Source organism: Mesorhizobium sp. WSM4871, from assembly GCF_055811295.1.
In genome coordinates this window covers 166314-207128 of record NZ_JBVVPU010000013.1, presented here as the reverse complement: position 1 = coordinate 207128, position 40815 = coordinate 166314, and the positions used below count along the sequence as shown (strand labels likewise).

Annotated in this window: 34 protein-coding genes, 1 tRNA gene and 1 pseudogene; 14 read left to right on the top strand and 22 right to left on the bottom strand. The window is 63.3% G+C overall.

Features of this window, described 5'->3' with window-relative positions; translation table 11 throughout:
• Window positions 1-161 precede the first annotated feature (161 nt).
• The 8 genes and pseudogenes from AC0L2H_RS25600 to AC0L2H_RS25565 all read right to left on the bottom strand — a co-directional run bounded on the left by AC0L2H_RS25600 (window position 162) and on the right by AC0L2H_RS25565 (window position 12115).
• Window positions 162-1628, bottom strand: coding sequence for a L,D-transpeptidase family protein (locus AC0L2H_RS25600; protein WP_473592673.1), 1467 nt, complete (start codon window positions 1626-1628; stop codon window positions 162-164).
• 251 nt (window positions 1629-1879) lie between these two features.
• On the bottom strand, window positions 1880-2245 hold the full coding sequence (locus tag AC0L2H_RS25595; RefSeq protein WP_473592674.1) for an MmcQ/YjbR family DNA-binding protein: 366 nt from the start codon (window positions 2243-2245) through the stop codon (window positions 1880-1882).
• A gap of 97 nt (window positions 2246-2342) precedes the next feature.
• Window positions 2343-4943 (bottom strand): annotated as a pseudogene (gene clpB / locus AC0L2H_RS25590) (ATP-dependent chaperone ClpB); the annotation flags it as partial.
• Window positions 4944-5209: 266 nt separating this feature from the next.
• Window positions 5210-6196: a DUF4167 domain-containing protein gene (locus AC0L2H_RS25585; RefSeq protein ID WP_473592675.1), complete on the bottom strand. Its 987-nt coding sequence runs from the start codon at window positions 6194-6196 to the stop codon at window positions 5210-5212.
• 354 nt (window positions 6197-6550) lie between these two features.
• Entirely contained in the window at window positions 6551-7426 is an 876-nt protein-coding gene (gene prmC, locus AC0L2H_RS25580; protein ID WP_473592676.1) for a peptide chain release factor N(5)-glutamine methyltransferase, read from the bottom strand.
• Window positions 7419-8498, bottom strand: coding sequence for a peptide chain release factor 1 (gene prfA / locus AC0L2H_RS25575; RefSeq protein ID WP_473592677.1), 1080 nt, complete (start codon window positions 8496-8498; stop codon window positions 7419-7421). The genes prmC and prfA overlap by 8 nt, the downstream gene beginning before the upstream one ends.
• 9 nt (window positions 8499-8507) lie before the next feature.
• Window positions 8508-10778, bottom strand: a complete 2271-nt coding sequence (ptsP, locus tag AC0L2H_RS25570) for a phosphoenolpyruvate--protein phosphotransferase (protein WP_473592678.1) — start codon at window positions 10776-10778, stop codon at window positions 8508-8510.
• A gap of 83 nt (window positions 10779-10861) precedes the next feature.
• A complete protein-coding gene (locus tag AC0L2H_RS25565; protein WP_473592679.1) occupies window positions 10862-12115 on the bottom strand; it encodes an aspartate kinase in 1254 nt (417 codons plus the stop codon).
• 350 nt (window positions 12116-12465) lie between these two features.
• Between AC0L2H_RS25565 and ubiG the strand changes: the two genes are divergently transcribed.
• Window positions 12466-13215, top strand: coding sequence for a bifunctional 2-polyprenyl-6-hydroxyphenol methylase/3-demethylubiquinol 3-O-methyltransferase UbiG (gene ubiG, locus AC0L2H_RS25560; RefSeq protein ID WP_473592680.1), 750 nt, complete (start codon window positions 12466-12468; stop codon window positions 13213-13215).
• A gap of 6 nt (window positions 13216-13221) precedes the next feature.
• Here ubiG and AC0L2H_RS25555 read toward each other — a convergent pair whose 3' ends face one another.
• The 5 genes from AC0L2H_RS25555 to AC0L2H_RS25535 form a co-directional block, all read right to left on the bottom strand.
• Window positions 13222-14136, bottom strand: a complete 915-nt coding sequence (locus AC0L2H_RS25555; RefSeq protein WP_473592681.1) for a DMT family transporter — start codon at window positions 14134-14136, stop codon at window positions 13222-13224.
• A gap of 76 nt (window positions 14137-14212) precedes the next feature.
• The gene (locus AC0L2H_RS25550; RefSeq protein ID WP_473592682.1) at window positions 14213-14638 is read right to left on the bottom strand and encodes a DUF1178 family protein; all 426 of its coding nucleotides are present in this window, start codon (window positions 14636-14638) and stop codon (window positions 14213-14215) included.
• On the bottom strand, window positions 14635-15516 hold the full coding sequence (locus tag AC0L2H_RS25545; protein ID WP_473592683.1) for a carbon-nitrogen hydrolase family protein: 882 nt from the start codon (window positions 15514-15516) through the stop codon (window positions 14635-14637). Before AC0L2H_RS25545 ends, AC0L2H_RS25550 begins: the two co-directional genes overlap by 4 nt.
• Before the next feature lie 2 nt (window positions 15517-15518).
• Window positions 15519-15797: a glutaredoxin 3 gene (grxC, locus tag AC0L2H_RS25540; protein ID WP_473592685.1), complete on the bottom strand. Its 279-nt coding sequence runs from the start codon at window positions 15795-15797 to the stop codon at window positions 15519-15521.
• Window positions 15798-15826: 29 nt separating this feature from the next.
• On the bottom strand, window positions 15827-16627 hold the full coding sequence (locus tag AC0L2H_RS25535) for a ComF family protein (RefSeq protein ID WP_473592686.1): 801 nt from the start codon (window positions 16625-16627) through the stop codon (window positions 15827-15829).
• Between the two features lie 55 nt (window positions 16628-16682).
• On the opposite strand from AC0L2H_RS25535, the gene AC0L2H_RS25530 reads away from it, so the two are divergent.
• Window positions 16683-17576, top strand: a complete 894-nt coding sequence (locus AC0L2H_RS25530; RefSeq protein WP_473592688.1) for a methyltransferase domain-containing protein — start codon at window positions 16683-16685, stop codon at window positions 17574-17576.
• An 11-nt stretch (window positions 17577-17587) separates the two neighbouring features.
• Here AC0L2H_RS25530 and AC0L2H_RS25525 read toward each other — a convergent pair whose 3' ends face one another.
• The 5 genes from AC0L2H_RS25525 to argJ form a co-directional block, all read right to left on the bottom strand.
• Complete coding sequence (locus tag AC0L2H_RS25525; RefSeq protein ID WP_473592689.1) at window positions 17588-17767, bottom strand: Flp family type IVb pilin; 180 nt, start codon at window positions 17765-17767, stop codon at window positions 17588-17590.
• Between the two features lie 137 nt (window positions 17768-17904).
• Entirely contained in the window at window positions 17905-18216 is a 312-nt protein-coding gene (locus AC0L2H_RS25520) for a hypothetical protein (RefSeq protein WP_473592690.1), read from the bottom strand.
• Between the two features lie 105 nt (window positions 18217-18321).
• On the bottom strand, window positions 18322-18744 hold the full coding sequence (locus tag AC0L2H_RS25515) for a (deoxy)nucleoside triphosphate pyrophosphohydrolase (protein ID WP_473592691.1): 423 nt from the start codon (window positions 18742-18744) through the stop codon (window positions 18322-18324).
• Complete coding sequence (locus AC0L2H_RS25510) at window positions 18741-19490, bottom strand: GNAT family N-acetyltransferase (protein WP_107651329.1); 750 nt, start codon at window positions 19488-19490, stop codon at window positions 18741-18743. Before AC0L2H_RS25510 ends, AC0L2H_RS25515 begins: the two co-directional genes overlap by 4 nt.
• Window positions 19491-19555: 65 nt before the next feature.
• Window positions 19556-20797, bottom strand: coding sequence for a bifunctional glutamate N-acetyltransferase/amino-acid acetyltransferase ArgJ (argJ, locus tag AC0L2H_RS25505; protein WP_473592693.1), 1242 nt, complete (start codon window positions 20795-20797; stop codon window positions 19556-19558).
• 219 nt (window positions 20798-21016) lie between these two features.
• On the opposite strand from argJ, the gene AC0L2H_RS25500 reads away from it, so the two are divergent.
• Together AC0L2H_RS25500 and AC0L2H_RS25495 are read left to right on the top strand one after the other, a co-directional pair.
• On the top strand, window positions 21017-21616 hold the full coding sequence (locus AC0L2H_RS25500) for a TetR/AcrR family transcriptional regulator (RefSeq protein ID WP_473592694.1): 600 nt from the start codon (window positions 21017-21019) through the stop codon (window positions 21614-21616).
• Between the two features lie 13 nt (window positions 21617-21629).
• On the top strand, window positions 21630-22589 hold the full coding sequence (locus AC0L2H_RS25495) for a glycosyltransferase (RefSeq protein WP_473592695.1): 960 nt from the start codon (window positions 21630-21632) through the stop codon (window positions 22587-22589).
• A gap of 273 nt (window positions 22590-22862) precedes the next feature.
• On the opposite strand, the gene AC0L2H_RS25490 is transcribed toward AC0L2H_RS25495, so the two are convergent.
• On the bottom strand, window positions 22863-23792 hold the full coding sequence (locus AC0L2H_RS25490) for a peptidylprolyl isomerase (RefSeq protein WP_473592696.1): 930 nt from the start codon (window positions 23790-23792) through the stop codon (window positions 22863-22865).
• Window positions 23793-24033: 241 nt separating this feature from the next.
• On the opposite strand from AC0L2H_RS25490, the gene secA reads away from it, so the two are divergent.
• The 5 genes from secA (at window position 24034) to AC0L2H_RS25465 (ending at window position 33053) form a co-directional block, all read left to right on the top strand.
• Window positions 24034-26766, top strand: coding sequence for a preprotein translocase subunit SecA (gene secA, locus AC0L2H_RS25485; RefSeq protein ID WP_473592698.1), 2733 nt, complete (start codon window positions 24034-24036; stop codon window positions 26764-26766).
• Between the two features lie 357 nt (window positions 26767-27123).
• Window positions 27124-29982, top strand: a complete 2859-nt coding sequence (locus AC0L2H_RS25480; protein ID WP_473592700.1) for a class I SAM-dependent DNA methyltransferase — start codon at window positions 27124-27126, stop codon at window positions 29980-29982.
• Window positions 29983-30139: 157 nt separating this feature from the next.
• Window positions 30140-31540 (top strand): lipopolysaccharide biosynthesis protein, encoded by a 1401-nt coding sequence (locus tag AC0L2H_RS25475; RefSeq protein WP_473592701.1) that lies wholly within the window; start codon window positions 30140-30142, stop codon window positions 31538-31540.
• Window positions 31540-32820 carry a GNAT family N-acetyltransferase gene (locus AC0L2H_RS25470; RefSeq protein ID WP_473592702.1) on the top strand — a complete coding sequence of 427 codons (1281 nt, stop codon included), beginning with the start codon at window positions 31540-31542 and terminating at the stop codon, window positions 32818-32820. The genes AC0L2H_RS25475 and AC0L2H_RS25470 overlap by 1 nt, the downstream gene beginning before the upstream one ends.
• Window positions 32821-32852: 32 nt before the next feature.
• Window positions 32853-33053, top strand: a complete 201-nt coding sequence (locus AC0L2H_RS25465; RefSeq protein WP_473592703.1) for a hypothetical protein — start codon at window positions 32853-32855, stop codon at window positions 33051-33053.
• A 185-nt stretch (window positions 33054-33238) separates the two neighbouring features.
• Here AC0L2H_RS25465 and AC0L2H_RS25460 read toward each other — a convergent pair.
• A tRNA-Leu gene (locus AC0L2H_RS25460) sits at window positions 33239-33323 on the bottom strand.
• A gap of 384 nt (window positions 33324-33707) precedes the next feature.
• On the opposite strand from AC0L2H_RS25460, the gene pstS reads away from it, so the two are divergent.
• The 4 genes from pstS (at window position 33708) to AC0L2H_RS25440 (ending at window position 38109) form a co-directional block, all read left to right on the top strand.
• The gene (gene pstS, locus AC0L2H_RS25455; RefSeq protein ID WP_473592705.1) at window positions 33708-34811 is read left to right on the top strand and encodes a phosphate ABC transporter substrate-binding protein PstS; all 1104 of its coding nucleotides are present in this window, start codon (window positions 33708-33710) and stop codon (window positions 34809-34811) included.
• Window positions 34812-34910: 99 nt separating this feature from the next.
• Window positions 34911-36641, top strand: a complete 1731-nt coding sequence (locus tag AC0L2H_RS25450) for a Na/Pi cotransporter family protein (protein WP_473592707.1) — start codon at window positions 34911-34913, stop codon at window positions 36639-36641.
• Between the two features lie 275 nt (window positions 36642-36916).
• The gene (locus AC0L2H_RS25445) at window positions 36917-37504 is read left to right on the top strand and encodes a YqaA family protein (RefSeq protein ID WP_473592708.1); all 588 of its coding nucleotides are present in this window, start codon (window positions 36917-36919) and stop codon (window positions 37502-37504) included.
• Between the two features lie 86 nt (window positions 37505-37590).
• Window positions 37591-38109: a disulfide bond formation protein B gene (locus AC0L2H_RS25440; RefSeq protein WP_473592709.1), complete on the top strand. Its 519-nt coding sequence runs from the start codon at window positions 37591-37593 to the stop codon at window positions 38107-38109.
• Window positions 38110-38333: 224 nt separating this feature from the next.
• Here AC0L2H_RS25440 and AC0L2H_RS25435 read toward each other — a convergent pair whose 3' ends face one another.
• Window positions 38334-38891: an HNH endonuclease gene (locus AC0L2H_RS25435; protein ID WP_006328497.1), complete on the bottom strand. Its 558-nt coding sequence runs from the start codon at window positions 38889-38891 to the stop codon at window positions 38334-38336.
• Window positions 38892-39119: 228 nt separating this feature from the next.
• A complete protein-coding gene (locus AC0L2H_RS25430; protein ID WP_473592782.1) occupies window positions 39120-39761 on the bottom strand; it encodes a DNA-3-methyladenine glycosylase family protein in 642 nt (213 codons plus the stop codon).
• A gap of 93 nt (window positions 39762-39854) precedes the next feature.
• Between AC0L2H_RS25430 and gluQRS the strand changes: the two genes are divergently transcribed.
• Window positions 39855-40730 carry a tRNA glutamyl-Q(34) synthetase GluQRS gene (gene gluQRS / locus AC0L2H_RS25425; RefSeq protein WP_473592711.1) on the top strand — a complete coding sequence of 292 codons (876 nt, stop codon included), beginning with the start codon at window positions 39855-39857 and terminating at the stop codon, window positions 40728-40730.
• The last annotated feature ends 85 nt before the right edge of the window (window positions 40731-40815 follow it).

Below are 40815 nucleotides of genomic sequence, written 5' to 3'. Positions count from 1 at the left end.
TCGCTCAACTGCCTCTCCAAAGAATCCTTTCTCTGTCTAAACTCAACCCCAAAATCGCCATATGCGATTCCCCTGCCGTTTACGGGGAGAAATGCCCGGCAGGGCAATGAGGGGCGGCACCGACATTGGCAGGTCTCACGCTGCGGTCGCAACGATTGCGCTTAGTCGACGAATTCGACCGTGACGCCGGGCGAGACGATCCTGGCCAGTTCGCGTGCGTCCCAATTGGTCAGCCGCACGCAGCCATGGCTTTCGGTCTTGCCGATCTTGGACGGATCGGGCGTGCCGTGGATGCCGTAGGTCGGCTTGTCCAGCGCGATCCAGACCGAGCCGACCGGTCCGTTCGGCCCCGGCGGAATGGTCAGCACCTTGTCGTTTTCGCCCTGCTTGAAATTGATGTTGGGATTGTAGGTGTAGTTGGGATCGAGCGCGACACGCGACACCGCATGCGTGCCGGAGGGCGACGGCGTGTCCGACGAACCGATGGTGGCCGGATAGGCAGCTACCAGCTTGCCAGACGCGTCATAGGCGAAGACCTCTTTCTTGCCCTTGTCGGCGATGATGCGCGCCACCGGCTTTGTCACCAGCTTGCCGAAATTCGCGACCTTGATGATCGTGCCGGGCCGGTTGAAATTGGCGTCCGGATTGAGCGCTTTCAGATAGTTCTCGTCCATGTGAAACCGCTCGGCGATCGCCTCGGTGACGGAGGTATAGCCCATGCGGTCGAGCTGCGCTTTCTGGCTGTAGTCCTCCGGTATCGATGCGACATAGGGGCCGGCCGCATCCTCCGGTGTGATCGTGTAGGAAGCGAAGGCATCGCCGCCCGATTGCGCAAGGGCTGCCTGGATGCCGACCGCATCGGTTGAACGAAGATTGCCGCCAGTGATCTCATTGTAGGCGGCGAGCGCCTTGTCGACATTCGAGCCGAAGCGCCCGTCGATGACGCCGGGCGAAGCGCCGGCGCGGTCGAGCAGCACCTGCAGCCCGGCGATATCCTGGCGTGCGCCGAGCGAGAGCGACGGATCGACCGTCGTTTTGCCACCGGTCTTCGGCGGCAACGCCGCCTGCTCGGCCGGCGCGGTCGGCTCGACCGGTTCGATCGAAGCTTCGTCGAGCGGCTGGCGCTTGATGGTGCGCGGCTTTGCCGGCTGCGGCGCTTCCGGGTAAGTGTTGCCGTAGCCGCCGTCGTCCTGCGGCGCTTCCGGAAAGGCCTCCACCGAACTGTCGCCATAGGGATCGTATCCGTCGGCCGGTGGCTCGATGATGCGGCCCTGCTCGTCCAGCCGCCTGCGGCGGATGCGCGCCGTGTCCTGCGGGTCGTCGAGGTAATAGTCGTCATCCTCGACCGGCCCGAGATTGCGCCAGCGCTCGCGGCGCGGCGCGGCGCGGTCATACCTGGCCTGCGGCGGCTGGATGGCAATGACCTTGCCGGTCTCCGCATCGACGAGGACGCGGTTTCCCCTGGCGTCGTAATAGACGTCGACATTGCCGTTCTGGGCCACAAGAATGCCGCCGGAATCGCTCGCGCGAACAGGTCGCGGCGCGGTATCCGCCATTGGCGAGCCCATCGCATTCGACACCAGCAGCCCGATGGCAAGCGCCGAAAGGGTGAATATCCCGCGAAACATGATTGTCAAACTCTCCGGTCCCAAATGCCGCCGCCTTGCATTGCCTTTTTAGAGCGCCGCGCGTTTTTTCGGACGCGCAACGGACGCTCTGACGCTTCAGATCTCCGCATCGTGCTTTCCGAAAATCGAATTCGATTTCGGGCCGACGCGGCAGGCGAACCCCTTCGCCAGCAAATCAGTCGCCACGATAAGGATCCAACATGAACCGGGCATGAAGATGGCGGATTTCTGGCAGGCTGGAGCAACATGCGTCAGCTTCCAGCGAGCCCCAATTCCCGGCGCGCCTGCTTCGTCAATTTCAGCACGACCAGGCGGTGGCTTTCGCGCAAATAGTCCTTCAGCGCGTCGTCATCCATGCTCTCGCCCGTCTGGCGCTGGATCCATTTCATGCCGCGCGACGCAAGATAGGGCGCGGGCCTGAGGCCAGGCTGTTCCTTCAGTATGTCATAGGCGATGTCGGAGCATTTGAAGGTGACGAAGGGCTGCTTGCCCTCACCCCAGCCGGCGATGGCAAACACCTTGGCGCCGACCTTCCAGACATGGGCGCCGCCCCACTGGACGACATGGGTCGTCGCAGGCAGCGATGCGCAAAAGCCGTTGTAGTCGTCCAGCGTCATCCGCGCCCTTCAAATACATATCGCGCAAAAGCATGCCCTCGGGCTTGAACCGGGGGGACGCAGCGGTTTTGCGACAACGACTTGCATAAAACAAGGGCGCCGCCTCGGTCGCCACGACCGCCGGCTTCGAGCGGAAGTTCAGCCGGTCGGAACCGGCTGTGACCTTGACGGTCGAGCCGTCGAGGATCTCGCCGAGCAGGATCTTCTCCGCCAGCGGATCCTGCAGTTCCTTCTGCATCACCCGCTTCAGCGGCCGCGCGCCATAGGCCGGGTCGTAGCCCTTGGCCGCCAGCCAGTCGATCGCCTCCTGATCCAGCGACAGCGCGATCTTGCGGTCGACGAGCAGGCTTTCCAGCCGCTTGAGCTGGATCTCGACGATGCGGCCCATATCCTGCCGGCGCAGCCGGTGGAACAGGATCACCTCGTCGACGCGGTTGAGGAATTCAGGCCGGAACGATGCCCGCACCACGCTCATCACCTCGTCGCGCACCTGATCGACGTCCTGGTCCTCGCCGAGATTGACCAAATATTCGGCGCCGAGATTCGACGTCATGATGATCAGCGTGTTGCGGAAGTCGACCGTGCGGCCCTGCCCGTCGGTCAGGCGGCCGTCGTCGAGCACCTGCAGCAGCACGTTGAACACGTCCGGATGCGCCTTCTCGATCTCGTCGAACAGCACGACCTGATAGGGCCGGCGCCGCACCGCTTCGGTCAGCGCGCCGCCTTCCTCATAGCCGACATAGCCGGGAGGCGCGCCGATCAGGCGGGCGACCGAGTGCTTCTCCATGAACTCCGACATGTCGATGCGCACCATCGCGCTTTCGTCGTCGAACAGGAAGCTGGCCAGCGCCTTGGTCAGTTCGGTCTTGCCGACGCCGGTCGGGCCGAGGAACATGAACGAGCCGATCGGCCGGTTCGGATCCTGCAGGCCGGCACGGGCGCGGCGGACGGCTTTCGACACCGCCTGCACCGCCTCGCCCTGGCCGACGACGCGCTTGCCGACCTCGTCTTCCATGCGCAACAGCTTGTCGCGCTCGCCTTGCAGCATCTTGTCGACCGGAATGCCGGTCCAGCGCGACACGATATGGGCGACATGGTCGGGCGTGACCACCTCCTCGACCATGCCGACCTTGCCGTCCTGGGCTTCGGCTTCCTTCAGCTTCTTTTCCAGTTCCGGGATCGTGCCATAGGCGAGCTCGCCGGCGCGCTGGAATTCACCCTTGCGCTGGGCAATGGCAAGCTCGTTGCGCGCCTCGTCGAGTTGCTTCTTGAGGTCGGCGGCAAGCCCGAGCTTCTGCTTCTCCGCCTGCCACTTCGAGGTGATCTCGGTCGACTCTTCTTCCAGATTGGAGAGTTCCTTCTCGAGGCGGGCAAGCCGGTCCTTCGACGCCTCGTCTTTCTCGACCTTCAGCGCCTCGCGCTCGATCTTGAGCTGCATGATGCGGCGATCGATCTCGTCCAGTGCCTCCGGCTTCGAATCGACCTGCATCCGGAGCCGCGACGCGGCCTCGTCGACGAGGTCGATCGCCTTGTCCGGCAGGAACCGGTCGGCGATATAGCGGTTGGACAGCGTCGCCGCGGCGACCAAGGCCGAATCCGAGATGCGCACCTTATGGTGCTGCTCGTATTTCTCCTTCAGGCCGCGCAGGATCGAGACGGTGTCCTCCACCGTCGGCTCGTCGACGAAGACCGGCTGGAAGCGGCGGGCCAGCGCCGGATCCTTCTCGACATGCTTTCTGTATTCGTCGAGCGTGGTCGCGCCGACGCAGTGCAACTCGCCGCGCGCCAGTGCCGGCTTCAACAGGTTCGAGGCATCCATCGCGCCATCGGCCTTGCCGGCGCCGACCAGCGTGTGCATCTCGTCGATGAACAGGATGATGCCGCCAGCGGCACCGGTAACCTCCGAAAGCACCGCCTTCAGCCGCTCCTCGAACTCGCCGCGATATTTGGCGCCGGCAATCAGCGCGCCCATGTCGAGCGCCATCAACTGCTTGTCCTTCAGCGATTCCGGCACGTCGCCATTGACGATGCGCAGCGCCAGCCCTTCGGCGATCGCCGTCTTGCCGACGCCGGGTTCACCGATCAGCACGGGATTGTTCTTGGTCCGGCGCGACAGCACCTGGATGGTACGGCGGATCTCATCGTCGCGGCCGATGACCGGATCGAGCTTGCCGGCCCGGGCATCCGCGGTCAGGTCGCGCGCGTATTTCTTCAGCGCGTCATAACCCTGTTCGGCGCTCGCCGAATCGGCGGTGCGGCCCTTGCGGACATCGTTGATCACCTGGTTCAGCGCCTGCGCGGTCACCCCGGCCTTGGCCAAGATGTCGGCGGTCTTGGCGGATTTCTCGACCGCCAGCGCCGTCAGCAGCCGCTCGACCGTGACGAAGCTGTCGCCGGCCTTCTTGGCCAGTTCCTCGGCCGTCGAAAACACCTTGGCCAGCGGCTGCGCCAGATAAAGCTGGCCATTGCCACCTTCCACCTTGGGCATCGCTTCGAGGGCGGATTCGACACCGAGCTTGACGTCGCGAACGCTGCCGCCGGCACGCTCGATCAGCGAGGCGGCCAAGCCCTCCTCGTCGTCGACGAGCACTTTCAGGATATGTTCGGGGGTAAATTGCTGGTGGCTGCGCGAGAGCGCCATGGTCTGCGCGGACTGGATAAAGCCGCGCACGCGCTCGGAATATTTCTCAAGGTTCATATCTGTCTCCTTCCGTCACCGGCCCGCTTTGCGGCACCGGATCAGATTGCGGTGACGGACCCGCCCATTCGAGCCGGATCCTGTTCACGCGAGATATGGTGCATAGGCCGTGGTCTCTCAAGACGCCTTGATATCGGTCAATGCATTATATTCCACGGGAGGCGCAAAACGAAAACGGCGGAGATTGCTCTCCGCCGTCTGGGGTAAGGGATGCTCTAACTTGGCTCGGCTCCAACCCGGCTTGAAAGCCCGGTTGGAAAGTCTGTCTATCGGTTGTCGACTTCGGCAACGACAGCTTCGCCACCACCTTCAACCGGCGCTGCCACTTCGCCGGGACCGGCATTGTCGCTAACGCTATCTGTCTGGTTTGCATTTTCCTGATCTACCCCCTGGGCAGCATCGGCACGCGGACGCCGCGGGCGCCTGGGACGGCGCGCAGCACCATTTCCGCTCGCTGCCTCGTTCATCTCGGCCTGTGCGGCGAGAGCGGCCGGCGAAAAATTGCTAAACTGCGGCGCGGGTTCGGCGGCAACAACGGGCTCGGCCTGGGGCACAAAACCAGTTTCGGCCTGGGGCGCGGTTTCAGCCTGGGAAACGGCTTCCGCCTGCACCGGCGCCTCGTTGCGCCGGTTCTGATCGCCGCGCTGGCCGCCCTGCTCGCCGCGCGAACCATACTCGCCGCGCTGGCCGTTCTGGCCGTAACCGCCATTGGGGCGACGGTCGCGATGGCGACCGCCATTGTTGTCGCGCCCGTTATCGCGGCCCCCGTTGTCGCGGCCCCCGTTGTCGCGGCCGTTGTCACGATTGTCGCGGCCGTTTTCCTGGTTGAACGCCAACTCGGCCGGCATGCCCTCGATGACCGGCTGCGGGCCGGCGCCATGGCTGGCCGCTGGAGCCGAAGCCTCGCCGGCATTGTTGCCGGCATTGTCGAACTCGTCGCGGTCTTCATCGCCGTCTTCGTCGAAATCGTCGCGGTTCTGCTGCGCGTTCTGGATCGGCATCTGCGCCTGCGCGGCTGCAATGATGCGATTGTAGTGCTCGGCGTGCTGGAGATAGTTTTCCGCCATCACCCGGTCGCCGGAGCTTTGCGCATCACGGGCAAGGGTTGCGTATTTTTCGGCGATCTGCTGAGCCGATCCGCGGATCTTCACGTCCGGGCCGTTGCTCTCGTAGTTGCGCGTCAGGGGATTTGGGCCCTTGCGGTTGTTGTTATTGTTGTTGCCGCCGCCGCCGCTGTTGTTGCGACCGCGCATGCGCCTGTTCTGCTGTTGTGGCCTCATCCGACTCTCTTCATTTTGAAATTTTTGAATAACTCTTCACGAACGGAGGCGCTCATGCAGCCAGCCGTTTCGTTTCTTCACCGGCGTTCGCCCGCATCGATTGCGTTGGCGCCACGTGTCATCCTGTTCCGGTTACATCACTTGCCGGACGATTCCCGCACGAAGCTTGGGCGTCGTTTGCGCAAGAAGGCAGCTATTTCCAAGGAAAACCGAATCGCTAAGAGCACTGCCTGCTTCGTCTCATCCGGTTAAGGCGACCCTAGCCGCATTCCCCGGCATTGCCAAGCGGTTTTTTCGCACTGCATCACGGCTTTGTCTGTTACTCGATCAGAACCTGCGTTCAAAGACCAAAACCCTGTTATTTCCGCCCAGATCGCAAAACACCCCAGCCCGCCCATAGCCGGCTGCAGAAAAAATGTCCGTGACCTCGTCGCGCTGCGTATGGCCGATCTCGACCGCTATTATGCCCTTGAGGTCCAAAAAACCTGCCGCCTCGGCGGCGATGATCCTGTAGGGGCTCAGACCGTCAGCGCCGCCATCCAAGGCTTGGCGCGGATCGAAATCGCGGACTTCGTCCTGCAGATTTTCAATGTCTTGAGTCGGTATATAGGGAGGGTTTGCGGTAATTACATGGTACCGGCCCGAAACTTTTTCGAACCAGTCGGACTGAAGCGATTTGAACCTGCCGGCCAGCCCCAGTTCCCTGGCATTGCGCACGGCGGTCGTCAACGCGTCCTGGGAAATATCGACGCCGGTGGCAACCGCGCCAGGTACGGCATCGAGCAGCGCCAGAGCGATGGCGCCGGTGCCGGTTCCAAGATCGAGGATGCGGCATTCGCCTTGCCGCTCCGCTGTCGCTTTCACGAAGGGCAGTACCGCTTCGACCAGCGTTTCGGTGTCGGGCCGCGGCTCCAGCGTTTCCGGCGACAGCGACAGGCGCAAGCCGTGGAATTCGCGATAACCAAGGATGCGATGCACCGGCTCGCCGGAGATGCGCCGCCCCAAGGCCGCATCGATGGCGGCGACCGCGTCGGGGCCGACCTTGCGCTCGGGATCGGCGATGGCCTGCGTGCGGGTCGTGGCGGAAAAATGTTCGACGATCAGCCTGGCGTCCAGCGCTGGATCGCTCACGCCGGCTTCTGTCAGGCGTTGCCGCGCCGCCCGCAGCAGTGGCCCGAGCGTGCCGGGTAAAGTGTCAGCCATCGACGCCCATGTCGGCGAGCAGTTTCGACTGGTGATCGGCGATCAGCGCGTCGACGATCTCGTCGAGTTCGCCCATCATCACCCGGTCGAGCTTGTAGAGCGTCAGGTTGATGCGATGGTCGGTGACCCGGCCTTGCGGGAAATTGTAAGTGCGGATGCGCTCCGAGCGGTCGCCCGACCCGACCTGCGACTTGCGCGATTCCGAGCGCTCCTCGTCCGCCTTGCCGCGCTCCAGGTCGTAGAGCCTGGCCCGCAGGATTTGCATCGCCTTCGCCCGGTTCTGATGCTGCGACTTCTCCGCCTGCACCACCATGATGCCGGTCGGCAGATGGGTAATGCGGACCGCCGAATCGGTGGTGTTGACGTGCTGGCCGCCGGAGCCCGACGCACGCATCGTATCGATGCGGATGTCTTCCGCCCGGATCTCGATGTCGACCTCTTCCGCCTCCGGCAGCACCGCGACCGTCGCCGCCGAGGTATGGATGCGTCCGCCGGCCTCGGTCTCCGGCACGCGCTGCACGCGATGCACGCCGGATTCGAACTTCAGATGGGCAAAGACCCCCTTGCCCGACACGGTGGCGATGATTTCCTTGTAGCCGCCAACCTCGCCCTCGCTGGCCGAAGCCGTCTCGAAACGCCAGCCGCGGGACGCTGCGTAGCGCTCATACATGCGAAACAGGTCGCCGGCGAACAGCGCCGCCTCGTCGCCGCCGGTGCCGGCGCGGATTTCGAGGATGGCGTTCTTGTCGTCGGCGGCATCCTTGGGCAGAAGCAGGATCTGGATATCCTTCTGCAGCGCCTCGATGCGTTCCTCGACCCCCGGCAGGTCGGCCTCCGCCAAGGCCCGCATCTCGGCATCGGTACCCTTGTCGGCAAGCATTGCCTCCAGGTCGGCCTGCTCCTGCTCGGCGGCGCGCAGCGCCCTGATCTTGGCCACCATCTCCTGGATGTCGGCATATTCCGAGGCCATCCGGACATAGGCGTCCGCCGCCGGCCCGGCCGACATCTGCGCTTCGAGCATGTCGAAACGCTTGACGACTTGATCCATACGGTCGCGGGGCAGGTTGATCATGACAAAGGTCTATAGCGGGATCGAACGGTCGTCGGCAAAGGCTTGCAGCAATGCCCGCATCGGCAGCCCTTGAGCCGGCGCCATCAGATTGTCGTCGAAGAATGCCTGCAACTCGTCCAGCGGCAGCTCCGTCAGCATCGCCTTGACCGGACCGATCGAGGCCGGCGACATGGAGATCGAGCGGTAGCCCAGGCCGATCAGCGCCATCGCGGATATGGGTTTTCCGGCGAGTTCGCCGCACAGCGTCACCGGAGTGTGATTGCGTAGCCCGGCATCGGCGATCGTCTTCAAGACGCGCAGGAACGGCGTCGACAGCGTATCGAAGCGATCGGAGAGCTGCGTGTTGCCGCGATCGACCGCCATCACGAACTGGAACAAATCGTTCGAGCCGACCGAGACGAAATCGACCGCCTTCATCAGCTCGTCGAGCTGGAACAGCAGCGACGGTACTTCGAGCATGGCCCCGAGCTTCAGGCTGGTCGGCAGATGATGGGCAAAACGCGACAGATGCCGCACCTCGCGATCGATGATCTCACGCGCCTGTGCGATCTCGCCAAGCTCGGTCACCATCGGCAGCATCAGCTTCAGTTCACGCCCGCCGCTGGCCTTCAGAAGCGCACGGATCTGCGTCCTGAGCAGGCCCGGCCGGTCGAGCGTCAGCCGGATGGCGCGCCAGCCGAGCGCCGGGTTCTCTTCCTGGATCGCGCCCTTGAAGTAGGGCAGCACCTTGTCGCCGCCAATATCGATGGTGCGGAAGGTGACCGGCTTGCCGCGCGCCGCATCGAGCACGTCGCGATAGAGCTTTTCCTGCGCCTCGGCGCGGGGAAAGGTCGAGGCAACCATGAATTGCAGCTCGGTGCGGAACAGGCCGATCCCGGCCGCGCCCGCCTCGGCGAGCTGCGGCAGGTCGACGGCAAGGCCCGCATTCATCAGGAGATCGACCTGGACACCATCCCTGGTCACCGACGGCTTCTTGCGCAGCTCGCGGTAAACCTCCTGCCGCCGCGCCCTGAAGCGGACCTTTTCGGCATAGGCGGCTTCGAGATCGGGCTGCGGGCGCAGATGGATGATGCCCTCCTCGCCGTCGACGATGATGGCGTCGCCGTTTTCCGCCATGGAAACGGCGCCCTTCATCTGGCCGGCGACCGGTATGCCCATGGCGCGCGCCACGATGACGACGTGGCTGGTTGCGGCCCCATCCTCCAGCACCACGCCGCGCAGCTTGTCCCTGGGGTAGTCGAGCAGTTCGGCGGCCCCCATCGAACGGGCAACGATGATGGCGTCCTTCGGCAGCGAGGCCGCGACATCCTCCGGTCCGCGCCCCATCAGCTGGCGCAGCAGCCGGTTGGCGAGATCGTCGAAATCGCTCATCCGCTCGCGCAGATACGGATCGGTCATGTGCATCATGCGGGCGCGCATGTCGCTCTGCACCTTTTCGACCGCCGCTTCCGCGGTCAGGCCGTTGCGGATCGCCTCTTCGAGCCGCCGCACCCAGCCGCTGTCGTTGGCGAACATGCGATAGGCTTCGAGCACCTGGCGATGCTCGCCCTCGAAGGCGACATCGCGGCGTTCCAGCATGTCGTCGATGGAGAGCCTGAGCGAACCAAGCGATGCGTCGAGCCGCCTGACCTCTTCCTCGCTGTCCTCGTTGAACAGATTGGTGACGACGATGCGCGGCTCGTGCAGCACGACATGGCCAAGCCCGACGCCCTCGTTGAAGGACAGGCCGTTGAAGCTCACCGGGCGGCGCAGGTCGAGTTCGAGCCCGGGCCGGGTCAACCGCGCCAGATCGCCGGTGGCGATCATCTCGGCGATCACCATCGCCGTGGTTTCCAGCGCTTCGACCTCGTCGTCGCGGTAGTGGCGCATGGTCTTGTTCTGGACCACCAGCACGCCGAGTGTGCGCCCTGCCCTCAGCACCGGCACGCCGAGGAAGGAATTGTAGATCTCTTCCCCCGTCTCCGGCAGATAGGCGAAGGCCGGATGCTCCTGCGCGTTGGACAGGTTGAGCGGCCGCGCCGAGGCCGCGATGGTGCCGACCAGGCCTTGGCCGAGTTTCAGCTGAGCCAGGTGGACGGCGTTGGGGTTCAGACCCTCGGTGGCATAGAGTTCGAGCACCGAATCGGCGCGCAGCACATAGAGCGAGCACACTTCGGCGACCATGTTGGAGGCGATGTCGCGCACGATGCGGTCGAGCCGCTCCTGTGGCTCCAGCGGCTCTTGCATGAGCTCGCGGAGCCGTTTCAGCAAAACGCGCGGGCCACTGGCCGTATCACGCATCGCGGCTTCTTCTCCAATGGCATGTCAGCCGGCGCAGTTTCCCCTGCGGCCGGCGCTCACGCAACAACTGACTCAAAGTCTTGCTACTGCTTATCCAGACCGTAGACGGAATGCAAAGTGCGAACCGCAAGTTCCGTATAGGGACCGTCGATCAATATCGAAATCTTGATCTCGGAAGTGGTGATGGCGCGGATATTGATGGCACGATCGGCCAGCGCCTTGAAGGCTGTGGCGGCGACGCCGGCATGGCTCCTCATGCCGATGCCGATGACCGAGACCTTTGACATGCCGGCTTCCGATTGCACGACGTCATAGCCGATCGTGGCCTTCAGGCGCTCGAGCACGGCCAGCGCCTTGTCGACGTCGCCGGACGGCACGGTGAAGGTCATGTCGGTGAACTTGCCGTCCTCGGAGATATTCTGGACGATCATGTCGACATTGATGTTGGCCTCGGCCAGCGGCCCGAAGATGCCGGCGGCGACGCCGGGCCGGTCTCCGACACGGCGCAACGAAATCTGCGCTTCGTCCTTGGCGTAGGCGATTCCGGTGACGACCTGCTGTTCCACGATTTCTTCCTCGTCGCAAATGAGCGTTCCGGGCGGATTGAGCAAATCCCCCATTCCGGGTGCGTCGGGATCGTCGAAGGACGACCGCACGAAAGTACGCACCCTGTGCACCATGGCAAGCTCGACCGAGCGGACCTGCAGGACCTTGGCGCCGAGCGACGCCATTTCAAGCATTTCCTCGAAGGAAATCTTGGCCAGCCGCCGCGCCTTCGGCTCGATGCGCGGATCGGTGGTGTAGACCCCGTCGACGTCGGTGTAGATGTCGCAGCGGTCGGCCTTGACCGCCGCGGCGATGGCGACGGCACTGGTGTCGGAACCGCCGCGGCCGAGCGTGGCGATGCGATTGTCCGGCCCGATGCCCTGGAATCCTGCGACCACCGCCACCTGGCCCTCGCCGAAGCGCTTGATCAAAAATGCGCCGTCGATGTCGAGGATGCGCGCCGCGCCATGCGCGTTGTCGGTCTTGATCGGGATCTGCCAGCCCTGCCAAGACCGCGCATGCACCCCCATATTCTGCAGCGCGATCGCCAAAAGACCGGCCGTGACCTGCTCGCCGGAGGCGACGACGGCATCATATTCACGAGCATCGTGCATGGGCGACGCCTCGCGCGTCCATTGCACGAGCTCGTTGGTCTTGCCGGCCATTGCCGAGACGACCACCGCGACCTCATGGCCGGCATCGACCTCGCGTTTTACATGGCGCGCTACATTGCGGATGCGGGCGATGTCGGCGACGGAGGTTCCGCCGAATTTCATCACGATGCGCGCCATGGAAGCGAAATGCCTTTGACTGGATGCCGGACCGAAGGCCGAAAGCGGAAAGAATGTGCCCGGTTGAGGCCGGCCGTTGAATGCGCGGCCTCCTTAGCCAAAACAGGGACTATCCGCAAGGACCGTGGGCAAGCGCCGGAAATCTCGCCGCTTGGCTCGGCTTGTGGATAACAGCATTTTGATGCGCCGGGACAGTGGCACCTTTGGTCAGCAGGGGCCGGCCGGCGAAAATTGCTGCCTTGACTTTCCCGCCCCCACACCCGACTTCCTAGCGCACCAGAGCGCGATCAGCAAAAGTGGTTTTGCGTCCGATCGCGCTCTGAACTTTTGAGTCTGCGGGAGACGAAGCCATGCCAGAGCCGCGACGATCGACGATCGATGCCGGAGAAGTGGAACGCTTTTCCGCTCTTGCCGCCGAATGGTGGAACCCGAACGGCAAGTTCCGCCCGCTGCACAAGTTCAATCCGATCCGGCTTGCCTATATCCGCGACCAGGTGGCGGCGCGCTTCGGCCGCGACCCGCGCGCGGCGAGGCCGTTCGAAGGCCTGCGCTTCCTCGACATCGGCTGCGGCGGCGGGCTTTTGTGCGAGCCGATGGCGCGGCTTGGCGCCGAAGTGGTCGGCGCCGACGCATCCGCCACCAACATCGAAGTGGCCAGGCTGCATGCGGCGGAGGTCGGCGTGACGGTGGATTATCGCGCCACGACGGCGGAGGACCTGGCCGATTCCGGCGAGAAATTCGACGTCATCCTCAACATGGAAGTCGTCGAGCATGTCGCCGACATCGACCTGTTCGTGGCCAAATGCGGCGAGATGGTCAAGCCGGGCGGCATCATGTTCGTCGCCACCATCAACCGCACGCTGAAGGCCCTGGGCCTGGCCATCATCGGCGCCGAATATGTGCTGCGCTGGCTGCCGCGCGGCACGCACCAGTTCGGCAAGCTGGTGCGTCCCGAAGAGCTCGAAAAGGCGCTCGCCGGCGCCGGGCTTGCCATCATCGACCGCACCGGCGTCGTCTACCATCCGCTCGCCGACCGCTGGCAGCGGTCGAAGGACATGGACGTCAACTACATGGTGCTGGCGGAGAAGGCACCGGTCTGAACCTTCTCACGCCGCCTGGCTTTGCGCCTTCGTGGTGATCTGGCTTTGTGCTTTCGTGGTGATGAACACGCCGGCAACGATGATGGCCGCGCCCACCCAGGTCAGCAATTGGTAGTGCTCGCCGAAAAAGATCGTGCCGGCAAGCAAACCGACCGCCGCCGCGACATAACCGATCTGGCTGAGATAGACCGGGCCTCCGACTGCCTGCAGCCGAAAGAACACCGCGAACATCGTCGCCGCCGAAGCCATCTGCGCGACGGTCGCCAGCGGCACCCCGCCGAGCGAGCCGAATGCACCGGCGCCCAGCGAGGCCAGGATGCCGGCAAGCAACATCACCGCCGACGCCAGATGGCTGCCGGCGGCGAGTGCGATCGGGCCGGTGCCTTCGGGCCAGTCGACCGTGCGGTAGATGTTGCCGACGGCCAGGCTGACCGGAATGAGCAGTCCCACCGCCACCCAGAAGAACTCGGCCGGACGGCCAGCCTCGCCACGCGTCGTCGCCACCATCACCGCGCCGACGAAGCCGACGGCGATGCCGGTCACACCAAGCAGATTGGGGCGCCTGACGCCGAGCAGGATCGAGAACACCAGCGTGATGACAGGCGACAGCGTGAACATGATGCCGGTGTAGCCGGCGCCAAGGTGCGGAATGGCGGAAAACATCAGGAGATTGGGGATAGCGTAGGACACCGCCGCGGTGACGAAGAAATAGCGCAGCCTGTGCGGGCTGAGCCGGATGCGCTCTCCGTTCAACAGCAAGGCGCCTAGCAGCACGCCGCCGGCGCCGAACGAGATGACGAAGGCCCAGACCACCGCCGGAACGCCCGCCGCCGTCGCCAGCTTGCCGAACGGCAGCGTCAGGCCGAGCAGCCCGCCGGTGACGACCAGAAGGCCGAGCGCTGAATCCCAGAGAAATTTCATTATGTTTCCTCGATCGCGGCGAGGTGACCAGCAAAAGCAGCCGGGCGAATGAACCAGTTCGGGAAAATTGGCTGACTCAGTTGCGGTCGTCTGGGAAGCTTGGGATCGGCATGAACTCCACGCCGTCCTCGGCCAGGCTCTTGGCCTCCTCGAGCGTCGCCTCGCCATAGATGCCGCGCGGGTCGCTCTCGCCGAAATGGATCTTGCGCGCTTCCTCGGCGAACTTGTCGCCGACATAGTCGGCATTCTCGCGCACTTTCTCGGCCATCGCCTTCAACTGCGCCAGCGCCTGCTTCTGCGCCTCGCCCATGGCAAGCGCGATCTTTTCCTGTTTGCGCCCGGTGGAGACGGCCGGCGCCATCAACGCCTTTTCAATCTTATGCGAGCCGCAGGTGGGGCAATCGACGAAGCCCCGCTTCTTCTGGGTGTCGAAATCGTCGTTGCTGCGAAACCAGCCCTCGAATTCATGCTCGTGCTCGCAGATCAGGGAAAAGCGGATCAAGACGCCGCACCCCTGAGAGGCACGGCCTCGGCCGATCCGCCGTTCACGGCAAAATCGCGCGCATTCCTGAGGTTCGGTATCTTCTTGCGCGCCGCAAGCGACTGCGCCGGATCGATCTCGGCGACGATCACCGCCGGCTCGTCATGCGCGGCTTCAGCGACGATGCGGCCCCAGGGATCGACGATCAGCGAGTGGCCATAGGTCTCGCGGCCGTCCTCGTGCAGTCCGCCCTGCGCGGCGGCCACGACATAGGCGCCGTTTTCGATGGCGCGTGCCCTGAGCAACACGTGCCAGTGCGCCTCGCCGGTTTGCCGGGTAAAGGCAGCGGGTACGGAAAGCATATCTGCGCCGGCCAGCGCCTCGGCGCGGAAAAGTTGCGGAAAGCGCAAATCGTAGCAGACGGCGAAGCCCAGCCTCGCACCGTCGATCCCAGCGCCGCTGATCCCGGTGACGACGGCCTCAGTGCCAGGCTCATAGGCGGCGGATTCGCGCCAGCTCTCGCCATTATCGAGATCGACGTCGAACATGTGAATCTTGTCATAGGTGGCAAGCGTGGCGCCATCGGGAGCGAACAAAAGCGCGCGGTTGGCGAGCTTGCCGTCGGCGCGCAGGATGGCGGTCGAGCCGATATGCAGGAAAATGCCGAGTTCCTTCGCCAGCTTTCGTGCGGTCGCGACGATGATGTCCTTGTCCTCGGAGGTGAAGGAGGTGGCTCTTGCCTCTTTGTCGCGGACAAGCGCACCGGTCATTTCCGGGGTCTGGACATAGGCCGCACCCTGGCTTGCCGCCTCGCGCACCAGCCGCTCCAGATCGACCGCATTGCGCTCGGGACTGGTTCCCGAACGCATCTGGATCGCCGCGGCCTTGAAAGCACCCATGGTCATGTCCTCAAATTCGCCGAACCGTTGGCGAGAAGTTTGTCCAGCCGGCCCTGCGCCTCCAGCTCGTGAAGGTCGTCACAGCCGCCGACATGCGTGTCGCCGATGAAAATCTGCGGAAAGGTCGAGCGGCCGCGCGCGCGCGAAATCATTTCCTGGCGCAGCTCCGGCGAGAAGGATGCGTCATGTTCGGTATAGGCAACGCCCTTGTGCTCGAGCAGCCGCTTGGCCGCGGTGCAATAGCCGCACATCATCCGAGTGTAGATCGTCACATCGACCATCTGTCAGCAATCCTGCCTTTCCCTCAAACCTATATAGTCACGGACTCGTCCGCCCGAAAGTCCCCTGGCAGCACGCGCGCGAAGGTCAGCACGTCGACCGCCCCGGCCCCACTCTTCTTCAACGCCTTGGCGACCGCGCGCACGGTGGCGCCGGTGGTATAGACGTCGTCGATCAAAAGCACCCGGCGGCCGGCGATCTCGATCTCGGCCTCGCCGGGCACTCTGAACGCGGCACGCACATTCTCTTCGCGCTCGTGCCGCTCCAGCCCGACCTGCTGGCGGGTGAGCTTGACACGGCGGATCGCCGAGGGCGCGAAAGGCAGGCCGCCAAGCTGCGACACCGCCCTTGCGAGCTCCGCCGACTGGTTGAACTGGCGCCTGAAAAACCGCCGCCAGTGCAGCGGCACCGGTACGACCACATCGGCCTCCGCGATCAATTCGGCGCCGGCGCGCAGCATCCAGCGCGCCATCCATGGCGCCAGATCGGTGCGATCCTGGTATTTCAACCCTTGCACCATCTGGCGGGCGACACCCGAATAGGCCACTGCCGCCCGCGCCCGCTCGAACGGCGGCGGGTCGGCGATTGCTTCGGCGGACAAGAACCCATCGCCCATGTGATGGGTGAAGGGCGTACCCATCACCGGGCACCAGGGCCGCTCCAGAAGCCTGAGTTTCGGCCAGCAGGCGCCGCACAGCACGCCGGGTTGCGAGACATGGCGGCGGCAGCCGGCGCAGACCGGCGGAAACAGCATGCGCGCCGGCCAGCCCAAAGCCTTTCGAGCGATACCCTTGATCGCAATATGCTTGATCTCTGGCATAGGATCGGCCACGTGGTTGGTCCTGCGCGCCACTATATCCAAGCGCGGGAAAACAGGAACCTGCCCGTTGCAACCTATAATCGACATCCCGCTGTGGCTGGCGCACAAGCGCCGGGCATTGGCCCACCCCGTCAGCGGAGCGGATTTCCTGATGCGCCGGGCAGCCGAGGACCTTGCCGACCGGCTGGGCGCCGTCGAGCGCGAGTTTAACAGGGCGGCCGTCCTGTTTTGCCAGACACCGGCCGCCACCGGCGTGCTCGCGGCAAGCGGCAAGGTGGCGGACATCGTGCGCGTCGAGGCGGACGCGACTTTCCTCAAGGGCGAGGCGGGACTGGTCTCATCGTTGGAAACCGTGCCGTTCGAGCCGGAAAGCCTCGACCTCGTTGTGTCGCTTCTGTCGCTGCAGGCGATGAACGACATTCCCGGCATGCTGGTGCAGACCCGCCGCGCGCTGAAGCCGGACGGCCTTTTCCTCGGCGCCTTTGCCGGCGCCGGCTCGCTTTCCGAGCTGCGCGAAAGCCTGCTGGCCGCCGAAACCGAGCTTTATGGCGGCGCCAGCCCCCGCGTCATTCCGTTCACCGATGTGCGCGACGCCGGCGCGCTCTTGCAGCGTGCCGGCTTCGCCTTGCCGGTCGCCGATGTCGAGACGGTGACGGTGCGCTACGATTCCCTGTTCGGCGTGATGGCGGACCTGCGGGCCATGGGCGAGACCAGCGCGCTCATCGACCGTAGCAGGCGACCGGGGACGCGAAGGCTGTTTGCCCGGGCAGCCGAAATCTACGCCGAGCGGTTTGCTGATCCCGATGGTCGTATCAGGGCGAGTTTCCCGATCGTCTGGATGTCAGGCTGGGCGCCCGACGCCTCGCAGCAAAAACCGCTGAAGCCGGGCTCGGCCAAGGTCTCGCTTAAGACGATATTGGAAAATCCCGAAGGGCGCCGACCGGGTTCCGACAACCGATAACCCGGCTGCGGTTACTTGGCGAAAGCATTGGCCAGCCTGCTGTTGTTGTCGCTGAACAACCAGGAGATCGCGTTGGCGGCCTGGCCGACGCCGCCAACGATGGCAAGCGACAACACGGCCGCGATCAGCCCATATTCGATGGCTGTCGCGCCTGTCTCGTCTTCCAAAAACCGTTGCAGCACTGTTTTCATGACTGTCGATCCCGCTTGCCACGACCCTAGCGCCGACCTGTTAAGAAAGGTTAACGGTACAGGCTTAACAGGCGATGAAACGGCAGCGTCCTATGCGCATCGCATAAGGAGCACCGGATGCATGACGCGCTTTTCGATCAGCAGTCGCCGCTGTGCCTGCCATTGCTGATGACGCAGACTGAACTGGGCAACGGCTGCAGCACGCTCCTGCGCAGCGTGTAGGTGTCGCGATGACCGATCGAAGCCGTGCTCATCCTGTCGACGCCGGCAAGATCGTCGCCGGTGGCTTGCAATCGCATCCGGCTATCGAGGTAAGGCGTCGCGAACAAGGCCAGGGCCACCGCGGCCGAACCGAACAGCAACGTGAGGCGCAACAGGCCCATGCCCGCTTGGCTGGCGCCACGCAAACGGTCGGGCCGGATCGAGTCCCAGTCCCTGTCGAGGCTCATGCAGTCGCTCCCCCGGTGAAGTCAGCGCTTTGCCTCAACTTTTCACGGCAAGATAAATCTTTCATTAACGCTGGGTGAAGAAGCAGGGGCCGGCAACAGTCCGGCTTACAGCAGGTCGATGAGGAACTGGATCAGCGGCGCGTCGGCCGGCGGCATCGGAAAGTCGCGCATCTGGCGCGGCCGCACCCATTTCAGCCCCTGGCCCTCCTTCGGCTGGGCGATGCCACGGAAGCGGCGGCAGACGAACAGCGGCATCAGCAAGTGAAAATCATCGTAGGAATGGCTGGCGAAGGTCAGTGGCGCCAGACACGGGATTTCGGTCTCGATGCCGATTTCCTCGTAGAGCTCGCGGATGAGGCATTGTTCCGGCGTCTCGCCGGGCTCGACCTTGCCGCCGGGAAATTCCCACAGGCCGGCGAGTTGCTTGCCTTGCGGCCGCTGCGCCAGCAGCACGCGGCCGTCGGCGTCGACCAGCGCGCAGGCCGCGACCAGGAGCAGGCGCTTGCCGGCGGGGCTCGCGCCGGTCATGCGCCGGGCGGCCGGCGATAGTGATAGCGATAGACTTCCTCGAAGCCCAGCGAACGGTAGAGCGCCAGCGCCGGCGCATTGCTGGCCTCGACCTGCAGCCAGGCTTCGCGGGCGCCGCGCAGCCGCGCCCATTTCAGCGCCGACAGGATAAGATTGCGGCCATGGCCCTGGTTGCGCACCGATTTGTCGGTGGCGACCTCGAACAATCCGGCAAGATCGCCATCATGGACACAGATCAGCGTCGCCAGCGGCTCGCTGCCCTCTTCGAGCGCGAATAGCCCGGCCTCGGGCTGGATCGCGCCGATGATCTCGGACAGGCCAGGGCGCAGCGCCACGTCGGAGCCGCTGACCTTGAGCGACGCGCCGATGAAGCGGCTGATGTCCTTCAGCGGGATCTGGTCCATGGCCGGGTCGAGTTGCGCATCCGCCAACGGCAGGCGCATCACCAGCGATTCGTCGAATATGCTCCAGCCTTCCTTGTCGAGGTGACTGGACAGGTCAGGCCCCGACAGTGGCGAGATGCGGAAGGTCAGCGGCCTGCCATAGGCGTCGAAACGCCGGCTGGCGCGGCCGATGCGCTCGGCAATGTGCTGGATGTCGCCCGGATCGAGGGGGTTGACCGAATTCAGCCGCTTGGCCGGATGGCCGGCTGTCAGCCGCACCACCCAGGTGCCGTCATAATGGACGGCCGCCGCCGGCCAGGCACGAAAGCCGGCCGCCTCGTAGCGGCGGACGATGGCGAGCATGCTTGCCGGATGTCTGGAAACCAATGTCATCAGCTCCGCCAAATTCCTCAGCTGCGCCAAATTCCTCAGCTACGATAGTCGCCATTGATGGCGACATATTCCTTGGTGAGGTCGCAGGTCCACACCGTTGCCTTGCCGCGGCCGATGCCGATATCGGCGCGGATGCGAATTTCGTCGCGCTTCATATAGGCAGATGTCGCCTCTTCCGAATAGCCAGGGTCGCGCTCGCCCTCATGCGCCAGCCGGTTGTCGCCGAACCAGATCGACAGAAGGTCGCGGTCGGCCGGCTCGCCCGCCTTGCCGACGGCCATGACGACGCGGCCCCAATTGGCGTCCTCGCCGGCGACCGCCGTCTTGACCAGCGGCGAATTGGCGATGGACAGCGCGATGCGCTTGGCCGAGCGCGCCGATTTCGCCCCGGTGACGGTGACTTCGACCTGCTTGCGCGCGCCCTCGCCGTCGCGCACCACTTGCAACGCCAGCGATTTCAGCACCTTGCCGAGCGCGCGGCGGAACGCAGCGAGGCGCGCGTCCTTTGGATCGCTGATCACGGGCGCACCGCGCCTGGCGGCGGCACCCGTGGCGAAGATCAGCAGCGTGTCGCTGGTCGAGGTGTCGCTGTCGACGGTGACCGCGTTGAAGGTCTTGGCCGTGCCGCGCGACAACAGATCCTGCAGCACGGGTGCTGCGATCGGCGCGTCGGTGGCGATGAAGGAGAGCATGGTCGCCATGTCGGGCGCGATCATGCCGGCGCCCTTGGCGATGCCGTTGATGGTGACGTCGGCATCGCCGAGCTTGATGGTCGCGGTCGCCACCTTGGCATAGGTATCGGTGGTCATGATCGCCTTGGCGGCTTCCGTCCACAGCTCCGGCTTGCCGTCCTTGACCAGCCCGGCGAGCAGATGGCTGAACTTGCCCGTGTCGAGCGGCTCGCCGATGACGCCGGTGGAGGCCAGGAACACCTCGCCTGGCGTGCAGCCCGCCGCCTTGGCCGCCGCCTCGCCGGTCATGGCCGTGGAGGTCCGGCCCTTCTTGCCGGTGAAGGCATTGGCATTGCCGGAATTGACGACGAGCACGCGCGCCTTGCCCTGCCCCAGATTCTGCCGGCAGAAATCGACCGGCGCCGACGGGCATTTCGACTTGGTGAACACGCCGGCAACGGTGGTCCCGGCGTCGAAGACCATGGCCAAGAGGTCGGTGCGGTTCTTGTATTTTATCCCGGCCTCGGCGGTCGCGATGCGCACGCCCTCGATAGCGGGCATTTTGGGATATTTCTTCGGCGCGAGCGGCGAAATCGTCGTGGACATGGGGGCCTCGGGCGGGAAAACGCGGGGGGAAGGCCGGTTTGCCCGATACGAAGCGTCGGTGCAAGGGCGTTTTCACGGCCGGCCGGGGCGCGGGGCTTCCGGTTTCCGCCAATCCCGCATCGGGCGATTTGCCGGCATTGGCTGTGCAGAACGGCCCGTTTCGTTTCATCGCCGGCTCGCATATGATCGCCGGCAAAATTGTTGGCGAGGATGACTGGAATGGCCGAAGACGCTGACCCCGCGCGCAAGTCGATCGGTGCGCGACGCAATCCCGATAGCGCCGAGGCCATTCTCGAAGCGGCCGAAGCGGTGCTGGTCGAGGCGGGCTATGCCGGCTTTTCGATCGAAGCCGTGGCCAGGCGGGCGCGCGCCGGCAAGCCAACGATCTATCGCTGGTGGCCGAGCAAGGCGGCCCTGCTGCTCGAAATCTATCAGCGCGGCAAACGTGTCGACAGTCCCGACACCGGCAATATCGAGGACGATCTCGTCGGCTTCCTCAAAAGCCTGTTCTCGCACTGGCGCGAGACCTCGTCGGGCAGCGTGTTCAGATCGCTGATCGCCGAGGCGCAGTCGGACCCGGCAGCGGCAGCGGCTCTTGCCGAATATTCGAAAGGACGCCACTCCCATACCGGCCAGATGATCGAACGCGCCAAGGCGCGCGGCGAGGTGGCAGTCGATGTCGATGCCGCCCTCGTCGCCGACCTGATCGGCTCCTTCGCCTGGAAGCATCTTCTCACCAATCGTCTCGACGAGGACGAAGCGACACTACGCAGCGCGGTCCGCTATGTGGTACAAGGCATACTCTCACGAAGTCGTTAGGGGGATCGGCGGCTTGCTCGACAGAATATCTCCGGTGCTGCCGGTCAGCCTGATCATCGTTTCCGACTATCTGACGGCGGATGGCGACGCGGAACTGCGTCGCTCGCTGCAGGCCTATGCGCAGGACCACCAGGGCATTCCCGGCGAAATCGTCATCATGCTGCCAGGTGACCGGACTTCAGGCAGCCATCATTCGAAAATCGAAGCCGAATTCGCCGGCAAACCTGCCTGGCTCTGCCCGTCGGTGATCGTGGCGACGCATGACAGCGACGAATCCTCGCAACTGAAGGACGCCGCACTCGCATATTGCCGTCATGACCTGGTTGCGGTGGTCGAGGCAGACTGCCTGCCGCGGCCGGGCTGGCTGGCGGCCCTCTACGAAACCGTCGAGACGGATCCGCGGCTCGGCGCCGTTTCCGGACGGACCAGCTACGGCGAAGACAGCATGATGAAAAGGGTGATGTCGCTGCTCGACCGCGGCTTCATCGAGCGCCGCAACCGCCATGGCCAGGTCATTCATGCCAGCAACAATGGCGCGCTCTACCGGCGCCAGGTGCTCGAACGCTATCGCTTCGAGGCCTATCACGGCCCCTTCGTCAGCTCGCATCTGCGCCAGCACGCCATGCTGAAGGACGGCGTCGCCATGGAGGTGGCGCCCAGGGCCGTCTCGATCCACGCCTACGAGGGATTGGGTTTCATCTGGGACGTCAGGCGCAACAAGGGCTACCAGTTCGCGCGGATGGAGCAGCGCCGGAAGCCGCATCGCTCGAAGCTCGGCCTCGCCTGTCGCGCCGTGGCGACCTCGTTCAAGGAAAACCGCCAGACCGCGCAGGCCGTGGGCAGTCAGTTCTGCCGCTGGACGGACTGGCCGCTGTTCTGGGCGATGATGCTTCTGGTGCGGGTCCCCGAATTCACCGGCGCGCTCGCCGCCGATGACCCGGCGGCATTCAAGGCGTCGACGCATTATCGGTAGGGGTGGCGGGGCGCGGCGAAACCCACGCTCTGTCGGACGATTAGCCGATAATTGTCGGAGTTCAGCGCTGCCCCTCATCGCCCTACCGGGCACTTCTCCCCGTATAGTAACGGGGAGAAGGACGCCTTCACCGACGATTTCGCCAATCAACAACGTCGCGGAAATAGTGCCGAGGTTGTGGCCAGCCCCTTCTCCCCGTCACTATACGGGGAGAAGATGCCGGCAGGCAGATGACGGGCGGCGCTGACGTCGCCCCTGTTAATCGCCTCGCGCCTACTTCGCGCTTTCCAGCGTGTCGACCGTCTTCTTCAGATTGGCGTCGGGGATTTCGACCTTGGCGGCGGCACGCAGCTGCTTGACCAGGGCGAAATATTTGTCGCGGATGACCGCCTGCTTGGCCTGGTCCTTGACCTCTTCGAAAGCCGGCGGCTGCTTGGTGCGCTTGTCCTCGAGCTTGATGACGTGCCAGCCGAACTGCGACTGCACCGGCTGCTCGGTGTATTTGCCGACCGCCAGCGCGAACGCCGCCTTGTCGAATTCCGGCACCATCTGGCCCGGCCCGAACCAGCCGAGATCGCCGCCGCTGGTCTTGCCCGAGGGATCGCTGGTGTGCTCGTTGGCGAGCTTCTGGAAGTCGGCGCCGCCGTCGAGCTGCTTGATGATCGCGTCGGCCTCTTCCTTCGTCTTCACGAGGATGTGACGGGCATGCACCTCGTTGGTCGGCGGGGTGTTGGCGATTTCCTGGTCGTAGCGGGCGCGAACCTCGGCATCCGTGACCTTGTCGACGACGCCCTTTTCAACCATTTCGCCATGCAGGGCGCGCTGCTGCAGGAACGCCATGCGGCGCTCGAAATCGGGATCCTTGTCAAGCCCGGTGGCGACCGCCTGGGCGGCCATGATCCTGATTTCGATTGCCGCCGAAAGTGCCGCCGCGCGGCGCTGTTCGGGCGGCAGCTGCGCGAATTGCTGCGACAGCTCGCCTTCGGCAAGCCCAAGGTCCGCCTCGGTCAGCTTCTGGCCGTTGACGGTCGCGACCACGGCGTTCGGATCGACCGGCGCCGCCGGCGCGGGGGCCGGTTGGGCGGGCGCCGCCGGCTGGGCGGGAGCGGTGTCCTGCGCCATCAGCGGCGACAGCGACAGAGCCGACAACCCGACGGCCAGACCAAGGCTGGCGAACGACGCACGGCGGAACAATAAGGACATAAGATAACTCCGATGGGGATTGGCGGCTGTTCAGATCAGCCGGATTGTGGCGGAATTTGGCGCGGTCGACAGGGCGAGCGCGGCGTTGACATCGATTGAGCCCCCTCTTATCTGTCCAACGACTTTGCGTCCAGAACCGTTTTCCGGGCGCTTTTTGCGTTTGTCCGCGTTTCACGCGGAATTGATGGGGCCGTCCGGCGCCCGTCGCAACGACTAGGAATGCTATCGAAAGGGCCATTGGATGGTCAGTCTCGGCGGTCTCGCCCGTAAGGTTTTCGGCTCCTCCAACGATCGTCGGGTCAAGTCGACGCGGCCACGCGTCGAGGCGATCAACGCCATGGAAAACGAGATGCGGGCGCTCTCCGATGCCGACCTGGCGGCCCGCACCGAAAAATTCCGCCAGGACATCGCCAACGGCGCCTCCCTCGACGATCTGCTGATCCCCGCCTTCGCCACCGTGCGCGAGGCGGCGCGCCGCGTGCTCGGCATGCGCCCGTTCGACGTGCAGCTGATCGGCGGCATGGTGCTGCACAATGGCGGCATCGCCGAGATGCGCACCGGCGAGGGCAAGACCCTGGTCGCCACGCTGCCGGTCTATCTCAACGCACTTGCCGGCAAGGGCGTCCATGTCGTCACCGTCAACGACTACCTCGCCACGCGCGACTCCGAATGGATGGGCCGCGTCTATAAATTCCTCGGCCTGAGCGTCGGCGTCATCGTCCACGGCCTGTCCGACGAGGAGCGCAAGGCCGCCTACGCCGCCGACGTCACCTACGCCACCAACAACGAGCTCGGCTTCGACTATCTGCGCGACAACATGAAGTATGAGCGCGACCAGATGGTGCAGCGCGGCCACAGCTACGCCATCGTCGACGAGGTCGATTCCATCCTGGTCGACGAGGCGCGCACGCCGCTGATCATTTCCGGTCCGCTCGAGGACCGCTCGGACATGTACAACACCATCGATGCCTTCATGCTGAAGCTCGGCCCGGAAGACTACGAGATCGACGAGAAGCAGAAGACCTCGATCTTCACCGAGGACGGCACCGAGAAGCTGGAGAACCTTTTGCGCGACGCCGGCCTGCTCAAGGGCGAGTCGCTCTACGACGTCGAGAACGTCGCCATCGTCCACCATGTCAACAATGCCTTGAAGGCGCACCGGCTGTTCCAGCGCGACAAGGACTACATCGTGCGCAATGGCGAGATCGTCATCATCGACGAATTCACCGGCCGCATGATGCCGGGCCGCCGCTATTCCGAGGGCCTGCACCAGGCGCTCGAGGCCAAGGAGCATGTGGCGATCCAGCCGGAGAACCAGACGCTCGCCTCCGTCACCTTCCAGAACTATTTCCGCCTCTACAAGAAGCTTTCCGGCATGACCGGTACCGCGCTGACCGAGGCCGAGGAGTTCGGCAACATCTACGGCCTCGAAGTCACCGAGATCCCGACCAACCTGCCGGTCATCCGCATTGACGAGGACGACGAGGTCTACCGGACGGTCGAGGAGAAATACAAGGCGATCGTCAAGGAGATCCGGGAAGCCAGCGCCAGGGGCCAGCCGACGCTGGTCGGCACGACGTCCATCGAAAAATCCGAGCAGCTCGCCGAACGCCTGCGCAAGGAAGGTTTCAAGGACTTCGAAGTGCTGAACGCCCGCCACCACGAGCGCGAGGCCGCCATCGTCGCCCAGGCCGGCAAGCCCGGCGTCATCACCATCGCCACCAACATGGCCGGCCGCGGCACCGACATCCAGCTCGGCGGCAATGCCGAGATGCGCATTGCCGACGAGCTTGGCGACATGCCGGAAGGCCCCGAGCGCGAAGCGAAGGAAAAAGCCATCCGCGACGACATCGCCCGCCTGAAGGAAAAGGCGCTCGCCGCCGGCGGCCTCTATGTGCTCGCCACCGAACGCCATGAATCGCGCCGCATCGACAACCAGTTGCGCGGCCGCTCCGGTCGCCAGGGCGATCCGGGCCGTTCGAAATTCTTCCTGTCGCTGCAGGACGACCTGATGCGTATCTTCGGCTCCGAGCGCATGGACGGCATGCTGCAGAAGCTCGGCCTCAAGGAAGACGAGGCGATCATCCATCCCTGGATCAACAAGGCGCTGGAAAAGGCGCAGAAGAAGGTCGAGGCGCGCAACTTCGACATCCGCAAGAACCTGCTGAAATATGACGACGTCTCCAACGACCAGCGCAAGGTGGTGTTCGAGCAGCGCATCGAATTGATGGACGGCGAAGGCCTCAGCGAAACCATCGCCGAGATGCGCGAGGGCGTCATCGACGAGATCGTCGCCAAGGCCATTCCCGAAAACGCCTATGCCGAGCAATGGAACGTCGACGGCCTCAAGGCCGAGGTCGCCGAATTCCTCAACCTCGACCTGCCGATCGAGGAATGGGTCAAGGAAGAGGGCATTGCCGAGGACGACATCCGCGAGCGCATCGCCCAGGCCGCCGATACCGCCGCCAGGGAGCGCGCCGAGCGTTTCGGCCCCGACGTGATGACCTATGTCGAGCGCTCGGTGGTGCTGCAGACGCTCGACCATCTGTGGCGCGAGCACATCGTCAACCTCGACCATCTGCGCTCGGTCGTCGGCTTCCGCGGCTACGCCCAGCGCGACCCGCTGCAGGAGTACAAGGGCGAGGCGTTCGAACTGTTCCAGGCGATGCTGGGCAATCTGCGCCAGGCCGTCACCGCGCAACTGATGCGGGTCGAACTGGTCCGCCAGGCCGCCGAAGCCCCGCCGCCCGAGACGCCCGAAATGTTCGGCAGCCACATCGACGGCTCCACCGGCGAAGACGATTTCGACGGCGGCGAGACGGCACTTCTGGTGCGCCAGGAAACCAGCGCCGTCGTAGCCCCCGAAAACCGCGACCCCAACAACCCTGCGACCTGGGGCAAGGTCGGCCGCAACGAAGCCTGCCCCTGCGGCTCGGGCAAGAAGTACAAGCACTGCCACGGGGCGTTCGCGTAAGGCGCGCCTTTCCTTCTCCCCGTTCACGGGGGTGAGGCGTGGTCCGCGCAGCGGACGAAAAGCCAATTGCTTGGCTTTTCGAACAACGAACGCCCGGAGCGATAGCGAAGGGCGGATGAGAGGCGGCGCGAACCTCAAGTGATTGCCTTGGTTAACGCGCCAGGCTTGCTTTGTGACGGCAGTTATGCTATTGATTTCAATACGGTGCTGATTTGCGCCAGCGACCCGCCCCCCCGAGGCGGGTTTTTTATTGCCGGTGGGATTAGCCGAGTAGGCCAGAGGGAGGCGCCCGCGCGAACCCTTGCCATCGTCTTTTGAACAGTGTCCATTGCCCGAAAGATTCGCGGGGGGGGATGGATGCGCCTTTCATGGAATGAAATACGGGTGCGAGCGAAGAAATTCGCCAAGAAATGGCAAGACGCTCACTACGAGAAGGGTGAGACCCAGACCTTCTACAACGAGTTCTTCGAGATATTCGGCGTCGAGCGTCGCCGGGTCGCGCGTTACGAGGAACTGATCAAGAAGCTCGATAACCGCCACGGCTTCATTGATCTGTTTTGGCCCAAGGTGCTGCTCGTCGAGCAGAAGAGTGCCGGTCGCGATCTTTTGAAGGCGGCAACGCAGGCCGGAGAATATTTCGACGCCATCAAAGATTCAGAAAAACCGCGCCATCAGCTTCTGTGCGATTTCCAGAATTTCGAACTTCTCGACCGAGATTCGCGCGAGCAAGCGGTGTTCAAGCTCGCCGACCTGCATCAGAACGTCGAGCATTTCGGCTTCATCCTCGGTATCGAGAAGCGCACCTTTAAGGACCAAGACCCGGTCAACATCAAGGCGTCGGAACTTATGGGAGCCATCCATGACTCGCTGGAGGAGTCTGGCTATGCGGGCCACAACCTTGAGCGGTATTTGGTCCGCCTCGTTTTCATACTGTTTGCCGACGACACTGGTATCTTCGAGCCGCGCGATATCCTGCTCGACCTGATGGAGTCGCGTACAAGCGACGACGGATCAGACATTGGGCTGTGGCTCCATCGGCTATTCGAGGTGTTGAACACACCCGAGGATGCACGTCAGAAGAATCTCGACGAAGATTTGAAGAAATTCCCTTATGTCAACGGCGACCTTTTCGCCACGCATTTGCCGATCGCCGATTTCAACTCAGCCATGCGTGACACATTCATAGAGGCCTGCCGCTTCAACTGGTCTTCTGTTTCGCCGGCGATCTTTGGCTCATTGTTCCAATCAGTCATGAACAAGACGGAGCGCCGGAAGAAGGGCGCCCACTACACCACCGAAAAGAACATCATGAAAGTAATCGGGCCCCTCTTTCTTGACGACTTGAGGGCCGAATTCAAGCGCATCAACGCCCGCAAGGACAACCGGCGCAAAGGTGAACTTGAAGCTTTCCGTCGCCGTCTCGGCAGTCTGACTTTTCTAGATCCCGCATGCGGCTGCGGCAATTTCCTAATTATTGCATATCGGGAGTTGCGGCAATTAGAGATGGAAGTAATCGAAGCTTTTTTGCAAGGCACAATAAAGCTAACCGGGGACAGTAGAATTGAGCAGCTGCTCAAAAGTGGTGCGTCCGGCGTGTCCGTTCTTGACGTTGATCAGTTCTACGGAATCGAGTTTGAAGAATTTCCAGCACGCATAGCCGAAGTCGCTATGTGGATGATGGACCACATTATGAATAATCGTTTCGGGCTTGCGTTCAATACGCCGTATGCTCGCATTCCACTGAGGAAATCCCCCCATATTCGCCATGCAGACGCACTTGAATTCGACTGGAATGATCTTCTACCTGCGCATCTCTGCTCTTATGTCTTAGGCAATCCGCCGTTTATCGGCGCAAAATATCAGTCAATCTTGCAACGCTCGCAGGTCCGTAAAATAGCAAAGCTCGGGGGCGCTGGTGGCACACTGGACTATGTCGCCTCGTGGTTCCTGAAGGCCGGCGCTTACGTCCAAGACGGTAAAGGCAAAATAGCTTTCGTCTCCACCAATTCCATCACTCAGGGCGAGCAGGTAGCACAATTTTGGCCGCTGATATTCGATCGCCACAAACTCGAGATTGCGTTCGCTCATAGAACCTTCGTGTGGGGTTCGGAAGCCCGCGGCGCTGCGCATGTCCACGTGGTCATTATAGGCCTGACGCGCGCAGACATGGAGCCGGAGACGAAGCGCTTGTTTTCGTACGCCGATATCAAGGCTGATCCGGTTGAGAGCCGGCATAAGGTGCTGTCGCCTTATCTCTTCGATGCCGGTGTAGTGACAAATAGGCATTTGCTTGTGAAGGGGTCTCGGCACGCAATCAACGGCGCTCCGTTACTAAAGAGTGGAACACAGCCGATCGACAACAGCGAATACATTTTCGATCAAGCGCGTAGAGAGCAGCTAGAAGACGACGAACCAAACGCATTGCAATATCTTCGCCCGTATGTTGGAACCACCGAGTTCCTTTCCGGATATTGCCGCTGGATTCTGTGTTTGCAAAATGTATCGCCGAACGAACTAAGAGCACTACCGAACGTAGTTTCACTGATGCGCAATGTCCGCGCTTTTCGGAAGAAAAGCACCAGAAAGGGAACACTTGCAATTGCAGAAAACCCGCGGCGTTTCAACGTAGAGATATTTCCAGATAGCTCTTTCTTGGTTATTCCTAAATACGGATCGGAGAGGCGGGAGTATTACCCTTTGGGTTTTTTGGACCCTCCGTACGTCCCGAGTGATCTTATATTTATACTTGAGAACGCCAGTCATGTACATTTTGGCATTCTCCAATCCGCAATTCATATGGCTTGGTTGCGTCAAATCGGCGGGCGTATGAAAAATGATCCGCGCTATTCAATTGACGTAGTTTACAATACCTTCCCTTGGCCGGAGATGAATGAGACACAGAAGAAAATGATCGCCGCCTTGGCACAGAATGTGATAGATGCCCGCGCAAATTTTCCAAACTCCACGCTAGCGGACATGTACGATCCGGACTTCATGCCACCAAAGCTTCGGAAGGCGCATCAGGCGCTCGATCTCGCTGTTGACCGCCTCTACCGCCGTATGGCTTTCACTTCTGAGCGTGAACGGGTCGAGCATCTCTTTGGCCTGTACGAGAAGATGGTTGCTCCTATGGAGGCCGCCGCGAAAGCAAAGGTAACAAAGAAACGCACAGCAAAAGCTGCTGCCGAGGTTTTAAGTTCGCCGGGCGTGGCGTAACCTAAAAAAGCCGGCGCCGCCCCTCATCCGCCTGCCGGCACCTTCTCCCCGTGAACGGGGAGAAGGGAGCAATCCCTCCACCGCCACCCAACCGTTTCTTAATCTGTCTTCGCTACACCCAAAGCCTGAAAAAGAGGCGGAAAACGGAGAGTATTGGGTGCGCTTTTCCGCGGCGACGACAGCCGGGCGGTTCCTGCCGCAGCGCCTTGCGCTGCGCGTAAAGCCGTTGCTTGGCCGCATCGACGCCGTGCTGTTCACCGCCGACGAGCGCGGCGAGGCCGGGCGCATGTCGCTGATTGCCTTCTCCGTGCGCATCGTCAGCGCCGTCATCGCCTTCGTCAGCCAGGTGCTGATGGCGCGCTGGATGGGCTCGTTCGAATACGGCATCTTCGTCCTCGTCTGGGTGACGATGGTCATCGTCGGCAACCTCGCCTGCCTCGGTTTCCACACCTCTGTCATCCGCTTCATTCCCGAATACAGCGAGCGCGGCATGCTGGCCGAGTTGCGCGGCATCGTCATGACCAGCCGCCTGTTCGTGCTGATTGCCTCCACCGCGATCGCCGCCCTCGGCGCGCTCGGCGTCTGGCTGCTCTCGCCCTTTATCGAAAACTACTATGTCGCGCCCTTCATCCTCGGCCTCATCCTGCTGCCGATGATCGCCATGTCCGACCTGGTGCAGGGGCTGGCGCGGGCGAATTCCTGGGCGCTGTTCGCGCTGTCGCCGACCTTCCTGATCCGGCCGGTGCTGATCCTGGCCTTCATGGCGCTGATGCTTTTGCTGGGCTACGCGCCCGACGCCAGGACCGCGATCTTCGCCGCCATCGCCGCCACCTACGCCACCACGATCGGCCAGCTGCTTAGCGTGACGTCGCGCATCGACAAGAAGATCCCAGCCGGCCCGGTGAAGGTGCATTTCGCGCAATGGTTCATCGTGTCGCTGCCGATCTTCCTGGTCGAAAGCTTCTTTTTCCTGCTCACCAATGCCGATGTGCTGATGGTCGGCGCCTATATGGATCCCGACGACGTCGCCGTCTATTTCGCGACGGTCAAGACGCTGGCGCTGGTGCATTTCGTCTATTTCGCGGTCAAGGCCGGCGTTGCCCAGCGCTATGCGCAGTTCACCCATGGCGAACCGGAAAAGCTCGCCGCCTTCGCCCGCGAGACGGTGTCGTGGACCTTCTGGCCGTCGCTCATCATGGCGCTGGTGGTGCTGGTGCTGGGCGAGCCGATGCTGATGCTGTTCGGCCCTGAATTCACATCGGGCTATCCGCTGCTGTTCCTGCTGGTCTTCGGCGTCGTCGCGCGCGCCGCCGTCGGCCCCTGCGAAAGCCTGCTCACCATGAGCGGCAACCAGAACATCTGCGCCGCCGTCTACGCCATGACGCTGGCCTTCAACATCGGCCTCAATGTGGTGCTGATCCCGCTTTTCGGCCTGTGGGGCGCCGCCATGGCCACCGCCTTCGCCATGATCTTCGAGGCGGCCGCATTGTCCTTCACGGTCTGGCGCAAGCTCGGCATCGTCATGGCCATTTTCATGCCCGCAAAAGGAGCCGCGTAATGGCTGCCATCCCCTTGCTCGAGGAAACCAGCGGCGGCCCGGCCGGCGCCATGGTGTCCGGCCTCGCCGGGCTCGCCCGCGAAGCCGACCCCGCCCATGTCGAGATCCTCGCCAACAACCGTCCCGAGCGCAAGCTGGCGATCTATCCGGCCTCCGCCGGCTTCGACCTGGTCGAGGAACTGGATTATCTCTGCGCCCGCACGATCGAGCCCAACATCTTCTTCAACCCGCGCTTCCTGGCGCCGGCCATGCCGAGGCTGGAAGACCGCGAGGTGCGGCTGGCGGTGATCCGCGACGGCGACGAATACCGCAACCGGCTGCGCCTGCTGGTGCCGTTCTCGGTGGAGCGGCCGGGCGTGCCGCTCGGCGTCCCGGTCATGCGCACCTGGTCGAGCCCGTTCGGCCCGATCGGCACGCCGCTGGTCGACCGCGACGACCCGGTCGGCGTCATCGAGGATTTCTTCGCGATGCTGTCGCGGCCGCATCTCAAATTGCCGAAAGTCTTCGTCCTGCCCGACATCCGGCTCGACGGCCCGGTTGCGAGCCTCTTTGCCACCGTCGCCGAAACGCATGGCCTGACGCTGGTCATCACCGGCAAGGCCGAGCGCCCGGTGCTTGAAAGCAAGTTCGACGCCGAAGCCTACCTAAAGGCCTCCTTGCGCTCGCATCACTATCGCGAATTCCGCCGCCTGAAGCGTCGCCTCGGCGACCTCGGCAGGCTGGAGCACCAGGTGGCGCGCGGACCGGAAAACATCCGCCATGCCATCGAAAGCTTCCTGACGCTGGAGGTGGCGGGCTGGAAAGGCCGCGAACGCACCGCCATGGCCATCGACCGCTACCGCGCCGCCTTCGCCCGCGAGGCCGTGCACCGGCTGGCCGAACAGGATTTGTGCCGCATCCATTCGCTGACGCTGGACGAACGCACCATCGCCAGCCTGATCGTCTTCGTCGAGGCCGGCGTCGCCTACACCTGGAAGACGGCCTATGACGAGACCCTTGCCACCTATTCGCCGGGCACGCTGCTGATGATCGAGGTGACCAGGCAGCATCTCGACGACCCCAACATCATGATGACCGATTCCTGCGCCGTGCCCGACCACCCCGTCATGAGCCGGTTGTGGACGGAGCGTAAGCCGATGGGCACGCTGGTCATCGGGCTTTCGCCCGACGCCGACCGCCTCGCCCGCCAGGCGGCCTCGCAGCTGCATCTCTACCGCGAGACCCGCAACATGGCGCGCATCCTGCGCAACCGGATGAAGAGCTTGCTGGGACGGCGCTAGACCCGGATGACGATCTCAGGCAAAGATAAGCCATGAGCAACGAAATCTGGACAGCCTTCATCTACGGCATATTCGCCCTGGCGGCGATTGGCTGGCTGGCGGGCGCGTTCCTCGCCCGCAGCCCGAAGGCGGGTTTCGCCCTGCTGGGATACACTCTGGTCGTGCCGGCTGTTGGCGCGATGTTGATGGGCGTTTTCTGGCTATTGACCGCACTATGGGCTGAACCCGGCTGATCATCCGATCCTCCTTCGCCAAGGCTTCGGAGGACACTTCCTTCGGCCAATGAGCCCGGTGGCCTGCATCCCGAGGCTGATGAGCCCGGGTAGCCTGCCACTCGAAACTGATGAGCCTGGGTGGCCTGCCACCCGAAACTGATGAGCCTGGGTGGCCTGCCACCCGAAGCTCGAAGAGCGAAGGGTGGTGCCCCTAGCCGGGATCGAACCAGCACTCCTTGCGGAACTCGATTTTGAGTCGAGCGCGTCTACCAATTCCGCCATAGGGGCTCAGGCCGGGCGGCCTGGATGGGCGCGGACTATACGGTTGGAGGCCTGTTCGTCAACTGGCCAATTCGCGACCGCCGCGAAGCTGGCGTACGATCTCCAGGTCAGGCCCGGCTTTTGCAACGCTGCTGTTTCATTCGATCTGAAAGATTTCGCGGCAGCACTGGGCGCAATGGGCGGCCAAGCGCCTCCGACTGAAAGACCCTGGCGCCGAAATGTCCGGCGGCAGCGATCCCTGTCATCCAATCGTTAAGAAAAGTTAATAGGAAATAGGAGCGATCTTGTCCTCTTTGGCTGAGGCTTGCCGCCAGGGATATGATCTACTGATTTTTGACTGAAAGCCTCAGTTATTCACGTATTTTCGGTAGTATAAGCGGGGTCGAAACGATGTTTTCCGGAAGCCCGACAAGTATTGCACCGTCGCACGGCATATGGCCGAAACTCGTTGGTGGCGTCATCGCCCTTGCCGTCGCTTTGGCCGCTGCCTTGACCGGCCCCTCTGCCCGGGCCGAGCCCATCCGCGGCGCCGGATCGACTTTGGCCGCGCCGGTCATCGCCAAATGGGCAACCGCCTACAAGAATGCGCGCGCCGATGGCGGCGACTTCTTCACGCTGGACTGGACCGTCGACTATGAGCCGGTCGGTTCGCTCGCGGGCCTGATGCGGCTCAAGCAGCCCGAACTGGATTTCGCCGCCACCGACGTTCCGGTGCCGCCGGCCAATCTTGCCGGCAACGGCCAGAAACAATTCCCGATCGTCATGGGCGGTATCGCGGTGGTCACCAATCTGGAGGGCCTGCCGGAGGGCGGCTTGCGCCTTTCCGGTCCGGTTCTGGCCGACATCTATCTGGGAAAGATCAAGTCCTGGTCCGATCCCGCCATTCAGGCGCTCAATCCCGGCGTTGCCCTTGCCGATCTCGTCATCAGCGTTTTCCATCGCCAGGACGGTTCGGGCTCGACCCATATCTTCACCGAGTTCCTGTCGGTGAGCAGCGAGGAGTGGAAGACCAGGCTCGGCGCCGACACACTGATCGAATGGCCGCTTGGAACCGGCGCCGAAGGTACGCAGGCCCTTATCCGCGCCGTGGCCGCGACCAAGGGGGCGATCGCCTATGCCGAATACGGCCAGGTGCTTCGCGCGGGCCTGCCCTTTGCCGCGGTCCGCAACAAGGCCGGCAATTTCGTCAAGCCCGATCCCGCAGGCGTGCAAGCGGCAGCCACCTCCATCGCTTGGGGGGAAACGACCGATTTCTTCGCTTCCCTGACCGATCGCAGCGGCGATGCCGCCTATCCGATCTCCACGGCGGTGTTTGCGGTGGTCCAGGTTTCGGGGCGTTCAGAGCATCGCTATCGCCGCGTGCATGACCTTTTCAGGCTGGCCTTCACGCAAGGCGCGGGCGACGCCGCTGCACTCGGCTACGTGCCGTTGCCGAGCGCGCTCGTCGGCCAGATCGAGCAGTACTGGTCGGGACAGGCCCCTCTCGCGAACTGAGGGGAAACGAGGGCCGAAGCTCGGCGCCCGACCACTTCGGACAGCAACGGAAAACTTCGTGTCGGTGTCGCAATGGCGACTTGTTGGGGATAGCGTGAAATGGACATAGATATCTTCAAGGACATCCTCGTGCCGGTGATCGGCGGATTGGGCATTTTCATGCTCGGTCTGGACTTCATGGCAAATGGCATCCAGGCGCTCTCGGTCAACCGGATGCGCGCTTTTCTCGCCAAGGCGGCGGGAACGCCGATCAAGGGCGTGCTGGCGGGAACGCTGATCACTGGCGTCATCCAGTCGTCGACCGCGATGAGCGTCATGGTCGTCGGGCTGGTCAATGCCGGCGTCATCGCGCTGCGGCCGGCGATCAGCGTCATCATGGGCGCCAACATCGGCACCACGCTTGGCAACGGACTGATCGCCCTGCCGCTCGGCCCGCTTGGATTGATCCTGGCCGGCGTGTTCTCGCTGGTCTATTGCTTCGCCAAGAGCGAAAAGGTCAAGAACATAGCGCTCGCCTGCATGGGTTTCGCGCTGATCTTCTACGGCCTGAACCTGATGACCGGTGGCCTGCGCCCGCTGCGCAACCTGCCCGAAGTCATGTCGCTGCTGCAAACCCTCAAGGCTGATTCCTTCCTCAACCTTCTCAAATGCGTGTTCATTGCCGCCGGCGTCACCGCCATGATCCACTCGTCTTCGGCGACGATCGGCATTGTCATGGGCCTTGGCGCCGCCGGCATTCTCGACTGGACGACCGCCGTCGCCTTCTCGCTCGGCGCCGATCTCGGCACCACGATCACGTCGTGGATGGCCTCCCTCAATCTTTCGAAGAACGCCAAGCGGACCGCGTACGCGCACATATCGTTCAACATCATAGGCGTGTGCATCACCATTCCGCTGTTCTTCGTCTCCATCCAGGTCCTGGAATGGGCCATGCAGTTCTTCGGCGGCGATCCGGCCGTTCCGGTGATCGTCGACGGCAAGGAGACCTTTCCTCTGGTGCCGGTCGCGGTCGGCCTCTACTCGACCTTCTTCAACGTCTTCAACACGCTGTTGCTGTTTCCCTTCATTGGTGTGTTCGAGCGGGTCCTGTCGCGTGTCGGCCACACCGACGCCGAGGACGCGGAGGATTTCTCGACGCCGAAATTCCTCGACCGCAAGCTGGCCAGCGACTTTGCCAAGGCCGTTCCCGCCGTGCAGCAGGAGACGGCCCGTCACCTCGAAGCCGGCGCGATGTTCCTCGACATCGCACGCGGGTCGAAGAAAGCACCGGCCGACCCGGGCGAGCACTATCTTGCAACCGACATCCTCAGCCGCGACATCCGTGCCTACACCGCCGCGCTGATGAAGGAGGACCTGCCTTACGAACAACTCGACCTGATTGCCAGCCTGATCGAGGAAGCCGACTTCACGGCTGCCTTGACGGAATCGATGCACCAGGTGGCCCGGCGCGTCAAACGCGAGAAGTTCAGCAATCCGGCGCAAGCCATCGTCGAAGTCGCGCTGAACAAGCTCGACGCCTCGCTGCGTGAGATATTGCCCGACTACGGCATTGCCAACCCGAAAATGCCGGCCGGCCATGTCAGCTTCCCCGAGGTCGAGGAGCTGCGCGCCCGCACGCTGGCGCTGGGACCGAATGCAGGTGCGGGTGAACGCGGTACGATCCTGGCCCTGCTCGGTTCGATCGAGCGAGCGGAAATCCTGATCCGCCGCATCGACGCCGAGCGCAGGTCCGTCAACCGCGCAAGCGTGGTCGCCCGTGCGTCGGCACGCAAGGAAGACAAGCCGCGTCCGCTGGGCGACGTCGGCCTCAGCCCGGTTCCGGCCGAGTAGGCCCCAGCGGAATAGGCCCAGTAGAATAGGCAAAGCGCGCGCCAGACGAAGGTTGCGAGCGGTATCGCCGGATGGCGATGCCGCTTTCGCGTTTGGGCGGCGGGCCCGATACCATCTTTCGACTTCGTGAAGCTCCAGCCATTGTGCGGCGCGGAAAATCTTTCTAGACAGACGGCGCATTGGAGCGCGCCGCGTCCGAAGAGATGATGCGGCGCGCTTTGGGTTTTGTTCTATGCACCTTTGGGTTTTGTGCACCTTGGGCATTAGGAGTGCCGATGCTTCGCGGACTTTACGACTGGACCTTGTCGCTGGCGGCAAGGAAATCCGCCGAATGGTGGCTGGCCTTCATCGCTTTCGTCGAAAGCTCGGTGTTCCTGGTGCCGGCCGACGTGCTGTATCTGCCGATGGCGCTGTCGCGGCCGGATCGCGCCTATCGCTACGCGCTGGTCGCGACAGTGGCATCGGTGCTGGGCGGCATCGCCGGCTGGTTCATCGGCCATTACGCCTACGACGCCGTGGCAAAACCGATCCTCGAATTCTACGGCAAATATGACGAGTTCGAGCAATTACGCGTCTCGTCGGGCATCGGCTTCATCATCCTGATGCTGGTTACCTCCGGCCTTGCCCATCTGCCGCCGATCAAGGTTGTGACCATCCTGTCCGGCGTCATCGGCGTCAATCTGCTGCTGTTCATCGCCCTCGCGATCGTCGCCCGCGGCGCCCGTTTTCTATTTCTTGCCTGGCTGTTGCGCCGTTATGGCGAGCCGATCCGCGAGTTCATCGAAAAGCGACTTGGCATGATCGCGGGCGCCGGCGCCGCCGCCCTGATTTTGCTCTATATCGTGGTCAAATACGCATTCTGATGCATGTCGCCCAAATTGAGCAGCGGCCTGGACAACGACATGCATAGGCAGGCGGCGGCGCGGGCGCGAACCAGGACACAAGATCGATGACAGCGACCGTCAATCCCGATACCGGACGTCAACGTATGCGAGCGGCCTTGTTTCTCGCCGTCGCCATGGCCGCCACGGTCGGCTCGGCGTTGGCCTTCCAGTACATAGGCGGCTACATCCCCTGCCATCTCTGCCTGGAGCAGCGCACGCCCTACTATGTCGGCGTGCCGCTGATGCTGCTGGCGGTGCTGGCCTCGGTGCTCAGCGCCCCGGCGTGGTTGACGCGCGGCCTGCTGGCCGTCGGCGGCCTGCTGATGGTCTACGGCATTTATCTCGGCGTCTACCACTCGGGCGTCGAATGGGCATGGTGGCAGGGACCGGCCGACTGCACCGCGGGCGCCGGCCCTGTCGACACCGGCGGCAAGGGCGTGCTCGACGCGCTCGACAAATTTGTCCCGCCCTCCTGCGACAAGGCAGCACTTCGCATCCTCGGCCTGTCATTGGCCGGCTGGAACGCCATCGCCAGTTTTGTCCTTGCAGTGGTCGCTTTCCGCAGTGCGCTTGCCCGCGACTAAGCTGCAGAGCCGACGCAGAGTTCGTCCAGAAATTCGGCAGGCTGAGTCGGATGGCGCGGCTTTCGAGAACCGGAGCGGAGCGTACTTAAGTACGTGAGCACCGGCCTACGCCGGCCGTAGCCTTAACTACCACACCACGACCACTCATGAATGCTTCGGCCGGCGAAGGCCGGAAGCGCAGAAAGCTGCGTCAGCCGGCCAGCATGGCGGATTTCTGCCGAACTCTAAGGTTCCAGTTCGACATCCCAGTATAGATAATCCATCCAGCTCTCATGCAGATGGTTGGGCGGGAACAGGCGGCCGTTATTGTGCAAATCGTGCACCGTCGGCTGGAAGGGCTTCTGCAGCGGCCACATCTTGGCATGCGCCGGCATCATGCCGCCCTTCCTGAGGTTGCAGGGCGAGCAGGCGGCGACGACATTCTCCCACGTCGTCGCACCGCCGCGATGGCGGGGAATGACATGATCGAAGGTCAGGTCCTCCGGCGTGCCGCAATACTGGCACTGGAAACGGTCGCGCAGGAAGACGTTGAAGCGGGTGAAGGCGGGATGCCGCGAAGGCTTCACATAGGCCTTCAGGCTGACGACGCTCGGCAGCTTCATCGAGAAGGTCGGCGACGACACGGCATGCTCGTATTCGGCGACGATGTTCACCCGGTCGAGGAACACCGCCTTGATGGCGTCCTGCCACGACCAGAGCGACAGGGGGTAATAGCTGAGCGGACGGTAATCCGCATTCAGCACCAGTGCTGGAAGCCCATCCGGAGATACGGCAACCGTCACGTGTTGATCCTCCTTGGTTCCGCGCATGACCCCGAAAATCGAACGATTTTCGGAAAGGATCATGCGCAACTTCAAAAGCCCTACAGCGTCCTTTGCGCATCCAATCGGATGCGCGGCGCTGTAGCCGAACGGCGCGGATACTGTAAGCCCGACATGACAGGGATGTGAAGCGGATTGTCGCTCGCCCAAAGCGTCAAAAATGCATGATTTCAATGCTTTTTTGCGATTTCAGGCCGGAGGCGCGGCCTCCCTGCCCCTGGTTTCGCGATAGTAAGCCCAGAAAAGCCGTGATGCGACACCTCGCCACGGGCTCCATGATTCGGCGATCTGGATCAGCGTTTTCTCCGGCGGACGCGGGTCGATGCCGAGCGCGTGGCCGACTGCCGTTTGCAGCGCGACGTCACGCGCGGGGAAAACATCGGGATGGCCGGCGGCGAACAGCAGATAGACCTCCGCCGTCCATGGCCCGATTCCCGGCACGGCCGTCATCGCCGCGATCGCTTCGGGGACGTCGAGCGAACAGAGATGGTTGAGGTCGAGCCCGTCGGCCACGGCCTGGGCAACCGCGAGCAGGCCACGCTGCTTCGGTCGCGACAGCCCGGCCTCGCGAAAGACGTCCTCGCCGGCGGCGAGTATGGCCTGCGGCGTCAGCGGATCGACGAGCTTTGTCAGCCGCCCGAAAATGGCGTCGGCGCTGGCGCGCGACACCTGCTGCGAGACGATGATCGAGGCTAGGCTTCGAAATCCGGGCTGCGACAGCCGAAGCGGCACCTCGCCGGCCATGCCGCGCACTCTTTGCAGGCGCGGATCGATCAGGCAAAGCGCATCGAGTCCTCGCGCAATGTCGTCAAGATTGGCGATGCGTTGCATCAATGCTTGTTCCCGGGGCAAAGTGGTTGATGTAGCCAGGCACACGCTAGCAACCGGCGAAAGTGCCTGACAACCGACAAGCCGCCTTGAGAGATGACACTCCTGACATTCCGCTTCGCGCCGAGCCCGAATGGCGAACTGCATCTCGGCCACGCCTATACGGCGCTGCTCAACCAGCAAATGGCAAAAGCGGCCGGCGGGCGCCTGTTGCTGCGCATCGAGGACATCGACACGACACGCTGCACCCCTGAATTCGAGGCCGGCATCTACCGCGACCTGAAATGGCTCGGGCTTGGCTGGGAAGAGCCGGCGCGCCGCCAATCCGGGCATTTCGCGGACTATCGGGCGGTACTGGACCGGCTGATCGGGCAAGAGCTCGTCTATCCCGCCTTCATGAGCAGAGGCGAGATCAGGGCTTTTATTGCCGATAGTGAAAAGCGCGGCCGCAACTGGCCGCGCGACCCGGATGGCGTGCCGCTCTACCCCGCCGCCGACAAGGCGCTGTCTATGAAGGAGCGTAAGCGGCGAATTGCCGAGAATGCACCTTTCGCCTGGCGGCTGGACGTCGATGCCGCAATGGCGCATGTCGGCAAGGACCTGTCATGGGCCGAATTTGTCGACGAGACGCTTTCCGCGAAGCGACAAATCGAGGCCAGGCCGCGGGATTGGGGTGACGTGATCGTGGCGCGCCGCGACATCCCGACCAGCTATCATCTCGCCGTCGTCGTCGACGACGCGCTGCAAGACGTCAGCCATGTCGTGCGCGGCCAGGACCTTTATGCCGCGACCAGCATGCAGCGCCTGCTTCAGGAAGTGCTCGGCCTGCCGCCGCCGGCCTATTTCCACCATCGTCTCGTCCTTGGTCCGGATGGACGAAAACTGTCGAAGAGCCTTGGCGACAACGGCCTTGCCGCCCTGCGGGAGGCCGGCGCATCGCCGGACGATATCAGAAGATTGGTCGGGCTCTGATCTCCGAAGGGACGTGTGAGTTCGCCCTGAGCTCAATTCGAATGACGTATGGATCAATCGTTTCATTTTGCGCGTTGGGTCGAAC

What these genes read in the sequence shown, in the direction of transcription:
- AC0L2H_RS25600 (WP_473592673.1), bottom strand. Translation starts at nt 1,628, where the DNA reads ATGTTTCGCGGGATATTCACCCTTTCGGCGCTTGCCATCGGGCTGCTG.
- AC0L2H_RS25595 (WP_473592674.1), bottom strand. Translation starts at nt 2,245, where the DNA reads ATGACGCTGGACGACTACAACGGCTTTTGCGCATCGCTGCCTGCGACG.
- AC0L2H_RS25585 (WP_473592675.1), bottom strand. Translation starts at nt 6,196, where the DNA reads ATGCGCGGTCGCAACAACAGCGGCGGCGGCGGCAACAACAATAACAAC.
- prmC (WP_473592676.1), bottom strand. Translation starts at nt 7,426, where the DNA reads ATGGCTGACACTTTACCCGGCACGCTCGGGCCACTGCTGCGGGCGGCG.
- prfA (WP_473592677.1), bottom strand. Translation starts at nt 8,498, where the DNA reads ATGATCAACCTGCCCCGCGACCGTATGGATCAAGTCGTCAAGCGTTTC.
- ptsP (WP_473592678.1), bottom strand. Translation starts at nt 10,778, where the DNA reads ATGCGTGATACGGCCAGTGGCCCGCGCGTTTTGCTGAAACGGCTCCGC.
- AC0L2H_RS25565 (WP_473592679.1), bottom strand. Translation starts at nt 12,115, where the DNA reads ATGGCGCGCATCGTGATGAAATTCGGCGGAACCTCCGTCGCCGACATC.
- ubiG (WP_473592680.1), top strand. Translation starts at nt 12,466, where the DNA reads ATGCCAGAGCCGCGACGATCGACGATCGATGCCGGAGAAGTGGAACGC.
- AC0L2H_RS25555 (WP_473592681.1), bottom strand. Translation starts at nt 14,136, where the DNA reads ATGAAATTTCTCTGGGATTCAGCGCTCGGCCTTCTGGTCGTCACCGGC.
- AC0L2H_RS25545 (WP_473592683.1), bottom strand. Translation starts at nt 15,516, where the DNA reads ATGGGTGCTTTCAAGGCCGCGGCGATCCAGATGCGTTCGGGAACCAGT.
- grxC (WP_473592685.1), bottom strand. Translation starts at nt 15,797, where the DNA reads ATGGTCGATGTGACGATCTACACTCGGATGATGTGCGGCTATTGCACC.
- AC0L2H_RS25525 (WP_473592689.1), bottom strand. Translation starts at nt 17,767, where the DNA reads ATGAAAACAGTGCTGCAACGGTTTTTGGAAGACGAGACAGGCGCGACA.
- AC0L2H_RS25520 (WP_473592690.1), bottom strand. Translation starts at nt 18,216, where the DNA reads ATGAGCCTCGACAGGGACTGGGACTCGATCCGGCCCGACCGTTTGCGT.
- AC0L2H_RS25515 (WP_473592691.1), bottom strand. Translation starts at nt 18,744, where the DNA reads ATGACCGGCGCGAGCCCCGCCGGCAAGCGCCTGCTCCTGGTCGCGGCC.
- AC0L2H_RS25510 (WP_107651329.1), bottom strand. Translation starts at nt 19,490, where the DNA reads ATGCTCGCCATCGTCCGCCGCTACGAGGCGGCCGGCTTTCGTGCCTGG.
- argJ (WP_473592693.1), bottom strand. Translation starts at nt 20,797, where the DNA reads ATGTCCACGACGATTTCGCCGCTCGCGCCGAAGAAATATCCCAAAATG.
- AC0L2H_RS25500 (WP_473592694.1), top strand. Translation starts at nt 21,017, where the DNA reads ATGGCCGAAGACGCTGACCCCGCGCGCAAGTCGATCGGTGCGCGACGC.
- AC0L2H_RS25490 (WP_473592696.1), bottom strand. Translation starts at nt 23,792, where the DNA reads ATGTCCTTATTGTTCCGCCGTGCGTCGTTCGCCAGCCTTGGTCTGGCC.
- secA (WP_473592698.1), top strand. Translation starts at nt 24,034, where the DNA reads ATGGTCAGTCTCGGCGGTCTCGCCCGTAAGGTTTTCGGCTCCTCCAAC.
- AC0L2H_RS25480 (WP_473592700.1), top strand. Translation starts at nt 27,124, where the DNA reads ATGCGCCTTTCATGGAATGAAATACGGGTGCGAGCGAAGAAATTCGCC.
- AC0L2H_RS25470 (WP_473592702.1), top strand. Translation starts at nt 31,540, where the DNA reads ATGGCTGCCATCCCCTTGCTCGAGGAAACCAGCGGCGGCCCGGCCGGC.
- AC0L2H_RS25465 (WP_473592703.1), top strand. Translation starts at nt 32,853, where the DNA reads ATGAGCAACGAAATCTGGACAGCCTTCATCTACGGCATATTCGCCCTG.
- pstS (WP_473592705.1), top strand. Translation starts at nt 33,708, where the DNA reads ATGTTTTCCGGAAGCCCGACAAGTATTGCACCGTCGCACGGCATATGG.
- AC0L2H_RS25450 (WP_473592707.1), top strand. Translation starts at nt 34,911, where the DNA reads ATGGACATAGATATCTTCAAGGACATCCTCGTGCCGGTGATCGGCGGA.
- AC0L2H_RS25445 (WP_473592708.1), top strand. Translation starts at nt 36,917, where the DNA reads ATGCTTCGCGGACTTTACGACTGGACCTTGTCGCTGGCGGCAAGGAAA.
- AC0L2H_RS25440 (WP_473592709.1), top strand. Translation starts at nt 37,591, where the DNA reads ATGACAGCGACCGTCAATCCCGATACCGGACGTCAACGTATGCGAGCG.
- AC0L2H_RS25430 (WP_473592782.1), bottom strand. Translation starts at nt 39,761, where the DNA reads ATGCAACGCATCGCCAATCTTGACGACATTGCGCGAGGACTCGATGCG.
- gluQRS (WP_473592711.1), top strand. Translation starts at nt 39,855, where the DNA reads ATGACACTCCTGACATTCCGCTTCGCGCCGAGCCCGAATGGCGAACTG.